This is a genomic window from Streptomyces sp. NPDC051041, from assembly GCF_044456065.1.
Taxonomy (GTDB): domain Bacteria; phylum Actinomycetota; class Actinomycetes; order Streptomycetales; family Streptomycetaceae; genus Streptomyces; species Streptomyces glaucus.
On the sequence record NZ_JBITFM010000003.1, the window covers coordinates 443577 to 499402 of the forward strand.

Sequence of the window (55826 nt, forward strand, 5' to 3'; positions counted from 1 at the left end):
GAGGTGCTGTGCGCGCTGTTCGCCCAGGTGCTGGGCCTGGAGCGGGTCGGCGTCGACGACAGTTTCTTCGACCTCGGCGGACACTCCCTCCTCGCCGTGCGACTGGTCAGCCGGGCCCAGTCCGCCGGACTGCGGCTCAGCGTCGCCGACGTGGTCCTGCACCGCACCGTCGCCGAACTGGCCACCCGCGCACAGAAGACGGGCCCCGCCCAGGAGACCCTGCTCGACCCGTTCGCCACCGTGCTGCCCATCCGGCCGGGCGGAGAGGCGCCCGCGGTCTTCCTCGTCCACAGCGGACTCGGCTTCAGCCTCCCGTACGTCGGACTCGCCCGGTACCTCGACCGACGGCACCCGCTCTACGGCCTGCAGTCACCGGCCGCCGGCGGGGCGGCGCCGATCCCCGACGACATCCGTGCCGTGGCCGCCGAGTACGTCGGGCACATCAAGCGGCTCCGGCCGCACGGCCCGTACCGGCTGCTCGGCTGGTCCTACGGCGGCGTGCTCGCCCACGAGATCGCCGTGCAGCTGCAACAGGCGGGCGACGAGGTCGACTTCCTCGCCAACCTGGACGGCTACCTCGGCCCGACGGGCCGCGACGAGGACGGCGACGACCACGAGCTCCTGCTGCGGGCGCTGGAGACGCTCGGCCACAGCCGCGGCGAGTTCACCGGGCGGCCGGTCACCCCGGCCGAACTCCTCGGCGTCCTGCGGCAGGAGAGCCACCCGCTGGCCGAACTCGGCGAGCGGGGGATCCCGCGGCTGCTGCGCCTGGCCCGGACCCACGGCGACCTGATGGAGCGCTTCGCCGCCGGCCGCTTCCGCGGCGACCTGCACCTGTTCGCCGCCACCCGGGAGTGGACGGCGGACCAACTGGCCGACCAGACCCGACGATGGGAACCGCACGTGGACGGAACCGTGAGGATCCACCGGATCGACTGCGGCCACGAGTACCTGATGCACCCGGGCCCCCAGGCCGTCGTCGGACGCGTCGTGGACGCCGCCCTCGACCGCCTGGACGCGGGGCGGGGCGGTGAGCGGGCATGGTGACCCTGGTTCAGGTACGGACGCCCGCGCCGCCGGTCGCGCTGGCCCTGGAGTCCCTCGCCGTGGCGGGCCGGAGGCTGCGGCGCCTGCGCCGGGCTCCCGGCCGCCTGGTCGGCATCGTCATGAACCCGCTCGTCTCGATGATCGTGCTGGGCTACCTCTTCCAGGGGTCCCTGGCGGTCACCGGCGGCGACTACCAGGAGTACCTGTTCGCGGGGGTGGCCGCGCAGGCCGGGCTCGCCGGCATCGGACCGACCGCCGTGGCCGTCGCGACGGACCTGCGCGGCGGGCTCGTCGACCGGTTCCGCAGCCTGCCGATCTCACGGCCGGCGGTTCTGTTCGGCCACACCCTCGGCGACCTGGCCGTCGGCCTGATCGGCCTGGCCGTGGTCACGGTGCTGGGCGTGCTCTTCGGCTGGCGGCCCGACAGCGGACCGCTCTCCGTCCTCGCCGGCTTCCTGCTGCTGGCCGTGTTCATGTACGCGATGCTCTGGGTCGGCGTGCTGCTGGGGCTGTTCTCCCGCAACCTGGAGACGATCAACGTCGTCGCCGGCCTGGTCACCGTCCTGTTCTCGTTCCTGTCCAACGCCTTCCAGTCCGTCGACCGACTGCCGGGCTGGCTGCGCCCGCTCGCCGAGTGGAACCCGGTCAGCGCCGTGGTCACCCGGACCCGGGAGCTGTGGGGCAACCCCACGGCCACCGGCGGGGGTTTCCCGGCCGAGCACACGTCCCTGGCCATCGCGGTGTCCCTCGGGGCGGTCTTCGTCCTCACCGTGATCCTCAGCCTGCGCCGCTACCGCCGGGCGGCCTCCTGACCCGGGGCGCGAGGGCCCCCGTTCCGGGCGCCGGCGCCTCGCCGGCGGCATCAGCCCGCTGTCAGCGGCACCTGCCACAGTCGGCCCGGAGGACGCGCTCGACGAGCCCCACGGCCCCGGCACATCCGGCACACCCCACCCATCCGACGAGTCCACGACGAAACGGAAGTGACGACGCCATGCCGAACCCCTTCGACGACCAGAACGGCACGTTCCTCGTCCTGGTGAACGACGAGGCCCAGCACTGCATCTGGCCCGCCTTCGCGCCGACGCCCCCCGGCTGGACCGTGGCGCTCGCGGAGAGCCCGCACGCCACCGCGCTCGCCTACGTGGAGGAGCACTGGACGGACATGCGCCCCCGCAGCCTGCGGGAGCGGGCCGCGGACCCGGTGCGCTGAGCGGAGTGGGGGCGGTGGAGGTGGAGACGGCCATCCGGGCGGAGGGCATCCGCAAGCGGTACCGGAACGTCGAGGCGCTCCGCGGGATCGACCTGCACGTGCGGGCCGGCACGGTGCTCGGCCTCCTCGGCCCCAACGGGGCCGGCAAGACGACCACCGTGCAGGTGCTCACGACGCTCGTGGCGCCGGACGGGGGCCATGCCGAGGTGGCCGGTTTCGACGTGGCCAGACAGCCGCGCGAGGTACGCCGGCGCATCGGCCTCGCCGGGCAGTACGCCGCGGTGGACGAGGTGCTCACCGGACGCGAGAACCTGGTCCTGCTCGGCACGCTGCTGCACCTCGGCCGGCGGGCCGCACGCCGGAGGGCCGACGAGCTCCTGGAGCGCTTCGGCCTCACGGCCGTGGCCCACCGGCCGGCCCGCACCTACTCCGGCGGCATGCGGCGCCGTCTCGACCTCGCCAGCTGCCTGATCACCTCGCCCCCGGTGCTGTTCCTCGACGAGCCGACCACGGGCCTCGACCCGGTCAGCCGGATGGCGCTGTGGGGCCTGGTGCGGGAGCTGGTGGACGGCGGGGTGACCCTGCTGCTGACGACGCAGTACCTGGAGGAGGCCGACTTCCTCGCCGACCAGATCGCGGTCGTCGACTCCGGCCGGGTGATCGCCGACGGCACGCCCGAAGCCCTCAAACGCAAAGTGGGCCCCGAGTGGCTGGAACTGACCGTCCCGGCCCCGTCCGACGTCACCGCCGTCCTCACCGCCCTCGGACCGGCCCTGACGACGCCCCCGACGGTGGACGCCGAGAAGGGCAGGGTCGCCGTCCAGCTGAACGACGGCCTCGGCGATGTCGCCGACGTGGCCGTCGCCCTGCGCGACGCGGGCATCCGGGTCACCGACTTCGCCCTGCGCCGCCCCACCCTCGACGACGTCTTCGCCCACCTGACGGGCCGTCCCTCCACCTGACCGAGGTGCGCAACGCGCTGGAGGGGACGGCCCCGCCGGGGCGTCGGCTTCTCCCGGGGACGACCGTGCTCCGGGAACCGTGCGACGACCGCCTGACGGCACTCGACCGGGAGCCGCCGCCGCCCGGGTCCCGCACCGACGTCGCCGGGCCGCGGGCACGCGCCCCGGTGCGCCCGCTCCTGCGGTCGGACGGCCGGGACCGGACCGGACACGGCGGAGGGCCCGCGCACAGGCACGGGCCCTGGCCCCTCCGCACGGCAACCGTGACGCGCGGAGGGGCCAGGGCTCGCCCCGGAACGGAGGTCCGGAGCGCCGTGCCCGCGGGTCAGCGGCCGCCGCCCGGTCCGCCGCTGCCGAACGAGCCGCTGCTGCCCCCGCTCCAGCGAGGCCGTTCCCCCTCGGGGGCGGGCCGGCTCGGCATGTTGCCGTGGGCGGGCATCTCGTGCGGCGTCAGCCGGGTCTCGCTTCTGGGCATCTCGTCGGGGGCGCGGTTCTGGTGTTCCTCGCGGACCGGGCCGTCGTCGGGCAGTCGGGGCTGCTCCGCGGGGTCCGGCGGACCCGGGTTGCGGCGCATGTTCCGGATGCCCAGGGCGAAGGCGCCGATCAGCAGGGCCACGACCACCACACCCGCCACAGCCAGCCCGATGCCGAGGGCGCCTCGGCCCGCTGCCATTTCCATCCATGCGGTGTTCATGGCCCGCGGGTACCCCGGCTGTCCGCCGCCAACCTGTTCAGCCGGACCGGGCCGCGCGCGTCCGCGAACGGTTCGCCTTGCGGATCGCGTCGAGCAGGTCCGCCTTCGACATCCGCGACCGGCCCTCGATGCCGAGCCGCTTCGCCATGTCGTACAGGTGTTCCTTCGAGGCGCGCTCGTCGACGCCCTCGCCGCTGCGGCCGCCCCGCTGCCGGGGCCGGGCCGACCGGGGGTCCGAGGGGCCCCGGCGACCGCCCTCCTTGCGTTCCCAGTGGTCGCCGACCTTCTCGTAGCTGTGCTTCAGCGCGCCGTACGCCACCCGGTGCGCCCGCTCGCCCTCGCCGTACTGCTCCACGGCCGAGTCGTGGGCCTCGATCCAGGTGCGCTGGGCGTCGCGGGGGGACCGCTCCAGGGTCGACGGCAGTTCCTGTCGTCCGGGCACGGTGGACACCTCCGTGCGTCGTCGCGGGCCGCACGGGTGCCCGCGCCGGGGCCCGGAAAACCGGCCGGAACCCGGGGAGCGCCGGGTTTGACGCCCGCGGCACGGGCTACCCGCGCGGTGTGACATCACCGACTTCCCAACAGGAGCTGTTCCGGTTCCTGGAGGATCGCTTCGCCTGCGCACAGGCGTGCACCGAGTGCGCGCGGGCCTGCGCGCTGCGCGCGAGCCTCGTGGATCCGGACGGGACAGAGAACCAGGAACTCGTACGACGCAAGGGCATCATGTGCGCGGAGGTGTGCGACGCGACCTGCCGGGTGCTGTCCGAGCAGAGCCAGGTGGACGAGGCCGCCATGCGGGCCCAGCTGGAGTGGTGCCGGACGGTGTGCCTGGAGACCGCGCACGTCTTCGACATGCAGCCGGGAGCGGAGGAGAGCGCGAAGGCGTGCCGCGCCTGCGCCCGGGCCTGCACGGACTTCCTCGCCACGCTGAACTGACGCGGCGCTCCCGGGCCACCGGGGGCGGTCGCCCCGCTTCTTCGGCGGCCGCGCGAGCCGGCGGGAGGGGGTTCGGGCACGCCACGCGTACGGCGCCGGCCCGCCGGCACGGCGGGCGAGCCGGACCTCCCCGCCGCCCCCGCGAACCGGCCGGAGCCGGGCCGCCCGCTCCGGCACGGCGCGCCCCGAACCCGCCGCGGGAGCCGAGGCACGCGAGGCGGGCGGCTTCCTGCCGCGCCCGCCGGCCCACCCCTGATCCGCCCGGCGTGAGCTGCCGGGGCGGTGTACGGCACACCCGCCGTAGGTCTCCCTACCGTCCTGCGCGCAGGGGCCCTACGGCAGGCCGGCCCCCTCTCCCGCCGCCGGCCTCCCGCGCCCGCCGGTCACGGGCCCGCTGCCGTGCGGCGTTCCCGCACGTCCGCGCCCGCCACCGGCTCCCGGGCACGTCCCCGCGCCATGGCCCGGCTCGGTCCGGACGGGTGTCCCGCACCGTACAAAACCGGGCGACAGCCCGCCATACTGGGCGGGCCGGGGGAGGGCGGACGCATCAGCGACGGGGGCGGGTGCAGAGATGGGGGACAGCGGACTGATCCACGGCCGGTACCGGCTGCTCGACCTGATCGGGCGCGGCGGCATGGGAGAGGTGTGGCGGGCGCGGGACGAGTCGCTGGGGCGGCACGTCGCCGTCAAGTGCCTCAAGCCGCTCGGCACGCCCCCCGACCGGTCCTCCGGCCGGGTGCTGCGGGAGCGGTTCCGGCGCGAGGCCCGCGTGGCCGCCGCGCTCCAGCACCGCGGCGTGACCGTGGTACACGACTTCGGCGAGTCCGACGGCGTCCTCTACCTGGTCATGGAGCTGCTGCGGGGCCGCGACCTCAGCCGGCTCCTGGAGGACAACAAGGGCCGTCCCCTGCCGGTCGCGGACGTCGTCGACATCGCCGAACAGGTCGCCGAGGCCCTCGCCTACACCCACGAGCAGGGCGTCGTGCACCGGGACCTGAAACCCGCGAACATCGTCCGGCTCGCCGACGGCACGGTGAAGATCTGCGACTTCGGGATCGCCCGCCTCGGTCGCGACACCGGCCCCACCTCCCGCCTGACCGGCACCGGCATCGCCATGGGCACCCCGCACTACATGTCGCCGGAGCAGATCGGCGGGGACGAGGTCGACCGCCGCAGCGACCTGTACTCGCTGGGCTGCGTGCTGTACGAGCTCGCCACCGGCACACCGCCCTTCGACCTCGACGACGCCTGGGCCGTCCTCGTCGGCCACCGCGACACCCCGCCCGAGCCGCCGCGCAGCCACCGCGCCGAGCTGCCCGGCTACCTGGAGAGGATCATCCTGGACCTGCTGGCCAAACAGCCCGGGCAGCGTCCGCGCGACGCCCGCGAGCTGGCCCGCCGGATCACCGCGGGCCGCACCGCGCCGGCGCACGCGCCGGCCGCGGTGACCTCCTGGCCGGCGCCGCGCACCCGCGGTCCGGTGGCGGTCGGGACCCGGCTGCCGTCCTGGACCCGCGGCATGACCACCGGGCCCAAGGCCGTCGGCACCGGCCCGCACGGCACGCCGGCGGACCCGGGGGCGGGCCTGTCCGGCGTCTGGGCCCCGCGCCCCGGGCCGGACCCGGCCGGGGATCCCCTGCCCGCGCCGGACCCGGCCGGGGAACCCGGGCCCGGGCAGCGGCCCGAACCGCCGCCGGAGGCCGTCGCCGCGCTGGCCGGCCGGCACCGGGCGGGCCTGAGCCTCGGGCGGCTCGGCCGCTGGGCGGAGGCGGGCGAGGTGCACCGGGCGGTGGCCGCCGAGCGCGAGCACCTCCTCGGCCCGGACCACCCCGACACCCTCGCCAGCCGCTACGAGGCCGCCTTCGCCCTCAGCCGCACCGGCCGCGCCGCCGACGCGCTGCGCGCGTACAAGCAGGTCGCCGAGGTGAGGATCCGGGTGCTCGGCGCCGACCACCCCGACACCCTCGCCGCCCGCCAGGAGATGGCGTACGCCCTCGGCCGGCTCGGCCGCCACTTCGACGCCCACCGGGTGTACGCCTCGGTGCTCGCCGCCCGGGAGCGCACCATGGGCGCCGACCACCCCGACACCCTGCGCTGCCGGCACAACCTCGCCGTCAGCCTCGGCCGGCTCGGGTGCCCGGAGGAGTCCTGGCGCACGGCCCGCGAGGTGGCCGCCGCCCGTGCCCGGGTGCTCGGGCCCCTGCACCCCGACACCCTGGTCACCCGCTACGAGGTCGCCCACGCGCTGGACCGGCTGGGCCGCTGGGAGGAAGCCCTGCACGCCTACGAGGAGGTCGCCCGGGACCGCGCCCGGGCGCTCGGCCCCGACCACCCCGACACGCTCGCCGCCCGCTACGAGATCGGCATCAGCCTCGGCCGCCTCGGCCGCAGCGCCCGGGCGCTGACCGTGTACCGCGAGCTGATCGAGGACCGCGCCCGGGTCCAGGGCCCCGACCACCCGGAGACCCTGCGCGCCCGCCACGGCCTGGGCGTCGGCCTCGGCCGGCTCGGGCGCTGGGAGGAGGCCCTCGCCGAGGCCCGGCAGGTGTGCGCGATCCGCGAGCGCGTGCTCGGCCCCGACCACCCGGACACCCTGGTCAGCCGCCGCGAGGTCGCCGTCGGCCTCGGCTGGCTGGGCCGCTGGGCGGACGCGCTGGCCGAGTACCGGCGGGTGGCCGCCGCCCGCGAACGCGTCCTCGGCGCGGACCACCCCGACACCCTCGCGAGCCGCGACGACGAGGCGCACTGCCTCGGACAGCTCGGCCGCGCCGCCGAGGCCGCGGAGCTGTACCGCAGGACGACGGCACTGCGGTCCCGGCCCGTCCCCTGACGGCGGCCCGCCGCCCCTGGCCGCCGCGGACCACCGCGTGCTACCAAGAACCATGACCGCACCCGAGGGACCGCGCGCCGGCCGGGCGTACGACGCCGTCGTCGTCGGCGGAGGCCACAACGGCCTGGTCGCCGCCGCCTACCTGGCCCGCGCCGGGCGTTCCGTGCTGGTGCTGGAGCGGCTGGACCACACCGGCGGCGCGGCCGTGTCGGCCCGTCCCTTCGCCGGAGTCGACGCCCGGCTGTCCCGGTACTCGTACCTGGTCGGCCTGCTGCCCCGGAAGATCGTGCGGGATCTCGGCCTGGACGTCCGCCTGCGCGCCCGCCCGGTCTCCTCGTACACCCCCACCGAGCGGGACGGGCGTCCCACCGGGCTCCTCGTCGGCGGCGGGGAGCGGCGGACCCGGGAGGCGTTCGCCCGGCTCACCGGCTCCGACCGCGAGTACGGGGCGTGGCGGCGTTTCCACGCCCTGACCGGCCACGTCGCCCGGCGGGTCTTCCCGACCCTCACCGAGCCGCTGCCCACCCGCGAGGAGCTGCGCCGCCGCGTCGACGACGAGGCCGCCTGGCGGGCCCTGTTCGAGGAGCCGATCGGCGTCGCGATCGAGGAGCACCTCACCGACGACCTGGTCCGGGGCGTGGTCCTCACCGACGCGCTGATCGGCACCTTCGCCGACGCCCACGACCCCTCGCTCAAGCAGAACCGCTGCTTCCTGTACCACGTGATCGGCGGCGGCACCGGAGCCTGGGACGTGCCCGTCGGCGGCATGGGCGCCCTCACCGACGCGCTGGCCGCCGCGGCCCGCCGGGCGGGCGCCGTCCTCGCCACCGGGCACGAGGCGGTGCGCATCGCCACGGACGGCCGCACGGCCGAGGTCGCCTACCGCACGGCCACCGGGGAGGGCGTCGCCGCCGCCCGGCACGTCCTTGTCAACGCCTCCCCGCAGGAGCTGGCGGCGCTGACCGGCGACCCGGCCCCGGCCCCGGCCGAGGGCGCCCAGCTGAAGGTGAACATGCTGCTGGAGCGGCTGCCCCGGCTGCGGGACAGCGCGACCGACCCCCGCGAGGCCTTCGCCGGCACCTTCCACGTCGCCGAGGGCTACCGGCAGCTGGCCGCCGCGTACGCCCGGGCCGCGGCCGGCGAGCCGCCCACCGCCCCGCCCTCGGAGACCTACTGCCACTCGCTCACCGACCCGAGCGTCCTCGGCCCGGACCTCGCCGGGCGGGGGTACCACACGCTCACCCTGTTCGGCCTGCACACACCCGCCCGGCTGTTCGCGCGGGACGACGGGCAGGACGACGCCGTCCGCGAGGACCTGCTGACGGCGACGCTGGCCCAGCTCGACGCCCATCTGGCCGAACCGCTCGCCGGCTGTCTGGCCACCGACGCGGACGGGCGCCCGTGCATCGAGGCGAAGACCCCGCTGGACCTGGAGCGCGACCTGAGGCTGCCCGGCGGCCACATCTTCCACCGGGACCTCACCTGGCCGTACGCCCAGGACGGAGCCGGCCGCTGGGGCGTGGCGACCCGGCACGCGAACGTGCTGCTGTGCGGGGCGGGAGCGGTGCGCGGGGGCGGTGTGAGCGGGGTGCCGGGGCACAACGCGGCGATGGCGGTGCTGCGGGCGCGGGGCGGTTGAATGGCCGGCGCCGGGCGGGGCACTCCGACAGGTCGAAGGTATCCGCAGGATCCGGCCGCCCCGCGGGGACGGCCGGACCGTCCCACGGGAGGCTCCCATGGCCGACCTCAGCCCGATCGACCTGCAGAAGGCCCTCAGCGGCATGGACTACCCGACGGACAAGAAGCACCTGGTGGACCAGGCCCGCAGGAACAAGGCCGACGAGAAGGTCGTCAGCCGCCTGGACAGCCTGAAGCAGGACCACTTCGACGGACCGAACGAGGTGCAGAAGGCCGTCTTCAACCAGTGAGGCCGTCCCCGGCGGGCAGCGCGCCGGCGCCCGTGCGGAGCGGGCCCGGCCGGCACGGCTAGTCGGCCGACGGCGTCCAGCCCGCGGCCCGGATCCGGGCCGCGTCCGCCGGCCGCGACTCGTCGAAGAGGACGCCGTCGGCCGCCTCGACGCGCAGCCCGTCGACGTACGCCCCGCGGCCCGCGTACAGCCGGTCGGTGGTGTACCGCCAGCGCAGCGCGAGCCCGCGGGCGGCCGGCAGGTCCGCGGCGAGCCGGTGCCAGACGCGGCCCGAGAACCCGGTGACCGCGCCGGCCGGACGGTGCTCCGGCTCCCCGCCCCGGCGGGTGGTCGTGAACGGGACGGGCCGCCAGGTCGCGCCGTCGTCGGCCGACGCCTCCAGGACGAGCGCGTCGGCCCGGGGCTCGGTGTCCCACCACAGGGCGCACCGCAGCCGCGCGCCGCCGGCGGAGGTGTCCAGCGCGGGCAGCGCGAGCGTGGCGGCCGTGGCGCTCGCCATCCCGGAGAACCAGGCGGTACGGCCGTGCGCCGGACGCACCGGCACGGCCCGCGCCAGGTGGTCGGCCGCGGCGACCCGGGGCGCGGAACCGGAGCGCCAGCCGCGCACCGGGTGCACGGAGTTGCCGAGGATCACCAGGAAGGAGTCGGTGGTCGGGTCGAGGACCAGCGAGGTGCCGGTGAAGCCGGTGTGCCCGGCGGTGCGCGGGGTGGCCATCGCTCCCATGTACCAGTGCTGGTACAGCTCGAAGCCGAGGCCGTGCTCGTCGCCGGGGAAGGCGGTGTTGAAGTCGCTGAACATCAGCTCCACGGACTCCGGCTCCAGGATGCGCGCCCGGCCGTGGGAACCGCCGTCGAGGAGGGTCCGGGCGAGCACCGCGAGGTCCCACGCGCAGGAGAAGACGCCCGCGTGGCCCGCGACGCCGCCGAGGGCGAACGCGTTCTCGTCGTGCACCTCGCCCCACACCAGCCCGCGGTCCAGACCCGACCAGGGCCTGCGGGCGTCCTCGGTGGCCGCGATGCCCGGCCGCCAGGAGGCGGGCGGGTTGTAGCGGGTGCGGCGCATGCCCAGCGGGCCGGTGATCTCCTCGTGGAGGAGGACGTCCAGGGAGCGGCCCGTGATCCGCTCCAGCACGAGCTGGAGGGAGATCAGGTTCAGGTCCGAGTAGAGGTAGGCGGTCCCGGGCGGGACGGCCGGCGCCTCGGCGAAGACGAGGCCGAGCTTCTCCTCGTGCGTGGGCGCGTCGTACAGGGGGATCCAGGCGCGGAGACCCGAGGTGTGCGTCAGCAGCTGACGGATCGTCACCTCATGCTTGCCCGCGCGCCCGAACTCCGGCAGGTACGAGGCGACCGCCGCCTCCAGTTCCAGTGCGCCCCGCTCCAGCTGCTGCACGGCGAGGAGCGAGGTGAACAGCTTGGACACCGACGCCAGGTCGAACACGGTGTCCCGGGTCGTCGGGATCTGCTGCTCGGCCGGGAACTCGATCCCGGTGTCGGTCTTCTCGTCGTACGCCCGGTAGCGCACCGCCATGCCGATCGGCTCGTGCAGCGCCACGGTGCCGCCGCGCCCGGCGAGCAGCACGGCGCCCGCGTACCAGGGGTGCTCGGGGGAGGGGCCGAGGAACGCCTTCGCGTCGGCGACGAGTCGCCGCAGCGGGGCGCGCAGCAGACCGGCGCGTTCGGGGGAGCCGGGCCGCAGGGCGGAACGTGGCGACGCGGCGCCGGCCGCGGCGGCCGGCAGCGGCGCCAGGGCCAGCGCGCCGCCCAGGGCGAGCGCGCCGGCGCCCAGCCGACGGCGGGTGAGACCACGTCTGTCGTCGGCTGCCATGAGGACCCCCGCATCCGGGCTGGACGTGTCGTTCCGGACTCGTCTTGCGCAGGGGAACTTTCGTGTCGGGCGCGCGGTCTGTCAACGGGGCGTGCGAGGACCGGCAGCCGACGGGGCGCCGGGGGAGACCCGCCGCCCACCGCGCGGACCGGGGCGAGCGCTCGGTGGCACCGGTCCCGCCCGCCTGGTCGCCGCCCTCGCCGACGCGGTGACCGCCGTGCCGGGCGAGCACGTCCGCGAGCGGACCCCCGGCACGCTCGTCGGCGTCCCGGACGGACGCGGCGAAGCGGCCGGCGTGCCGGCCCGACCCCGGTGCGCGGTCCGGTGCCGGGCCGTCCCGGGCCGCGCGGCGTCTTGACCGCGGCCCCGGCCGAACCGAGGATCGTCTGCCATGACGCCCGGACACGGCAGCACGGTCGACGGGGTGCTGCGGCGCAGCGCCCGCCGCACCCCGGCGCGGGTCGCGCTGGAGTACGCCGACCGCTCCTGGACGTACGACGCACTCGACACCGCCGTCTCCCGCGCGGCGAGCGTCCTGCTGGCGCAGGGGCTCACGCCCGGCGACCGGGTCGCCGCCTACGGCCACAACTCCGACGCCTACCTGATCGCCTTCCTCGCCTGCGCCCGCGCGGGCCTGGTGCACGTGCCGGTCAACCAGAACCTGACCGGCGACGACCTCGCCTACCTCGTCCGCCAGTCCGGCAGCACGCTGGTCCTCGCCGATCCCGGCCTCGCCGGCCGGCTGCCCGGCGGGGTACGGACGCTGCCGCTGCGCGACGCCGACGGCTCGCTGCTCGCCCGGCTGGCGGCCGCACCGGCGTACGACGGCCCGGAGCCGTGCGGCGAGGACCTGGCGCAGCTGCTGTACACCTCGGGCACGACCGCCCTGCCCAAGGGCGCGATGATGACCCACCGGGCCCTCGTGCACGAGTACCTCAGCGCGATCACCGCCCTCGACCTCGGCGCGGGCGACCGGCCCGTGCACGCGCTGCCGCTGTACCACTCGGCGCAGATGCACGTGTTCCTGCTGCCGTACCTCGCGGTCGGCGCCACCAACATCGTCCTCGGCGCGCCCGACGGCGACCGGATCCTCGACCTGATCGAGGCGGGCCGCGTGGACAGCCTGTTCGCCCCGCCCACCGTGTGGATCGACCTGGTGAACCGCCCCGACTTCACGCGGCGGGACCTCGGCGGACTGCGCAAGGCCTACTACGGTGCGTCGGTCATGCCGGTGCCCGTCCTGCAGCGGCTGCGGGAGCGGCTGCCGCGGCTGGCCTTCTACAACTGCTTCGGACAGAGCGAGATCGGCCCGCTGGCCACGGTCCTCGGCCCCGACGAGCACGAGGGACGCATGGACTCCTGCGGCCGGCCGGTGCTGTTCGTGGAGGCACGGGTGGTCGACGAGGACGGCAAGGACGTGCCCGACGGCACGCCCGGCGAGATCGTGTACCGCTCCCCGCAGCTGTGCGAGGGCTACTGGGACAAGCCCGAGGAGACGGCCGAGGCGTTCCGCGACGGCTGGTTCCGCTCCGGTGACCTCGCGGTGCGGGACGCCGACGGCTACCTCACGATCGTCGACCGGGTGAAGGACGTCATCGACTCCGGGGGCGTCCTGGTCGCCTCCCGCCAGGTCGAGGACGTGCTGTACACGCACGAGGCCGTCGCCGAGGCCGCCGTGATCGGCCTGCCCGACGCGCGGTGGATCGAGGCCGTCACGGCGGTCGTCGTCCCGCGCGGCGAGGTCACCGAGGCCGAACTGATCGCCCACGCCCGCGCGCGCCTCCCCTCCTTCAAGGCGCCGAAGCGGGTGCTGTTCGTGGACGAGCTGCCGCGCAACGCCAGCGGGAAGATCCTCAAACGACGGCTGCGGGACCGCTTCGCCGACACCTGAGCACCGCCACCGGGCACCACGCCCGCATCGGCGGGGACGCGAGGACGGTGGCCGTCCGGCGGCACCCGGCGGCCCCGTCGTGCCGCGCGCCCCGGCGGCGTGGCGCCGGCCACCGCCCGCTGGCCGGGATCACCTCGGCGGCCGGATCCGGCCCGCGTCCGCGAGACGGCGCCAGAACCACCGGGTGAGGCCGGCGTCCACCGCACGGGCCGGGGGCAGCTGCGGCGCGGGCTCGATGCCGGGCTCCTCGGCGAGCGGATGCGCCAGCCCGGGGACCGACAGCAGCTCGGCCCGTCCCCCCAGCGCGTCGACGAGGTCCAGGGCGTCGGCGCGCAGCCCCGGATGATCCAGCTCGCCGCTGACCACCAGCAGCGGCGCGCGATCGGCGACGAGGCCCGCCCGGGCGACGAAGTCCAGGCTGTCGGCGGCCTTCCCGGACTCCTCGTCGTAGGGGTAGTCGCCCGGGAACAGGGCTACCACGGACCGCATCCGCACGGCGGCGTTCACCACGGCGCCGGCGAAGACCGGAATCCCGGTACCGGCGAGGACCCGCAGCGCGACGGCCCCGCCCAGCGAGGCGCCGAGCACGCCGATCGGACCGTCGTCGACCGGCAGCTGCGCACGGATCGAGGCCAGCGCGGCCGGGAACTCCTCGGACGCCTGCCGGACGAACGGGTACAGGTAGGACATCAGGACGTCCTGGCGGGCCAGCTCCACGATGGCGGTCGTGCCGCCGTCGACCATGCGGGCCCCGCACATCGGCATGCCGAGGTGCACCCGCCAGGCGGGCAGGCCGTGCATCGGCAACGCGGCGGCGAACGCGGCGTCCGACCTCGGCGCGTCCAGCATGTGCCAGGTGACGACCAGCGGCGCGGTGCCGTTGCCGTCCGGCGGCAGCGCGGTGAACGGCACACCGGCGGCCGTGCCCGTGATCGGTGGGTGCATACGGCGACGGTAGGTCCGCGGCCGCGCATCGGGGACGGATATCGCCACCGGCGAAACCGGCCCGGCCGGCCGCCGGGCCCGTGGGCCGGGGCAACGGCACTGCCCCCGGCCCCCTCCCCTCGGCCCGCCCCGCGATCGCCGCGGCCCGGTCCCGTGACCGCCGGCCCCGCCCGGCGGCCCGCGCTCGCCCCGGAACCGCCGGCCCGGTCCCGCGGCCGCCGGACCCGCCCCGCGCCCTCCGTCAGCGCGGCCGCAGGTCCACGACCCGCCGGATCTTGCCCACCGACCGTTCCAGCGACTCCGGGTCGACGATCTCCACGCCGACCGACACCCCGATGCCGTCCTTCACGGCCGCCGCGATGGCCCGCGCCGCCGTCCGGCGGACCTCCGGGCCGGCGCCGGGGCGGGCCTCGGCCCGCACGGTGAGGGCGTCCAGGCGGCCCTCGCGGGTGAGCCGCAGCTGGAAGTGGGGCGCGACGCCCGGCGTGCGCAGCACGATCTCCTCGATCTGGGTCGGGAAGAGGTTGACCCCGCGCAGGATCACCATGTCGTCGCTGCGGCCGGTCACCTTCTCCATGCGGCGGAACACCCGTGCCGTGCCCGGCAGCAGCCGGGTCAGGTCCCGCGTCCGGTACCGGACGACGGGCATCGCCTCCTTCGTCAGCGAGGTGAGGACCAGCTCCCCCTCCTCGCCCTCCGGCAGCACCGCGCCGGTGACCGGGTCGACGACCTCCGGGAAGAAGTGGTCCTCCCAGATGTGCAGGCCGTCCTTGGTCTCCACGCACTCCTGCGCGACGCCCGGGCCGATCACCTCCGACAGCCCGTATATGTCGACCGCGTCGATCGCGAACCGCTCCTCGATCTCCCGCCGCATCCGCTCGGTCCAGGGCTCGGCGCCGAAGACGCCCACGCGCAGGGAGGTGCCGCGCGGGTCGACGCCCTGCCGCTCGAACTCGTCCAGGAGCGTGAGCATGTAGGACGGGGTGACCATGATGACCGTGGGCTCCAGGTCCCGGATCAGCTGCACCTGGCGGGCCGTCATGCCGCCGGACGCGGGGATGACGGTGCAGCCCAGCCGCTCCGCGCCGTAGTGCGCGCCGAGCCCGCCGGTGAACAGCCCGTAGCCGTACGCCACGTGCACCCGGTCCCCGGGCCGCCCGCCCGCCGCCCGGATCGAGCGGGCCACCAGGTCCGCCCACCGGGACAGGTCGCCGTCGGTGTAGCCGACGACCGTGGGACGGCCGGTGGTGCCGCTGGAGGCGTGGATGCGGCGGACGCGGTCGTGCGGGACGGCGAACATGCCGTACGGGTAGTTCTCGCGCAGGTCGGCCTTGGTGGTGAAGGGGAACCGGGCCAGGTCGGCGAGCGTGCGGCAGTCCTCCGGACGCACTCCCGCCCGGTCGAAGGACTCCCGGTAGAAGGGCACGTGCGCGTACGCGTGCCGCAGCGACGCCCGCAGCCGCTCCAGTTGCAGCGCCCGCAGGCCTTCCGCGTCGAGCCGCTCTCCCGCGTCCAGCAGGTCCGCCGTGTCCGACATGGGGCTCCCCTCCGCCAACCGCTCGATCCGGGCGACCGATCATTCGGTCGAGTACCGGGGATCAGTAACCCAGGCCGCACCGCCCGAAGCAAGCGTCGGGTGCGGGTTTTCCCGGTGCGGGCGGCCGCGGTGCGGGAGATCCCGGCGGGACCGGCCTCGGCCGGCGGGGGCACCGGCCAGGGGTGTCGCCGGATTCGCGGAAAGCCGCCCGTCCGGCGTCAGGGCCGCCCCCCGGCGCCGTCGGGAGCGGCGAGGACGGGGACCGGCGACCGGCGCGCCTGCCCCGCCGGGCCGCTCGCCGTATCCCGGGCGGACCGGACTTCGCGGCCCCGGGGCGACGGGGAAGGGCGGCGGAGCGCCGCTGGAGCCGGCCAGGCCCGCGTCGGGCGCGCCGGACGCCCTGCCGGGGAACGCGCCGGGGAAGTCGGGACCGCCCGGCGGGCACGCCGAAGCCCTTGCCCCCGGCCGGCCCCGTCCCGGCTGGAGGAGCGGTTCCTCACGCGCCCTGAGGGAGGCGGGCGGCCTCCCGGGCCGCCTCGATCATCCGGAAGATCTCGTCCACCGCGGCCTCCGGATCGGCCGCCTCGCGGGCCGGCGAGCAGGCGTCGGCCGCGAACCCCGCGATCGTCCGGCGGGCCGTGGTGGTCTGCGGCAGGTCGGGAGCGCCGGCGATGGCCGTCGCCGGCGACTCCGCGTGGCGCGGCCTCATCGACTCCTCGTACTGCCGCGGGGCGGGTGAGGCGTCGATCATGCGCCGGATCCGGGCGGTGCTGCCCGCCGGCGTCGGACAGGACGCCTTCGGGGTGGTGGACGGGGCCGGCGGGGGCGCCGAAGGAGTCGAGGCCGGCGGTCGCGTGTTCGGCGAAGGGGCGAGCACCCATGCCGAGTCCGCCGTGCCGTCGGCCTGGACCCGTACGCCCGAGGGCCTGACGTTCGCGGAGGCGGCCGGGCACCCTCCGTGACGGAGCCCGCGCTGCGCGTCATCGGCCGGGCCGGTCACACGCGCGGGCGCCGGGTCATCGTCGTCTGAGCCTCGCCCTGCGCGGCCGTACGGCCCGGCCGACCCGGTGAGCGTGTCTCCCGTCACCGGGTCCGCCGGGCGGACAGACCGCGGTCCCCGGGCCGGAGCCCGCGGCGCCGACCGTCCCGATCGCCGTCCCCGGGACCCGGGGGTCCAGAGCCCCGCCCGTCTGCGTGTGGCGCACCGCGGGCGGGCGCGGTGCGCGGGCGGCCGGGCACGCCCGCGGCGGCGGTGCGCGGCCCCTTCCGGCGCCGCCCGTGCGGGACCGGCTCCCGGACTCCTGAAATGTCCTGTTCACATGGCCTTTTGGCGGTGGGACCCGATCGCTAGGCTGGCCGCGGACGACGACTCGGGAGGAGCACCGACGTGGCCGAGACCACCACCCACCAGCGCCCGCTCACTGGCTGGGACAAGCCGGAACTGGACCTCAGCAACGCGCAGTGGCAGTCCAGCAGCCGCGGCCTGGGAGATGTCCAGATCGCCTTCGTCGAGGGGTTCATCGCCATGCGGAACAGCGCCCGCCCGGAAAGCCCTTCCCTGATCTTCACCCCGGCCGAGTGGGGCGCCTTCGTGTCGGGAGCGCGGGAGGGAGAGTTCGACCTGACCTGAACCTCCGCGGCGGCACCGGGCCGACCGGCCGATCCGGGGGTGTTCCACCCGTTTTTCCGGACACGCGACCTTGAGCGCCTTCCCGGGGCCCCGCCTGAGCCAGGCTGGCCCCCGGGAAGGGAAGGTCTGCTTCCGGAGGTGAGGAACCCATGAGCACCCTGCCGGTCATCGCGGCGGTCGACGGTTCGGACGACAGTCTGCGCGCCCTGGAGTGGGCCCTCGACGCCGCCCGCAGGCGCGCGGCGCCGCTGCGGGTGGTGCACGTGCGGCAGTACGCCACCTGGGCGCCGGCCGAGCTGCTGGCCGCCGCGCCCCCGGACGCGGACGACGACCCGGTGCTCGCCCAGGCCCGCGCCCGTCTGGAGGGACACGCCGACCTGCCGGTGACGGAGTACGTCGGCATGGAGGGGGCGTCCTCCGTCCTGCTGCCCGAACTGGGCTCCACCGCCCAGCTGTTGGTGCTCGGCTCCCGGGGCCGGGGCGGCTTCGCCAGCCTGTTGCTCGGCTCCAACGGCATGGCCGCCGCCCGGGACGCCGAATGCCCCGTCGTCGTGGTGCCCCGGCCCGGACGCGAGGTCCACGGCGAGGGGCCGGCCGAGCCCGGACCGCGGGTGGTCGTCGGCCTGCACGTGGACAGCCCCGACGAGGCCACGCTCGCCTTCGCCTTCGCCGAGGCCGCGCTGCGCGGCGCCCGCCTCCAGGTGGTCGCCGCCTACCCCTGGCCGGTCCAGAGCTGGGCCGCCCCCGGCCGGCTGGTGCCGCCGGTGATCGACCAGGTCGCCGTCGAGAGCGAGACGCGGAGCCTCGCCGAGGGATTCCTCGCCCCGCACCGCACCCGGTACCCCGACGTCCGGGCCGAGCCGTCCGTGCTGCCCGGCGACGCCGCCGGGCACCTGGTCGCCGCCTCCAAGGACGCCGAGCTGACCGTCGTGGGCCGCCACCGGCGCCGTCTGCTGGCCCCCGCCCGCATGATGGGCTCCGTCACCCAGGCGGTACTGCTGCACGCCGCCGGCCCGGTCGCCGTGGTGCCGCCCGCGCCGCCGGAGGAGTGAGGGCGCCCTGGGGAGCCGGGCGTTCCCGGAGCGCAGGGGGCTTCCGCCGGCTGTTCCGGGGCGGGGAAGCGGGCCGTCCCGGCGGCCGTCGCGGGTCACGGAGGAGGCCCCCGCCCGCACGGCACCCGGCGGCCCCGGGCACGTACCATGGCGGCATGTCGTTCCTCCGCCGCCGCAGTGCCACTCCCGCCGGGCCCGACTTCGACGTACTGGCCATGGATCCGGGTGACTGGCCCGGCAACCTCGGTGCCGGACTGCTGCCCGCCCCCGACGGCACCTGCCAGGGCGTGTTCCTGCGCTACGACCTGTTCGGCGGACGCGGCCCCGCCATGATCATCGGCAATCTGCCGGAGGGCTCCCCGGCCCGCGACGTCCCCGAGGGACAGGTCCCGTTCGAAGTGGGCCAGCTGCTGCTGGCCCTGGAGAACGACGAGGAGGTGACCGTCGTCGGCACCGAGGACGTGCCGGTGATGCAGGGCGACAACCTGCTGATCGTGCGGCGCGTCAAGCTCTCCGAGAGCCGGATCTCCTGCGTGCAGTTCGACCGCAGCGACAACGTCCTGGTGACCATCGCCGCCTGGGACCGCCCCATCACCGACGACCTGTACGCCCTGCTGAAGCCGCTGCCCGCGGAACTCTTCCAGCAGGGCTGACCGGCTGCCCGGCCATCGGCGCGCATGCCGGGGACGGCCCCCGGCACGCCGCCGTGGCCGAGGACGTGCCGCATACGCCACCAGCCGCGCCGGCGACCGGTGCCTCGCCTCCGCGTACCAGGCATCCGGACTCCGCCCGGGCCCCGACCGGGCCCCGCTGGGCGGCGGCGAGCAGGGCGGTACCGTCCGCGACGTCGGCGGCCGGACCGGTACGCGGTCGCTTCGGGCTCAGCCCGGTCGGGTCGGCCGCCGTCGGCAGCGTCATGAGGCGGACCGCGGACGGGGCCGCGCCGAGCAGCGGGAGCAGCAGGGCCGTCGCGGCCAGGGCGCCGGCCGTCGCACGGGAACGCCCGTGACCGAGGACGGTGGCGGTTCCTCGTACAGCGGCCTCCTGCGAACCGACGGCCCGTCGAACGGACGGTCCGTCAATCACTTCCACCGGAAGGGGACGTGCCGCGTCGTCGGCGCGCCCGGCGGAGTTCCGCGCCGCCGCACACGACGGTCCGCGGCGTGCCCCTGAGCGGGCGCACCGTGGACCGTCGTCCCCGTCAGCGGGTGCCGACCGCCGCCCGCACGGCCCGTCGGGCCATCTGGCAGTCGTCGTGCAGTCGCCTGAGCAGCAGCCGCTGTTCCTCGCCGGACGGCGCGGCACCCGGGTGGGCCGCTCCCGGCGCCGCGCCGTGCAGCGAACGCTGCACGGCCGTCTCGTACCTGCGGATCTCACGGGTGAGCACCAGCATCAGGTTCACCAGGAAGGCGTCCCGCGCGGCCGGGCCCGCCGACTGCGCGATCTGGCTGATCCGCCGCCGGGCCGCCGGCGCGTCCCCGAGCACCGTCCACAGCGTCGCCAGGTCGTAGCCCGGCAGGTACCAGCCGGCGTGTTCCCAGTCCACCAGCACGGGGCCGGTCGGTGAGAGCAGGACGTTCGACAGCAGTGCGTCGCCGTGGCAGAACTGGCCCATGCCCTGCCGCCCGGCCACATGCGCGATGCCGTGCAGCAGCTTCTGCAGGTCGCCCAGGTCCCGGTCGGTGAGCAGGCCGAGCTCGTGGTACCGGGTGATCCGCGCCGCGTAGTCCAGCGGCCGGTCGAAGGCGCCCGCCGGCGGCCGCCAGGCGTTCAGCCGGCAGATCGCGTCGAGCACCGCGCGGATGTCCGCCCGCGGCGGCGCCTCCGTCGGGTGCCGCCGGAGCGCCACCACCCTGCCCGGCATCCGCTCGACGACGAGCGTGCAGGTGTCCGGGTCCGCCGCGATCAGCCTCGGCACCCGAACGGGCGGGCGGTGCCGGACGAACGAGCGGTATGCGCCTATCTCGTGCCGGATCCGCTCGGCCCACGCCGGGGAGTGGTCCAGTAAGCACTTGGCGACGGCGGTGCCGCGTCCGGTCGTACCGACCAGGAGCACGGACCGCCCGCTGCGGCGCAGCACCTGCACCGGGGCGAACTCGGGACAGATCCGGTGCACCGAGGCGATCGCCGTGCGCAGCTGGGCGCCCTGAGGGCCGGACAAGTCGAGTCTCCCGCTGAGCGGCGGGGTGCCGGGCCCCGCGGCACGCCGCGTCCGGCCGGTGCCGAGCGCGGGGGCCGACGGGCGCGCGGGGGCGGGGTGGGGACCGCCGCCCGCCGGGCGGGGAAGCGGCGACCGGGGCGGGGCGGACACGGAGGACGAAGCTGCGTACATGGGTGAGACGGATCCCTTCGTATGCCTGCAGTGCCTGCCTGGAACGTCGGCGCGCACCCGCCCGGCCGTGCCGGCGCACCCTGGGGAATGCCCCTGCGGCGACCGGGTCGGGGTGGCGCGTTCCTACCTGACACCCGATGCCCCGTGGCACACCATCTGGCGCACCCTGGCGAACCCTGGCGAATAGTCGCCCGGCCCCTTCGGCCCGGCTACTGTCAACTCAGCCGAGAACCTGGGGGCTTGATGTGAGCGGACGACCCAACACCCGGCTCGCGGACCTGTTCGGCCTGACCGGCTGGTCCAAGGGTGAGCTCGCGAGGCTGGTCAACCGGCAGGCGGCGGCGATGGGCCACCCCCAGCTGGCGACCGACACCTCACGGGTGCGGCGGTGGATCGACATGGGGGAGATCCCGCGCGATCCCGTGCCGCGGGTGCTGGCGGCCCTGTTCACCGAGCGTCTCGGCCGTGTCGTGACCATCGAGGACCTCGGCCTGGTCCGGCGCGGACGTGCGGGGAGACGGCAGGGCGGCGGGCATGCGGAGCATCCCGACGGAGTGCCGTGGGCGCCCGAACGGACCGCCGCGGTCCTCACCGAATTCACGGGAATGGACCTCATGCTCAACCGACGCGGTTTGGTGGGCGCGGGTGCCGCGCTCGCCGCGGGATCCGCACTCAGCAGCGCCATGCACGACTGGCTGCACACCGATCCGGCCCTGGCGGCCGACGCTCCCGATCTCGACCACCCCCTGCACGCCGAACCCGCCGGGTTCGACCGCTACGAGGCCGCCCCCATCGGGTCGCAGGAGGTCGAGGAACTGGAGCGCTCGGTCGAGGTCTTCCGCGCCTGGGACGCCGCCCGGGGCGGCGGCCTCCAGCGCAAGGCCGTGGTGGGCCAGCTCAACGAGGTGGGCGGCATGCTCGCCTACCGTCACCCTCCCCACCTCCAGCGGCGCCTGTGGGGCGTCGCCGCCAACCTCGCCGTGCTGGCGGGCTGGATGTCGCACGACGTCGGCCTGGAGCCCACGGCCCAGAAGTACTTCGTCATCGCCGCCCACGCGGCGAGGGAGGGCGGTGACCGGCCCCGCGCCGGCGAGGCGCTCTCCCGGGCGGCGCGCCAGATGGTGCACCTGGGCCGGCCCGACGACGCGCTCGACCTGATGAAGCTCGCCCAGTCCGGGGCCGGGGAGGAGGTGCTGCCGCGCACCAGGGCGATGCTCTGCACCGTCGAGGCCTGGGCGCAGGCCGCCATGGGCAGGGGCCAGGCGATGCGCCGCACCCTGGGCGAGGCGGAGGACCTCTTCGTCTCCGACAAGGGCGACGTACCGCCGCCGGACTGGATGCAGCTGTTCACGGAGGAGGACCTGTACGGCATGCAGGCCCTGGCCTACCGCACGCTCGCGGAGTTCGAGCCGGCCGCGGCCGTGCACGCGCAGCACTACGCGGAGAAGGCCCTCGCCCTGCGGACCGACGCCCGGCAGCGGTCGAAGATCTTCGACTACCTGTCGATGGCCTCCGCCTGCTTCATCGCCGACGACCCCGAACAGGCGGACCGCTACGCCCGGTTGGCCCTGGTGTCGATGGGGTCCAACTCCTCCCAGCGCACCTGGGACCGGCTGCGTCAGATGTACCGGCTCACCGCCGAGTACGCCGGCTACCCGAGGATCAAGGAGCTGCGGGAGGAGATTGAGCTGGCCCTGCCGAAGGCCCAGACGAGGAAGCGGGGCGACGGCACCGGCGCATCGGTCTAGGGGAGGGAGCGCACGGGGGACCGTGCCGCCGCTGTTCCCGCTCCGGTGCTCCCACGGCGCCTCCGCTCACGCGATACGCCTGTTCCCGCCACCCACGCTTCCGTCCCGACCCCGCAGTCCCTGCGAGCACGACTGCGCGGTTCCGCGCCACCGCATCCGCGGTCTCCGCGCACTCCCTACGACATCACCCTGGCGACGAGCACGCACGCGTCGTCCACGCGTTCGGTTCCACTGAACTCCTCCACCACCGTCCGCACGCACTCCTGTGCGGTCCGCGCCTCGGCGAAGCGCGGAGCCAGACCGAGGAGCTGGCTCACGGCCGCCGTCCCCGCCCCGCTTCCGGCTTCGCTCGAACGGGGAGGCTCCCACCGCCGCGGCACCAATCCGTCGGTGTACAGGAGCAGCAGGTCACCCACCTCGAGGACCTCCTCGGCCTGCCCGTAGCGGGCGTCCGGGGGGCCGCCGAGCGGGACGCCGTCCGGCGCCCGCAGTCCGCGCCCCGTCCCGTTGCGGAACAGCAGCGGGGCGGGGTGTCCGGCCTGCGCCCACACCAGGGTGCGGGTCGCGGGGCGGTAGCGGCAGCAGACGGCGCTGCCCAGGGCCGGCCGGACGGTGGTGTCCAGCAACCGGTTGAGCCCGGCCATCAGCCGCCCCGGACGGGTGCCCGCCATCGCCATGCCGCGCAGGGCGCCCAGCAGCATCGTCATGCCCGAGGCCACGGCGATCCCGTGACCGGCCAGGTCGCCGGCGCTCAACAGCACCTCGCCGTCCGGCAGTTCGAGGGCGTCGAACCAGTCGCCGCCGACCGGTGCGCCCCGTGACGCCGGCAGGCGGTGGCCGTACAGGTCCAGGCGGCGGTCCCGGCGCGGGAGCCGCAGGGGGCCGTGCCACGGCGGCAGCACGGCCTCCTGCAGCTCGGCCGCGACCCGGTGCTCGGTCCGCGCGCGGTGCCGGCGGCGGCTGAGCGAGTCACGGGTCTCGCTCACCGCCCGCTGGCTGCGCCGCAGTTCACTGACGTCTCGCAGCACCGCCCACATCGAGGCGGTGCTGCCGTCCGCGTCGAGCACGGGCTCGCCCATCATGTGCACGGTCCGTACGTCGCCGTCCGGCCGGACGACGCGGAACTCCCCGTCGACGGGCCGGGCGTCGACGAGGCAGTCCGTGACCATGGCCGTCAGCTTCGGCCGGTCCGCGTCGAGGACCAGGGACGGCAGCTCGTCGAGGGTGAGCGGGGGAGCCGCGGGGTCGCGGCCGAGGATCCGGTAGAGCTCCCCGGACCAGTCGGCCCGGTCCGTCAGCAGGTTCCACTCCGCGCTGCCGACCCGGCCGAGCAGGGAGCCGGACGGGGGAGCGGCGGTCGCCACCGGGGCGGTGACGACCGGCTCGGACGGCCCGGGGGCGGGCAGCGGGCCGTCCCGCAGCTGCGCCAAGTGCTGGTCGAGATCGTCGAGTTGGTGCAGCGCCAGATCGCACAGGGCGCGCTGCCAGCGTCCCCGCGGGTCCGATCCGTCGTCCTGGGCGTCGCGCCGGACGGCGTCCAGGCCGCCCTTGAGCCGCCGCGTCTGCGATATCAGCGCGTCGACCGAACCGCTTCCTGGCGGCTGGGCGGCTGGGCGGTCCGCGGAGAGGGGGGACGGCATGACGCACTCCGATGCGGGGACGGTACGGCCAGGGGCCGGGAGAAGAACCGTTACGACTGTCGCACAGCCCGCGACGGCCCGTAAGGGATTCGGCAAGACGCGACGCGGCGATGCGCCTGGCATATGCCGCCGTCTTCGCGGAGCGCTCGCGGCGCCTTGGCGACGTACGGCTTCGAGCAGCCAACTCCTAGATGCGACACGCCACTTGGCGGATGACCGGAAAGTTCCCCGAGGTGCTGCCGGATGTTCGACGATCCTATGTTCCACTGCCTTCAGTACCGCAGCACCCCGGCGATCCCGTTCGCGTCCCCCAGTGTGCCGTCCGGGACGAAGCGGACCTCGGCGCCGGTCTCCAGGCATCGTTCGACGATCTCGTCCACGATGTCCTCGCGGGCGTCGGGATCGCCGCTCTCGGCCGGCGCCAGGTGGTCGCCGGCGTCGCGCACCGTCACCTGGCAGTTCTCCTCGACGGCCAGCAACCGGACGCGGCCCGCCAGGGCGCTCTGCCACAGCTCGTCCGCGCCGGCCGCGAAGTTCCTGCGGCCCCGGGCCGATGCCAGCTCCCGCAGCACCTCCTCGGCGGACCTGCGCGTCTCGGCGTCGACGACGGGCCGCACCGCCCGCCACACGGCCTCGGGCGTGCCGTGCGCGAGTCCGCCGTGCGGGATGTGCACCGCGTTCTTGGCGACCCCGCCGAGTTCCCACAGCAGGGACAGCGCGGCCCGCTTGCCGGTGACGTACAGCGGCCGGGGGTGTTCGCGCAGGACCGCGTGCATCGCGGTGTCGGCCTCGCGCAGGAAACGGCGGGTGCGTTCGTCGCGGAAGGTGCCCGGCGGGTCGCCGATCCGCTCCTGGCGCTCGGGGTCGAAGTTCTCCGGGTTCCTGATCAGCGGGAACCCGCAGGTGTGGTCCTCGGCGACGCGGTCCGCGCCGCCGCTCCACAGCGTGACGCGGTCCGCGGAGACCGACAGCACCCAGAACGGCCGCTCGGCGGCCCGGGCGGCGACGAGGTTGCGGGTCAGGAAGGTGTCCGAGAGCACCACGCGCTCGGGCACGCTCCGGGTCAGGGTCCACACCTGGTGCTCCCCGGGCGCGGCGAAGATCGCCAGGCCGTCCTCGGTGTGCGTCAGGTCGACCTCGGTCAGGGCCCGGTCGAGTTGCCGGGCGACCTCGGCGCGCCGCTCCCGGGGGACCGCGGGGTCGGTCTCCAGACGTTTCTTCGCCTCGGTCACCGCATTGCGCAGCCGGACCGGATCCTGGGCGTTGTAAGGGTCGCGGCGGTGCGTCGGCGTCAGCACGGAGACCGCGGGGTAGGGGCGGGGGCGCCGCAGCTCGGCGAGGGCGGTGAGGCTGAGATCGTGCTCCATGTCAGCACGATAGAACCGATTCGCCTATCGGGCATTCGGGGTAATCCGCCCACCGTCCCGTCGGTGCGGTGACGCTGCGGGAAGGGGTGCGCGGAAAGCGGGGGAAGTCTTTGCTCCCGGCTGATTTCGCGCGCCGGTCACCTGGTGCGGGGCGGCCCAGGGGGTGTCGCATGTGCAAAGCCCGACCGAAGGGGGTCCGGGGCGTCGCGCGCGTCAAGGCCGCGTTGACCGGTCCCGGCCACCCGGTGTCCGGCCCCGTCGGCCCGGGACGGGTCCGGTAGGCCCCGCCCACCGCGGCACCCCGCTGACCACCCGGACGGCGCGGCCCGGAGCGCGCCCCGGACCGGCGCTGTGGCTGGACCTCCGCACCCGGGGACCTCCCTGCGCCGAGCGACGGGGTGCGGGCCCGCCTCACCCCCTGCCGTCGTCCTCGGCGCCGCAGGAGCTGCGGTCCGGCGGCAGGGAGCCGTACAGCAGGAAGGCGTCGACCGTGCGGCGCACGCACTTCGAGGACGCGTACCCGGTGTGCCCCTCGCCCTTGTTGTCGAGCACCACCGCCGACGGGCCGAGCCGCTCGGCGGTCTGCTCCGTCCACCGGTACGGCGTCGCCGGGTCGCCGCGGGTGCCGACGAGCAGCATCTTCGGCGTGTCGACGTCCTTGACCTCGTGGCGGATGAAGTCGGTGCCCTTGGGGCGGCCGTAGCACATCAGCACCTGGGTGAGCCGGTACCGGCCGAACACCGGCGACGCCTCCTCGTACGCGGCGCGCAGCCGGCCCAGGTCCCTGGTGATCCGCTCGGCGCTGGGGCGGTCCGGGTCGTCCGCGCAGTTGATCGCCATCAGCGCGGCCGGCAGGTTGTCGAGGGGCACGTCCTCCTCGTCGACGAGGCCCCCGGGGCCGTCCTCGCGCACCGGAAGCCCGAAGCCGCCCGACGCGAAGCCCTCCACACCGCGTGTGTCGCCGTCCTCCACCAGCAGCGCCAGAGCCCGCTCCAGCGAGGGCCACAGCTCCCTGCTGTAGAGCGCCTGCCCGATGGCGCCCACCAGGTCCTGGCCGGTGAACACGTCGCCGAAGGCCGTCGGCAGCGGATCCTCGTCGAGGGCGGCGACGAGCCGCACGACCTGCCGGCGGGCCTCGCGCGCGTCCTGCCCGAACGGGCAGGCGATGTCCTCCACGCACCAGTCGATGAAGTTCTCCAGCGCGGTCTGCTGCCCCTGCGCCCCGGCCAGGCCCTGCTCAGACAGCGGCTCCGTCAGCGTGTCCACACCGTCCAGCACCACCCGGCCCACCTTGTCGGGGAACTGGGCCGCGTACACCGCGCCCAGCCGGGTCCCGTAGGAGAATCCCAGATAGTTGAGCTTCTCGTCGCCGAGCGCCTGGCGCATCACGTCCATGTCGCGGGAGACGTCGACGGTGCCGATGTGGGGCAGGACGGGGCCCGCGTGCTCGGCGCACTCGGCGGCGGCCTCCCGCAGCAGCCGCAGCACGGCCTGCGGATCACGGCGCACGTCCTCGTCCCCGTCCGTCGCGTCCAGCAGGCCGGCGGCCCCCTCGCCGCAGCTGACCGGGGAGGACCTGCCCACACCGCGGGGATCGAAGGCCACCACGTCGTAGCCGTTGGTGAGGTGCATGAAGTTCTTGCCGGCGGCGGCGAGTTCGCTGACGCCCGAGCCGCCCGGACCGCCGAAGTTCAGCAGCACCGAGCCGCGGGACTCGCCGGTCGCCCGGTAGCGGGCGAGGGCGAGATCGAGCGTGCCCGCCTCGGGCCGGGCGTAGTCCAGGGGTACGGTGACCTTTCCGCACTGCAGGTCCTCCGGTGCGCCCGCGCCCTCGCAGGCGGACCAGGCGACCTCCTGGCGGTAGAACCGGGACAGGCCGGGCCCGGAATCGTCCGCGGCCGCGGCGGGCAGCCCCGCGCCCAGCAGCGCCAGGCCGGCCGCGGCGGCGACCGCGCAGCGGCCGGCCGAGGACCGATTCGACAGCTTGGCCAGCATCGATGCCTCCAGGGGCGCCCCGTCGCGGACCGGAGAACGGCGCCCTCGATCATCACCATAGGCGGCATTCCCGGGCGCCGCCTCCGGAGCGGCGGAGCCGCACGAGAGGGCTCGTCCCGGGCGCTTCGCCGCGCCGCCGGGGCGCAGCCGCCCTGTCGGGCCGCGCCTTCGCCGTCGGTCCTCTCCCACTGCCCGACCGGTCGCCTTTGCCATTGTTCGACAAGCGTGCCACTCGATGGGGTGAAAGGCCGATAAGCCATAACTCGCATGGTTCTCCGGCGTTTTATCCGATGCGGGCGAACGCTCGCGACCATGTCTGGAAGGCAGGGACCCATGAAACGGGTTACCCGAAACCGTGTGATCGCCGTCGCCGCCGCGTCGGGCGCGATGGTCATGACGATCCCGGCATCCGCCGCTTTCGCGACGGACGGCGGCTCGGTGGCGAACGGCTCCGCGGCCGGCTCGCCCGGGCTGGTCTCCGGCAACGTCGTCCAGCTCCCGGTGCACGTCCCGGTGAACGTGTGCGGGAACACCGTGAACGTGCTGGGCGCCCTCAACCCCGCCGCGGGCAACCGCTGTGCCAACGAGGGGGCGGCGCGGCAGGGACACGAGGGGGACGGCGGAGCCGGCGGCGCGGTCGCCGAAGGCGGCGGAAGGGATGCGCCGGGGCTGGTCTCCGGCAACGTCGTCCAGCTCCCGGTGCACGCCCCGGTGAACGTCAGCGGCAACAGCGTGAACGTGGTGGGCGTCGGCAACCCGGCCACCGGCAACGAGTCGGTCAACACGCCCGGCGACCACCCCGACCGCCCGGACCGCCCCGCGAAGCCGGTCCCGGAGCCGGCCCCGGTCCCGGAGCCGGCCGCCCCGCCCGAGCGCCGCGCGCAGCCGAGGCCCGCCCCGCCCGCCGCGTCCCCGGCCCCGGTCGCCCTGGCCCGCACGGGAGCGGACCAGACCCTCCCCGCCCTCGCGGGGAGCGCCGTCCTCGTCCTGGGCGGAGCGATCCTGTACCGGCGCTCCCGGCCGAGGCCGCAGAGCTGACGGACGGCGCGGCCGGGCCCCACCGAGCGCCGCCCGACGGGGCCCGGCCGGTCGCCGCTCGCAATTCCGGCAGGCCGTACATGTCCGCCCCGATCGAGGGCACGCGGATTGTACGAGAGATGTCGGTTCGAGTCGATGGTCGATCCGGAGGTGTCAGGTGTCTGCCGCGATGGACGCGAAGGTGTTGGAGCGGTTCCCCGCGGGATCCCCGCGCGGATCGTGGCCGGCGGAGGAGTACGCGGCGGCGCGCCGCGCGGAGGGCGAGCCCGCGACGGTCGTGATGGACCTGAAGTCGGACGCCTTCCTCGTGGTGGTCCCGGACCACGGCGAGAAGTAGTCGCGGAGCGGGCCGCCGGGCGGGGTCACGCCGACCGGGGCGGGGCGTCGTCCAGCCGCCGCGCCCTGCGCACGAACACCTCGTGCAGATCGCGCGCCGCCCGCGGCACGGACTCCGCCCGGCGGCGCCGCAGCATCAGCAGGATCCGGGGGGTGTCAGCGGCGAGCGGCCGGTACGTGATCGCCCCGCACCGCTCCAAGGGGTCGCCGGCGACGCTGAAGTCGGGCAGCACCGCCGCCCCCAGTCCCTCGGCGACCATCAGCTTTCCCATCTCGGCGCCGTCCGTCGAACAGGCGAAGGACGGCAGGCGTCCGTCCAGCAGGCGGTGCACACAGCGGTGCATCACATAGCCGGACCGCATGGCGACCAGCGGCTCGGCCGGCAACTCGTCCACCGACACCGCGGCCCGGGCCGCGAGCGGGCTGTCCGGCCGCACGCACACCACCGGCCGGCCGCGCAGCAGTTCGGTGGACTCGAACTCCGCGGGCATGTCGTCGCCCTCCAGGTGGTTGACCAGCCCGAGGTCGAAACCGCCCTCCAGCAGTGTCCGGTGGATGTCCGTCTGCTGCGCGGCGACCACCTCGACCTGGGTGAGCGGGTGCGCGACGCGGAACTCCCGCACGGACGGGATGAGCAGCGGCACGGTCGCCGCGTTCACGGTGCCGACGCGCACCATGCGGCTGATGCGGTGCTGCTCGCCCGCCGCCGCCCCCAGCCGGTCCACCGCGTCCAGGACGTCGACGATGTGCGGCAGCAGCTCCCGGCCCGCCGCGCTCATCGTCGCCCCGGAACGCTTGCGCTCCAGCAGGTCGACTCCCAGCTCCCGCTCCAGGTTCCGCACCGTCTCGCTCAACGCGGGCTGCGACAGGCGCAGTTCCTCGGCCGCGCGGCGCAGGGAACCCAGCCGGGTCACCGCGGCGATATATTCCAGTTGCTCGGTCCGCACGCCAGCAGAATGCGGGCGAATTCCCGGCGCGTGCAAGGGTTTCCCTGTCACGCGTTCGTGAAATCCAATGGTCCGGGATGCGAGACCGGTCGGGTTCTCCTTGACTGTCCTCGCCGACGGCTGTCACGATCGGCGGCATGAAGATGCGACTGGACCTCACGCGGCGACGCCATGTCGACCTCGCGCGCGTCTCCAGCGCCTCCTGTTGCCACGCGGCCTGATCCCCGCCGATCCGCCGCTTCCCCGCACCGCCGCACCCGCCTTCCCCGGGCAGCCGTGCGCCGCTTTTCCGCCGCACCGCCTGAATTCAGCGCGCCGTCGCGCCCGGTGAATTCGGCGTACCGGCTCTTTCCCTGCCTTCTTTCTGTCTTTTTCCGGCAGATACGCGACAGGAGTTTTGCATGTCCGCGCAGCCCGTGAAATTCGCCTACTGGGTCCCCAACGTCAGCGGCGGCCTGGTCACCAGCAGGATCGAGCAACGCACCGACTGGGGGTACGAGTACAACCGCGAGCTCGCCGTCCTCGCCGAGAACAACGGCTTCGAGTACGCGCTCAGCCAGGTCCGCTACATGGCCGGCTACGGCGCCGAGTACCAGCACGAGTCGACCGGCTTCAGCCTCGCGCTGCTGCTCGCCACCCAGCGGCTGAAGGTCATCGCCGCCGTCCACCCGGGCCTGTGGCACCCGGGCGTCCTCGCCAAGTTCGGCGCCACCGCCGACCACCTGTCGAACGGCCGCTTCGCCGTCAACGTCGTCAGCGGCTGGTTCAAGAGCGAGTTCACCGCCCTCGGCGAGCCCTGGCTGGAGCACGACGAACGCTACCGCCGGTCCGAGGAGTTCATCCGCGCCCTGCGCACGATCTGGACCGAGGACCACGCCGAACTCGCCGGAGACTTCTACCGGCTGCGGGACTTCTCCCTCAAGCCCAAGCCCCTCGGCGCCCCCGGGCGGCCGCACCCGGAGATCTTCCAGGGCGGCAACTCCACCGCCGCCCGCGCCATGGCCGGCCGCGTCTCCGACTGGTACTTCTCCAACGGCAGGGACTTCGACGGCGTCGTCGAGCAACTCGCCGACATCCGCGCCTCCGCCGCCCGGGCCGGCCGCACACCCCCGAGATTCGGCCTCAACGCCTTCCTCATCGCCCGCGACACCGAGGCCGAGGCCCGCGAGACGCTCCGGGAGATCGTCGCCCGGGCCGACACCGAGGCCGTGGAGGGCTTCGGCGCGGCCGTCCGGCAGGCCGGCCGGTCCACCGCCGACGGCAAGGGCATGTGGCAGGACTCCGCCTTCGAGGACCTGGTGCAGTACAACGACGGCTTCCGCACCGGCCTGATCGGCACCCCGGAGCAGATCGCCGAGCGGATCGTCGCCTACAAGAGGCTCGGCGTCGACCTTTTCCTCCTGGGCTTCCTCCACTATCACGAAGAGGTCGAGTACTTCGGCCGCCGCGTCCTGCCGCTCGTCCGCGAGCTGGAGGCCGGCCTGCCCGCCGATTCCGCCCCCGCCCACGCCTGACCGCACCGCACCACGAGAGAGGCCGACACCCATGAGCACCGCCACGCCCGCCGACTGGCGGACCCGCCCCACCCCGAAGACCGCCGAGGAGTGGATCGCCCGCGCCGCCGAGGTCGCCGCCGTCCTCGCCACCGACGCCGCCGAGCGCGACCGGGCCGGCGCCACCCCGTACACCGAGGTCCGGCTGCTGAAGGACTCCGGGCTCGTCACTCTGCTCGGCCCCGTCGAGCACGGCGGCGCGGGCCAGGACTGGCCCACCGCCTACCGCGTCGTGCGCGAGGTCGCCAAGGCGGACGGCTCCATCGGGCAGCTCCTCGGCTACCACTACCTGTGGAACTGGGCCGCCCGCCTGGTCGGCACCCGCGAGCAGTGGGAGCACGTCGAGGCCGAGGCCGCCCGCAACCGCTGGTTCTTCGGCGGCGCGGTCAACCCGCGCGACAAGGACGTGGTCGTCACCGAGGACGGCGACGACCTGGTCTTCACCGGCCGCAAGTCCTTCTCCACCGGCAGCAAGGTCTCCGACGTCACTGTCCTGGAGGGCGTTTTCGAGGGCACCGACCGGCACGTCTTCGCCATCGTGCTCTCCGACAGCGAGGGCCTGACCTTCCACGACGACTGGGACAACATCGGCCAGCGGCTCACCGAGAGCGGCAGCGTCACCATCGACGGCGTCCGCACCCCGTGGTCCTCGGCGGCCGGCTACGTCGGCAAGGAGTTCCAGCCGCGCGTCTACAACACCCTCAACGTCCCCACCATCCAGCTGGTCTTCGTCAACCTCTACCTCGGCATCGCCGCCGGCGCGCTGGAGACGGCCGCCGCCTACACCCGCACCAAGACGCGGCCCTGGCTGCACGGCGGGTACGAGCGCGCGGTCGACGAGCCGTACGTCGTCGACACCTACGGCGACCTCACCGCCAAGCTGTGGGCCGTCGAGGCGCTCGCCGACGCGGTCGCCGCCGAGGGGCAGAAGCTGCACGACGACCCGGACGCGGTGACCGAGCAGGCGCGCGGCGAGTTCGAGGTGCGGGTGGCCGCGGTCAAGGCCCGGGCCACCGACGTCGCCCTGGAGATCACCAACCGCATCTTCGAGGTCACCGGCGCCCGCTCCACGACCACCGCCGAGGGCCTCGACCGGTTCTGGCGCAACGTCCGCACCCACACCCTGCACGACCCGGTCGCCTACAAGCGCCGCGAGGTCGGCCGCTGGGTCCTCGAGGGCGAACTGCCCGAGCCCACCTGGTACTCCTGACCGATCCCGCCCGGGGCGCCCGCCGCACGTGGGCGCCCCGGGCCCGGCGCCCGCCGTGAACGCCTTCCGAGAAGAGGACCCCATGGCCACCGTCCTGTCCGTCTCCGGCAGCCCCTCCGCCTCCTCCCGCACCGACCGACTGCTGCGCCACCTGGACAACCGGCTGGTCGCGCACGGCCACGAGGTGATCCCGCTCGACGTCCGCACCCTGCCCGCCGAGGCGCTGCTCGGCGCCGACTTCCGCCACCCGGCGATCGTCGGGGCCACCGAGCTGGTCGCCCGCGCCGACGGGGTCGTCGTCGGCACCCCCGTCTACAAGGCGTCCTACTCCGGCGTCCTCAAGGCGCTGCTCGACCTGCTCCCGCAGTACGCCCTCACCGGCAAGACGGTGCTGCCGCTGGCCACCGGCGGCACCACCGCCCACGTCCTGGCCATCGACTACGCGCTCCGCCCGGTGCTGAACTCCATGGGCGCGGCCCACATCGTGCAGGGCTGGTTCACCCTCGACAAGGACATCACCGTGCACGAGGACGGCTCCCTCACCGTCGCCCAGGCCGCGTTCGAGGCCCTGGCGCAGGTGGTCGACCAGTTCTCGGCGGCGCTGGGCCCCGTCCCGGCGCTGGCGGCGGGCCGGGCGGCATGACCGCGCACCTGATCGCCGACGACGCCGAGGCGCTCACCGTCGCCGCCGCCCTCGCCGAGGAGTTCCGCGCGGGCGCCGCCGCGCGCGACGCCGGACGCGGACTGCCGTACGAGGAGGTGGCCAGGCTCTCCGCCTCCGGCCTGCTCGCCGTCACCGTGCCCGCCGAGCACGGCGGGGCGGACGTCCGCCACGAGACCCTCGCGGAGATCTTCCGGCTGCTGGCCACCGCCGACGCCAGCATCGCCCAGATCCCGCAGAGCCACTTCGTGTACGTGAACGTGATCCGCCGCCAGGGCACCGAGGAGCAGCGGAAGTTCTTCTACGCGGAACTGCTCGCCGGCCGCCGCCTCGGCAACGCCCAGTCGGAGGCGGGCACGAAGCACGTGCAGGACATCCGCACCCGGCTGGAGCGCCGGCCGGACGGCTCGTACGTCCTCGACGGCGTCAAGCACTACGCCACGGGCGCCCTGTTCGCCGACTGGATCCCCGTCCTCGCCCGCGCCGGGGACGATCTGCTGCACGTCGCCCTCGTGCCGCGCGACGCCCCCGGTCTCACCGTGATCGACGACTGGGACGGCATGGGCCAGCGCACCACCGCCAGCGGCACCGTCCGCCTGGAGGCCGTACCGGTCCCCGCCGACCGGGTGTTCCCGCACCACCTCACCTTCGAGGGCCCGCAGCTGCACGGCGCGGTCGCCCAGCTGCTGCACGCCGCCATCGACACCGGGATCGCCCGGGGGGCGCTGGCCGAGGCCGCCGAGTTCGTCCGGACCAGGAGCCGGCCCTGGTTCGAGAGCGGGTTCGAGACGGCCGGGGAGGACCCGCTGCTGATCCAGCGGTTCGGCGAACTGGACCTGAGCGTGCGCGCGTCCGAGGCGCTGCTGCGCGAGGCCGCCCGCACGGTGGACGCCGCCGCGGCCCGCCTCACCGACGACTCGGCCGCCGAGGCCTCCCTCGCGGTCGCCGCCGCGAAGGCGCACGCCGCGGCGGCCGCCGTCGAGGTCGCCGGAGCCCTCTTCGAGGTCGCCGGCACCCGCTCGGCCCTCGCCTCGCTCAACCTGCACCGCCACTGGCGCGACGCCCGCACCCACACCCTGCACGACCCGGCTCGCTGGAAGATCCAGCACCTCGGCCGCCACGTGCTGCACGGCACCCGGCCGCCCCGGCACGGCCTGCTGTAACGGACGCCCCCGATCGGAGATCCCCGTGTCCCTCACCTTCCACTGGTTCCTGCCCACCAACGGCGACAGCCGCCATGTCGTCGGCGGCGGCCACGGCACCCCGGCCACCGCCTCCGGACGGGACCGGCCGCCCACGGTCGCCTACCTGAGCCAGATCGCCCGCGCCGCCGAGGACCTGGGCTTCGTCGGCGCGCTCACGCCGACCGGAGCCTGGTGCGAGGACGCTTGGCTGACCACCGCGATGGTGAGCCGGCACACCGAACGCCTGAAATTCCTGGTCGCCTTCCGCCCCGGCTTCGTCTCGCCCACGCTCGCCGCGCAGATGGCCGCCACCTTCCAGCGGCAGACCGGCGGACGGCTGCTGCTCAACGTCGTCACGGGCGGCGAGAGCCACGAGCAGCGCGCCTACGGCGACTTCCTCGACAAGGACGCCCGCTACCGCCGCACCGGGGAGTTCCTGGAGATCGTGCGGGGCCTGTGGGAGGGCAAGACCGTCGACCTGGCCGGGGAGCACCTGCGGGTCGAGGACGCCGCGCTGGCCCGGGTGCCCGACCCGGTCCCCGAGGTGTACTTCGGCGGCTCCTCGCCCCTCGCGGGCGAGGTCGCCGCCCGCCACGTCGACGTGTACCTCACCTGGGGCGAACCGCCCGCGCAGGTCGCCGAGAAGATCGCCTGGATCCGGTCGCTGGCGGCGGAGCAGGGCCGCACGCTCCGCTTCGGCGTCCGGCTGCACGTCATCACCCGCGACACCGCCGGGCAGGCCTGGGCCGAGGCGAACCGCCTCCTGGACGGCTTCGACCCGCAGACCGTGCGGTCCGTGCAGGCCGGGCTCGCCCGCAGCGAGTCCGAGGGGCAGCGGCGCATGCTCGCCCTGCACGGCGGCAGCCGCGAGCGCCTGGAGATCCACCCCAACCTGTGGGCCGGCATCGGCCTGGTGCGCGGCGGCGCGGGCACCGCGCTGGTCGGCAGCCACGACGAGGTCGCCGAGCGGATCAAGGAGTACCACGCCCTGGGCGTCGAGGAGTTCGTCCTGTCCGGCTATCCGCACCTGGAGGAGGCGTACTGGTTCGGCGAGGGCGTGCTGCCGCGGCTGGCCGCGCAGGGGCTGTGGCGGCACCCGTTCGCCACGGAGCCCGCCCCCTCGGCCCAGGTGCCGTTCGCGGGTTAGCCGTTCGCGAGCGGGACGCCGGCGGCGGGCCGATCCGCCGCCGGTGTGCCGAGGTGCGCCCGGCGTACCTCGGCCGGCCGTCCCGCGCCGGCGGGAACGCCCCCCTCGCGGGCCGGCCGCACCGCTTCGCCCGCCTCCGGCGGGCCCCCGGATCCCTGCTGTGATATATGTCACATTCAACCCGTGTCACGTCCGGGCCGCCTGCTCCCATCTGGTGGGCGTCAGCAGGCGAGCCGAGGAGGACGGAACGATGAGCGCACGGCAGGAGACCGGCACGGCGACCGCGCACCGCGTGGTGATCCTGGGGGCTGGGTACGCGGGCGTGGCCGCGGCCGTCCAGCTCGCGGCCCGGGTGAGGCGGCGCGCAGGGGTGCGGGTGACGGTGGTGAACGCGCAGGAGCGGTTCACCGAGCGCATGCGGCTGCACATGGCGGCGACCGGGCAGCGGCTCGCCGAGCTGAGCGTCCCGCAGCTGCTGGAGGGCACGGGCGCGCAGTTCGTGCGCGGCTGGGTGACGGCGGTGGATCCGGATGCGAAGACCGTGCGGATCGACGACGGCCGGGTGCTGGCCTACGACACGCTGGTGTACGGGCTGGGCGGCGTCGCCGGCACCTCGGCGGTACCGGGGGCCGAGGACCACGCGTACACCCTGAGCAGCACCCGGGACGCCGAGCTGCTGGCCGACCGGCTGGCGCGGCTCGGCAGCGGCACGGTGGTGGTCGCGGGCAGCGGGCTGACCGGCATCGAGTCGGCCGCGGAGATCGCCGAGCGGCATCCGCGGTTGAGCGTGGTGCTGCTGGGCAGGCAGGAGCCCGGTGCGGCCATGACCCCGAAGGCCGGGGCGTATCTGCATGCCGCGCTCGACCGGCTGGGCGTCCGGGTGCGCGCCGGCGTCGAGGTGGTGAAGGTGCTGCCCGACGCGGTGGAACTGGCGGGCGGGGAGAGCATCGCGGCCGACGCGGTCCTGTGGACGGGCGGCACGCGGACCTCGCCGCTGGCGGCCGCCGCCGGGCTGGCCGTCGACGAGCGCGGACGCATCGTCACCGACGCCGCGCTGCGGTCGGTGTCCCACCCCGAGGTGTACGCGATCGGGGACGCGGCCGCGATCCGCCAGGGATACGGCGTCATGCACGGCACATGCCAGAGCGGCATGCCGGCCGGTGTGCACGCTGCGCTGTCGATCGACCGGGTGCTCAGGGGCAGGCAGCCCAAGCCGTTTCGCTTCGGCTACTACCACACGCCGGTGAGCCTGGGGCGCGGTGACGCCGTGGTGCAGTTCACACGGCCCGATGACAGCCCGCGCCGGATCTGCCTGACCGGCCGCACGGCGGTTTGGTACAAGGAGGCGGTGACCGCCTCGCCCTGGCCGGCCTACGGCCGTATGAAGAAGATGCCCGCCTCGGGCGCGATCTGGCCCCGCGGAGGCCGCTCCACCCGGGTCCGGGAGGCCCGGTGACCGACCCGTCCCCCCATCCCGACCAGCAGGTCTTCCACGAGCACCGGCGGCTGCTGTTCTCCGTGGCCTACCGCCTCCTGGGCAGCGTCGCCGACGCCGAGGACGCGGTCCAGGACGCCTGGATCAAGTGGTCCGCCACGGGCCGCTCGCAGGTGGCCGACCCCAAGGCGTACCTGACGCGGATCGTATCGAACCTGGCGCTGGAACGGCTGCGCTCCACCCGGCACAAGCGGGAGACCTATGCGGGGCCGTGGCTGCCGGAGCCCGTCCTCACCGGAGGGGATGCCTCCGAGATCGTCACGGACGCCGAGTCGGTGTCGATGGCCATGCTGGTGGTGCTGGAGACGCTCAGCCCGCTGGAGCGTGCGGTGTTCGTGCTGAAGGAGGTCTTCGACTTCAGTTACGCCGAGATCGCCAAGGCCGTGGAGCGTTCCGAAGCCGCGGTGCGGCAGGCCGCGCACCGGGCCCGCGAGCACGTGCGGGCCCGGCGGCCGCGCTTCGCCGCCGACCGGTCGCGGCAGCGCGAGGCCACCGAGAGGTTCTTCGCCGCCGCGACCGGCGGGGACGTCAACGCCCTGATGGAACTGCTCTCCCCGGACGTCACCCTGTGGACCGACGGCGGCGGCAAGGTCCGGCAGGCCCTGCGTCCGGTCGCGGGCGCGGCCACGGTGGCCGCCTGGTTCGCGGCCATCGGCACCGTCACCTACCAGGGTGTCGAGTCTGCCGACAGGAGAGCCGAACTCGTCGAGATCAACGGTGGGCCGGGCATCGTGTTCAGCGGGCCGGAAAGCGTGATCGCCACCGTCACCTTCGACTTCGACCGCGACGGCCGAATCACCGCCATCCACAACGTGGCCAACCCGGACAAGCTGCAGGCCGTCGCCGACGGCACCGCTTACGACCTCGGAACGCGGTGAGCGTCGTCACCGCATGCTGCCGCCGGGCGCGAGCAGGCTGGTGAGTCCGGCGACCGCCCCGGGGACGGCTCGAAGCAGCGGTGGAAGCTCCCCGGCTTCCTGCGCCGGGACTCCGCCGTGAGCATCGGCAGCCAGGCGCCCCGCTCACCAAGGTGGATCAGGGCGGAGCGGCGATACTCGTGCGAATCCCAGCCGGTACCGGGCCGCGTGCCACGGCGTGCCCGGCCGGCAGGGCGCGGGCCCGACCGTAGGACAGGCGGGCGAGCCCGGTGCCCGGGCGGCGTGGGTGACGAGCACCGGCCGTGGATCCGGCCCTGAAACGGCCTCCCGGCACACGACCTGACACGCATGTTCCTCGGCCCCACCGCGTGTCCGCTCCCCGGCACGGTCTCAGCGCACCCTCACCCTTTTCTGACCTCCTGTGAGAAAAGCGGTTGCACCGGTGGTCCCCTCGCGGACAGGGTGCGGTGGTGATCGGAACAGGGATCGAACTCCCCGTCGTGGACGGGGTTCCGTCCGGTGTGGACTTCGGCGGTCACGGTGCGGGCGTGCTGCTCGTCCACGGCAGCGGACACAACGCTGCGGTCTGGACGGACGTGGCGTCCCGTCTGGTGAGCGAGCGCCGTCCGGTCGCCCTCGACCTGTGTGGCCATGGGCAGAGCCGGCTCGACTCCACCGGTCCCGAGCAGTACTGGCGAGACATCGGTGACGTCGTCACCGCGCCGGCCCGGGACCGCCCCGTGCTGGTGGGCCACTCCACCGGTGGGTACGCGGTGACGGCCGCCGCTGCCGGCGGACTTGTGGAACCGGCCGCCCTCTGCACCGTGGACGGCGTGGTGCTCGATGACCGTGACGCGTCACTCGCCGAGCATGCCGACCTGCGGACCACCGAGGCGGCGGACCGCTTGCGGACGATGTTCCGCTACGGCTGGAAAGCCGACGACGACCAGATGCGCGCCCATGTCGAGCAGTGCGTGCGGGAGGCCGGAGGGGACTGGCTCAACGCCGGAGCACGACCCGGGCTCGTCGAGGAGGTCACGCGGCGCTCCTTCATGCGCCGCGGTCACCGGTGGGTACGGCGGCCGGCCGTCGGGGAAGCCGCGACCGTCACCGCCGTGGAGCCCGATGCGGAAGTCCTCCCGGCCGTCGATGTGTACGACCGCCTCACCTGTCCGATGACGATCGTGCTGGCCGAGGAGGGCTTCTGCGCCTCACGGCGCGACGAGGTGCGCGCCGTCGTCGACGCCGTCCCCGGCCGCCGGCTGACCGACATCGGCTCGAATCACAACGTCCCCATGACCCGGCCTGCCGACCTCGCTGCGATCGTTCTCGACCTGGTGCGGGACCGAGCCGCGACATCGGCCGGGAACGTCGATCGATCTTCGCCCCACCGCTCCACGAGGAGTCGCCGTGCACCGTTCCAACGCCCCGACCATCAGAGAGATCTCCGTGGCGGGCAAGGACGCCGGGCCTTACGGCATCGCGGCCGGAGCTGACGGTGCGCTGTGGCTCACCCTCGTGCACAGTGGTCGCATCGCGCGTCTCACCCTCGACGGCGAACTCGACGAATACCCCCTGGACTCGTCCGAGTGTCGTCCTGCGGTCATTGCTCCCGGGCCCGACGGAGCACTGTGGTTCACCCGGTTCCAGGACCACCGGGTCGGCCGCGTCACCGCCGACGGTGAGACGGAATCCTTCCCCGTACCGACGCCCGGCAGCGGACCCTTCGGCATCACCGCCGGTCCGGACGGCGCGGTGTGGTTCACGGAGATGAACACCGACCGTATCGGCCGCATCACCTGCAAAGGGGAGATCACCGAGTTCGTCCTTCCCGGTACGGGCGCCTGCCCCTTGGCCATCACCGCAGGCCCTGACGGGGCCTTGTGGTTCACCCTCAACCAGGCGAACGCGATCGGCCGCATCACTGTCCGCGGGGACGTCGTCACACACCCGCTCCCCACCCCCGGCGCCGCGCCCGTGGGCATCACCAGTGACGGCGCCGCCCTGTGGTTCGTCGAAATCGCAGCGGGCCAGATCGGCAGGATCTCGATGGATGGCAGGATCGAGGAGTTTCCGCTCCCCGACCGCACGGCCAAACCCCACGCCATCGTCGCCGCCTCCACCGGGGACTGCTGGTTCACCGAATGGGGAGCCAACCGCATCGGCCGCATCACCGACAGCGGCGAGATCACCGAGTACAGCCTGCCGTCGCCGTCGTCCGAGCCGCACGGCATCACCGTGGGTTCCGACGGCGCCCTGTGGGCGGCACTTGAGACGGGAGGAGTCGCGCGGTTGGAACCGTAGCTCGGGACGGAGAACCGCCCAGGTCGGCCGTGTGCCGGTGTCGTGTCGCGCCAGAGGCCGCCGCGGCCCGATCGACGTGCCGTACCTGCTCGATGCCTTCTCCACGGTGAGCGTACGGCCCCGCCGTCCGCGGCCCGAGGGCCGGGAACGGCCGTCGCGGCGAGGCCGGGGCGGGTGTCCATGCCGAGGTTCACCTCACCGCATGGCCGGACGTGCGACCAGGACAGCGGGGTCGGGCCGCGCCGGTCGGCGGATGCGAGGGGTTTTCCCGCTTCGGTTCGTCGGGGACGTCCTGGAGCATCAGGGTGTTCACGTGCACGGGGTCGATTGACGTACTCCGGCAGGCTCCCGGGGGTTTCGCCTCACGGCGGGCCGGGGCGCGGCCGGATCTGACGGATCGTCGGGCGCGGTCCGGGGGAGGGGCGGGCAGGATGGCCAAGATTGGTCTACACCCTTGACTGGTACATACCAATACGGTTGAGTGTGCTGCCACACCCCCCACCACGGCCGCGCCCCGCAGCAGGCCTTGCCTCACCCTGCCCCGCCGGGGGCGGTCGTGTCGCACGAAGGAGTTGATCCCTGTGTCGAGACGCCGCCTGTCCGCCCTCGTGACCGCGCTCGCCCTCTCGGCCGCCGCGCCGGTGCTGCTGCCGGCCGCGGAGGCCTCCGCCGCCGCGTGTTCCAGCTATCCGAGCTGGGTGGCCGGCAAGCCGTACGTCACCGGCGACATCGTCCGCTACACCGACGGCAAGGCGTACATCGCCGAGCACGACAACCCGGGTTACGACCCGACCATCAGCACCTGGTACTGGGAGCCGTACGCCTGCGACAGCGGCGGCTCCGGCACGCCCGTCGGCTCGTTCGTCGTCAGCGAGGCCCAGTTCAACCAGATGTTCCCGAACCGGAACCCCTTCTACACCTACAGCGGCCTCACCGCCGCGCTCGGCGCCTACCCCGGCTTCGCCAACACCGGCAGCGACACCACCAGGAAGCAGGAGGCCGCGGCCTTCCTCGCCAACGTCAGCCACGAGACCGGCGGACTGGTGCACGTGGTCGAGCAGAACACCGCCAACTACCCGCACTACTGCGACTGGAGCCAGCCCTACGGCTGCCCGGCCGGCCAGGCGGCCTACTACGGGCGCGGCCCGATCCAGCTCAGCTGGAACTTCAACTACAAGGCCGCGGGCGACGCGCTCGGCATCGACCTGCTGAACAACCCGTGGCTGGTGCAGAACGACGCCGCCGTGGCCTGGAAGACGGCCCTGTGGTACTGGAACACCCAGAGCGGTCCCGGCACCATGACCCCGCACAACGCCATGGTGAACGGCGCCGGCTTCGGCCAGACGATCCGCTCCATCAACGGCTCCCTGGAGTGCGACGGGAAGAACCCGGCCCAGGTGCAGAGCCGGGTGACGAAGTACCAGCAGTTCGCCCAGATCCTCGGCGTCCCGCCGGGCGGCAACCTCTACTGCTGACCCGGACCGGACCGCGTACCCGCCCGCCGGGCCGCGCCGGGCGCGGCCGGCGGGCGGCGCCGTCCTCCGGCCCGCCCGCCCCCGCGCGGCCCGGACCCCGTCCCGCACGAGGTGCCGTCCGGGCGGTTCGTGCTCCCCGCGCCACGCCCGGGTACGCCCGCGGGCGTACCCGGAAGGAGACGTACGCGGCACGGCCGCCGGCTCCCCGCCGACTCGAAGCCGCGGGCCGAAGGGCTGGTCCGGCCGGCTCCCGGAGCGCCCGCGCCGGCCGGGGGCGGCGATCCGCGGAGCGGGCCGTCCGCCGAACCCGTCTTCCGGCCCCGGTCACGGGCCGGGAGGCGACCGCGCGACGAGGGGACGGAGCGCATGCTCATGCGGGGGCTGCCCGTCCGGCGAACGCCCGGGTGAGCGGCCTGTCCCGAGCGGCACTTCCCCTCACCGAATAGTCTGCGTGGCCATGATGCGCGCTTGGATCCTGCCGACGCTGCTCGTGCTCTGCGGTTCGGCCGTCGCGACCGGACTGGTCCTCGGCGGCAGCCCCGGCGGGGCCGCGGCGATCCTGCCGGTGTTCGTGCTGCTCGCGGGGGTGAACTCGCCCTTGGTCTTCCCGAGGCCGATCGGCGCGCTGGAGGCGGAACGCCGCAGCGCGGCCGACGGCCGGCCGGTCGTCTACTGGCGGCCGGGCTGCAAGTACTGCCTGCGCCTGCGCATCCGGCTGGGCCGCAGCGCCCGCCGGCTGCACTGGGTCGACATCTGGCGTGACCCGGTTGGAGCGGCGACGGTGAGGGCGGCCAACGGCGGCGATGAGACCGTGCCGACTGTCGTCGTGAAGGGCCGGCCGCACACCAACCCCGATCCCGAATGGGTGCGCGGACACCTCCCCTCCTCCGTGTGATCGGGAGCGGTGCACCACCGGAGCGGCGCCCGGGGGCCGAGAGGCCGTCGCCCGGGGCCGCTCGCGGCCGGCTGCCCGAAGACCGTTCCGGACCGACTGGCGTCCTGCGGGTTTTACGTATAACCTCTCCCGTCAACCACCCGTCCCGAAAGGCGCCGATGTCACGCATCGCCCTGGTCGCCCTCGTCGTCGACGACTACGACGAGGCGATCCGCTTCTACACCGGGGCCCTCGGCTTCCGGCTCGCCGAGGACACGCCCCGCCCCGACGGCTCCCGCTGGGTCGTCGTGGAGCCGGACGGTCCGGCACCGGGGGCCGCGCTGCTGCTTGCCCGCGCCAAGAACGAGACCGAGCGCTCCCGGATCGGCGACCAGACCGGCGGACGCGTCGGCTTCTTCCTGCACACCGACGACTTCGCCCGCGACCACGCCCGGATGCGCGCCGCCGGCGTGCGGTTCCTGGAGGAGCCGCGGCACGAGCCGTACGGCTCGGTCGCCGTCTTCCAGGACCTGTACGGCAACCGCTGGGACCTGCTCCAGCCCGCCGCCGGCTGACCCCGGCCCGCGCCCCGCCGGCGACTTCGGCCGACGCCTTTCCGGGCGTCGGCCCCGACCGACGCCTTCCCGACCGACGAAAGACGCCCCACGCATGACCGCGCCCCGCATCGACACCGACACCCTCCACCGGCTGCCCAAGGCCGTGCTGCACGACCACCTCGACGGCGGCCTGCGCCCCGCCACCGTGGTGGAGCTCGCGGACGCGGTCGGCCACCCCCTGCCCGCCACCGACCCCGACGAGCTCGCCGCCTGGTACTTCGCGGCCGCCAACTCCGGCGACCTGGTCCGCTACATCGCCACCTTCGAGCACACCCTCGCCGTCCTGCAAACCCGCGAGGGCCTGCTGCGCGCCGCCGAGGAGTACGTCCTCGACCTCGCCGCGGACGGCGTCGTCTACGGCGAGGTGCGCTACGCCCCCGAGCTGATGCTGAAGGGCGGGCTGACCCTGTCCGAGGTCGTGGAGACCGTGCAGGAGGGCCTGGCGGCGGGCATGGCGAAGGCGGCGGCCGCGGGCACCCCGGTCCGGGTCGGCACTCTGCTGTGCGGGATGCGGATGTTCGACCGCAGCCGGGAGATCGCCGACCTCGTCGTCGCCTTCCGGGACGCCGGTGTCGTCGGCTTCGACATCGCCGGCGCCGAGGACGGCTTCCCGCCCGCCGACCACCTCGCCGCCTTCGAGCACCTGCGCCGCGAGAACGTGCCGTTCACCATCCACGCCGGCGAGGCGCACGGCCTGCCCAGCATCCACCAGGCGATCCAGGTGTGCGGCGCCCAGCGCATCGGACACGGGGTGCGCATCACCGACGACATCCCCGACCTCGCGGCCGGCAAGCTCGGCCGCCTCGCCGGCTGGGTGCGCGACCGCCGGATCGCCCTGGAGATGTGCCCGACCTCCAACCTGCAGACCGGCGCCGCCGCCTCGATCGCCGAGCACCCGATCACGGCCCTGAAGGACCTCGGTTTCCGCGTCACCCTCAACACCGACAACCGCCTGGTCTCAGGCACGACGATGACCCGCGAGATGTCGCTGCTGGTGGAGCAGGCGGGCTGGACGCTCCAGGACCTGCGCACGGTCACCGTGAACGCCCTCAAGAGCGCCTTCCTCCCCTTCGACGAGCGCAGGGCCCTCGTCGAGGACGTCGTCCTGCCGGGCTACGCGGCCGTGCTCTGAAGGAGCCCCCGCACATAGGCGGCCTGTCCGACGTGCTGCAGATCGTCGGACAGGACGCTGACCAGCCGCACGCCCAGGGTGACCGGCGGGTCCCAGTTCTCGTCCACGACGCGTTCCAGGTCCTTCGCGGTCAGCTCCCGCAGCGCCCCGAGGGTCTGCTCGTGCACGGCCTCGTAGTAGCCGGTCAGCAGGTCGGCGGAGTCGACCCGCACCTTGCCGACCTTCGCGGAGCTGTGGCCGTACCCGGTGTCGTGGCGCGGCAGTCCGAGACCGAAGCGTTCCTCCCAGCCCTGCGCCAGCCACACCTGCTCCAGCCCGAAGGCGTCCGCCACGTGGTCGTCCTGGACGCGGGTCAGGTGCCAGACCAGCCAGGCGATCGAGTTGGCGTCCGCGGCCGGGCGGGCGTTCAGGCCGTCGGGGCCGAGGCCCCCGACGGCGGCATGGACCTCTTCCCGGATGCGGCCGTAGCCGTCGATGAGGATGTCCTTCGCGTGCATACGACCACCATGGCGCACTCCCCGCTCACCCGCCGCCCGTTTCCAGCAGCTCCATGAGCGCCCGCGCCGCCGGGCTGGTGGCCTGCGGGGGCGGCAGCAGGGCGACGGTCTCGTACACCGTCTCGCCGGTGCCCTTCACGGGCAGGGCGGTCAGCGAGGCCCGCTTGAGCCGGAAGTGGCGGGGCACGACGGCGATGCCGAGGCCCTCGTCCACCAGGTCGAGCAGGCTGTGCACGTCGTTCACCTCCAGCGCGACGCCGCGCCGCACGCCCGCGGCGGCGAACACGGCGTCGGTGGTGCGGCGCGGCCCCCAGTCCGGATGGAAGTCGACGAACACCTCGCCGCCCAGGTCCTCCGGCGTGACGGCGGCGCCGGCGGCGGCGAGCCGGTGGCTGGGATGGCACAGCACCGTCATCGGCTCCCCGGCCAGCGGCACCGACCGCAGCTGGTCGCTGTCCTCCCGGGTGCGGACCGCGAACGCCAGGTCCAGGCGCCCGGCGGCGACCTCCTCCGCGAGCGCGCCCGAGCCCGCCTGCCTGAGGGAGATCTCCACGTCCGGGTGGCGCCGCCGGAACGCGGCCAGCAGTCCCGCCACGTTCACCCCCGCGATGCACTGCTCGCTGCCGAGGGCGAGCATGCCGCGCAGCACGCCCTGCACCGCGGCCACCGCCTCGTGCGCGGCCCGCACCTGCGCGAGGATCCGCTCCGCCTCGCCCAGCAGCGCCCGCCCGGCCGGGGTGAGCGTCACCCGGCGGGTGGTCCGCACGAACAGCGGGGTCTGCAGCTCCCGTTCCAGCGCCCGGATCGAGGCCGACAGGCCCGACTGGGACACCATCAGCCGTTCCGCCGCCCGGGTGAAGTGCCGGTCCTCGGCGACCGCGACGAAGTGCTGGAGGTGGCGCAGTTCCATGACTGAGAAGCGTATCCGCTGAATCTCATCGGATTCTTCTGTTGGACCCATGCCCGCAGGTCGCGCCAGAGTGGACCCCGGTTCCTCCGGCACCGGTCCCGTACACCGGTGCCGCCCGTGCCGACCTCCTGGAGTCGCGTTGTACACCGCACACCCCGACCGCTACGCGGAGATGCCCTACCGGCGCACCGGACGCAGCGGCCTGAAACTTCCCGCGCTCTCGCTCGGCCTGTGGCACAACTTCGGCCCGGACCGCCCCGTCGAGACCCAGCGGGCCATCCTGCGCCGCGCCTTCGACCTCGGCGTCACCCACTTCGACCTGGCCAACAACTACGGCCCGCCGCCCGGCGCCGCCGAGTCGGCGTTCGGCGAGGCGCTGCGGGCGGACTTCGCGCGGTACCGCGACGAGCTGGTCATCTCCACCAAGGCCGGCTACCTGATGTGGCCCGGCCCATACGGCGAGTGGGGTTCGCGCAAGTACCTGCTGTCCTCGCTCGACCAGAGCCTGAAGCGGATGGGCCTGGACCACGTCGACATCTTCTACTCGCACCGCCCGGACCCGGACACTCCGCTGGAGGAGACGATGGGCGCCCTGCACTCGGCGGTCCAGCAGGGCAAGGCGCTGTACGTCGGCGTCTCCAACTACACCGCGGAGCAGACCCGCGAGGCCGCCCGCATCCTGCGCGAGCTGGGCACCCCGCTCCTCATCCACCAGCCGCGCTACTCGATGCTGGACCGCCGCCCGGAGACGGAGGGCCTGCTGGACACCCTCGACGAGCTCCAGGTCGGCTCCATCGCCTATTCGCCGCTGGAGCAGGGCGTGCTGACCGCCCGCTACCTCGACGGCATCCCCGAGGACTCGCGGGCCGCGAGCGACAGCCCCTTCCTGAACTCCGACGCGCTCACCGAGGATCTGGTGGCCCGGCTGCGCCGGCTGAACGACATCGCCGGCTCCCGCGGCCAGTCCCTGGCCCAGATGGCCCTGTCCTGGGTGCTGCGCGGCGGGCGCGTGACCTCGGCCCTGGTGGGCGCGAGCAGCCCGCGGCAGCTGGAGGACAGCGTCGCGGCCATCCGCAACCTCGATTTCGACGCCGAGGAACTGGCCCGGATCGACGCGGTCGTCCAGCCGTAGCGCGCCCGCGGCGACGGAGCCGGCCGCCCGCCTCCGGCACCGCCCCGGCCCGCTCCGCCGGGGCGGTGCGGTGCCGGTGCGCGGGCCCCTCGCCCGGCGGGCCCCGGGGCCGGGAACCCGTCACCGGAGCCGTCGCGTTTCGGCCAGAAACCAGGACGAATATGCCAGGAGACTGGCCGGAAAAATGTGGTGACAGTGTTTCAGTAGTCAACATACTCGACAGCGAGAGCGCTTCACGTCACGCGATGGCGCCCTCACGCACAGCACACGAGCCGCGCGGGAAGCCGGGCCGGGCCGGCGGGCGGGCCATGCAGCGGGGGAGGTCGAGGTGCACGACGAGTTCCTGTGCCATGTCACCGCGTACGGGGCCTGCGACGGCCGGCGCATCGGCGTCCCCCTGGGAACCTACCGGGCGCCCACGCTCGCCCTCGCCCTGTGGTGGCTGCGGGACCGCGCCTCCTGGATCGCCCAGCGCCTCGACCCGCAGCCCGACACCGGGCACGTGCCCCCGGGAGCGCTCGTCCCGGTCGCCGACACCGTGCCCGACGTGCCCACCGTGCTGCGGGCCTGGTGCGGCGACGTCACCCGGCAGGAACAGGCCGCCGACGAACTGGCCGCCGGACGGCTGGTGCGCATCGCCGTCAGCGACGACACCACCGAGTACGAACTGCTCGCCGAGTCGGTGGACGCCCTGCGCATGCAGCGCACCCTCCCCGCGCTGATCGTGTCCGTCGCCTGAGGACCCGGCCCCACACCAGGCGCACATCTGGGCGAATCGCTAGAATCCTGGCATGGCGGAACGGCCGGCCGCGCCCCCCGCGCCCGAACTCCTCCTGGAGACCGACACCGGCTCCACGGTGATGAGTCCGAACCGCGACTACCACGTCGGGCGCGACCCGTTGAGCGACATCGTCCTCGACGATGCCCGGGTCTCGTGGCACCACGCGGTGCTCCGGCCCGAGGACGGCCACTGGACGATCGAGGACGCCGACAGCACCAACGGCACCTACGCCGACGGCCACCGCGTCCACGCCTGGGACGTGGGCCCCGGCACCGTGATCCGCTTCGGCAACCCCTCCGACGGCCCCCGCGCCGTACTGGCCGCCCCTCCCGCCCCGGCCCCGCAGCGCCCGCCGGCCGCCACCGCGGTCCCGGAACCGGGCCGGACGGGCACCCGCCGGCAGCCCACGACCGTACGGCCGCTGCCCAGCCGCACCGTCCGCATCGGCCGCGCCGCCGACAACGACCTCGTCCTCGACGACCTGGTCGTCTCCCGCCACCACGCCGAACTGCGCGTCCTGCCCGACGGCACCTACGAGATCGCCGACCTCGGCAGCCACAACGGCACCTACCTCAACGGCCGGCCGGTCACCCGCGCCCCGGTCGGCCGGGAGGACGTCGTCGGCATCGGCCACTCGGCGTTCCGCCTCGTCGGCGACCAGCTCCAGGAGTACGTCGACACCGGCGAGATCTCCCTGGAGGTGCAGGACCTCACGGTCACCGTCGACCGCGGACGCAGGACGCTGCTGGACCACGTGTCGTTCCCGGTGGGGGAGAAGTGCCTGCTCGCGGTCGTCGGCCCGAGCGGCGCCGGAAAGTCGACCCTGCTGGGCGCCCTCACCGGGCAGCGGCCCGCCGGCCACGGCGCGGTGCTCTACGACGGCCGCGACCTGTACCGCGACTACGCCGAACTGCGGCAGCGCATCGGCCTCGTCCCGCAGGACGACGTCCTGCACGCCCAGCTGACCGTCCGCGCCGCCCTGTCCTACGCGGCCGAGCTGCGCTTCCCGCAGGACACCGCGCAGGCCGAACGGCGGGCCAGGGTCGAGGAGGTGCTCCGGGAACTGGGCCTTCAGGAGCGGGCCGCCCAGCCCGTGCACAGCCTGTCGGGCGGACAGCGCAAACGGGTCAGCGTGGCCCTGGAACTGCTGACCAAACCGTCGCTGCTCTTCCTCGACGAGCCGACCTCCGGCCTCGACCCGGGCATGGAGCGCTCGGTGATGCACATGCTGCGCGGCCTCGCCGACGACGGCCGCACGGTCGTCGTGGTCACCCACAGCGTGCTCAGCCTGGACGTGTGCGACCGGCTCCTCGTCCTCGCGCCCGGCGGGAGGACCGCCTACTACGGGCCGCCCGAGGACGCCCTGCCCTTCCTCGGCTTCACCCAGTGGCCGGAGGCCTTCGAGGCCTTCGAACGCGACCAGGACCGGGACTGGGCGGGGGAGTACCGCGCCTCGCCCCTCCACCGGCGCCACGTCGCCGACGCCACCGCCAACCCCCGCCGGCCCCGCTCCGGTCCGGTCGTCATCACCCCGCCGCCCCGCCCGCGCAGCCGGACCGCCCAGCTCGGCACGCTGGCGCGCCGGTACACCGCCGCGCTGAGCGCCGACCGCACCTTCCTCGTCATCACGATCGCGCTGCCGTTCGTGATGGGGGTGATGGCGCGGGCCCTGGCCGCCGGCCGGCTGACGTCCGAGACGGCGCTGAACACGCTGCTCGTCCTGTGCGTCGGCGCCGTGCTCACCGGCGCCGCCAACGCCGTGCGGGAACTCGTCAAGGAGCGGGCGATCTACCAGCGGGAGCGGGCGGTGGGCCTGTCCAGAGCGGCGTACCTGATGTCCAAGGTCGTCGTGCTGGGCACGGTCACCGTGCTGCAGGCGGTGGTGCTCACCCTGATCGCCCTGGCGGGCGTGGACCTCGGCGCCCCGGGCGGCGAAGGCGTGCTGATGCCGCCCCTGGCCGAGATCACGGTCGCCGTGGCGCTGCTGGCGTTCACGGCGATGATGCTCGGCCTGCTGGTCTCCGCGCTGGTGCGCAAGGAGGAGGCGACGATGCCGCTGCTGGTGCTGCTCGCCCTCGTCCAGGTGGTCTTCTGCGGCGCCCTGCTCCAGCTCCACGGCGTGCCCGGCCTGGAGCAGCTGTCCTGGCTGGTGCCCGCCCGCTGGGCGCTCGCCGCCATGGCCGGCACCGTCGGGCTGGCCCGGACCGTGCCCGGGAAGCTCACCGACGACCCCTTGTTCGAGCACACGCCGGGCGTCTGGCTGCTCGACACCGGCCTGCTGGTGGCGCTGTCGGTGCTCCTCGGCCTCCTGGTCTCCCGGCTGCTGCGCCGGCACGAACCCGCCGTGATGCGGAAGTAGGCGACCGCGATGACCACCTCCGGCTTCCGCCCCACCCACGTCGTCCCGCGGCACGGACTGCCCGCCTGGGAGGCCCCCGACCCCGCCCGGCCCACCGTGCCCCTCGACCCGCTGCTGCCGGTCCGGCTCGTCGAGCGGCGCGGCGACTGGGGACACGTGCTGTGCTCCAACGGCTGGTCGGCCTGGGTCGACGGCCGGCTCCTGGTCGCCGTGCCCCAGGACCCGCCCGCCGCCGACGGCCCCGAGGGCCGCGCCGCCGACCCGCGCCCCCTGCTCGCCCGCGCCGAGCAGGCCCTGGCGCGCTACCGGGACGCGGTCGAGGAACTGATGGGCGGCGGCCTGGACGGCGAGTCCTTCCGCGCCCGCACCCGCGGACTGCGCGTCGGCGTCGTCGTCGACGGGGAGTCCGTGTGGCTCTACGACCCCGGGCAGGGGCGATGGGCGTACGGGGACGGGACACGGCTGAGCACGTACGCCGTCGACGACGCGCCCGCCGGGAAGCCCGGCCGCGCCCCCGCGCGCACGGCGACGCCCACCGCCGCGGACCCGGGCTGCGCCCCCACCCGGGTCGTCACCCCCGACGGTGACCGCTGATGCCGCGCGAGAGCCGCCCGTTCTCCGGCACCGCCGGCGACCTGACCGGCCGTACGGTGGCGGGCTACCGCATCGAGGCCGAGCTCGGCCGGGGCGGCATGGCCGTCGTCTACCGCGCCCGCGACCTGCGCCTGGAACGCACCGTGGCGCTGAAGCTGCTCGCCCCCGAACTCGCCCGCAACGACACCTTCCGCCGCCGCTTCACCCACGAGTCCCGGGTGGCCGCCGCCATCGACCACCCGCACATCGTGCCGGTCTTCGAGGCGGGCGAGACGGACGGCGTCCTGTACATCGCCATGCGGTACGTCGCCGGCAGCGACCTGCGCCGCCTCCTGGACCGCGCGGGCCCGCTGCCGCCCGCCCCGGCGCTGCGCATCGCCGCCCAGGTGGCCTCCGCGCTCGACGCGGCCCACGAGCACGGCCTGGTCCACCGGGACGTGAAACCCGGCAACATCCTGGTGGACCGCGGCACCGACAGCGACCACCCGGAGCACGTCTACCTCACCGACTTCGGCCTGACGAAGAAGTCGCTGTCGCTGACCGGCTTCACCACGGTCGGCCAGTTCGTCGGCACCCTCGACTACGTGGCCCCCGAGCAGATCTCCGGCCGCCCGGTCGACGCGCGCTGCGACGTCTACGGCTTCGCCTGCGTCGTCCACGAGATCCTCACCGGCCGCCCGCCCTTCCTCCGGGACGACGACATGGCCCTGCTGTGGGCCCACCAGTACGACGAACCGCCGTCCCTGACCGAGTCCCGCCCCGACCTCCCCCCGCGGGCCGACGCCGTGCTCGCCCGGGCCCTGGCCAAGAGCCCCGACGACCGGTACGACACCTGCCTCGCCTTCGTCGCCGCCCTCCGCGCGGCCGTGCGCGGCGCGCCGGCGAAGGCGCACCCGCCGACACGGGTGGACCCGGGGGCCGCACCCCCGGCGGGGGAGCGGCCCCCGTCGCCGCCGCGCTGGGCCGCGCCGGTCCTCACCCCGCCGGCCCGGTGATCCGGGGGAAACCCCGGCGGAGCGCCGGCCACGGTCCGCCCGCCGGGTCCGGCGGCGCCCGCGCGCGTCGCCGGCCTCAGCCCCTCCCGGCCGCCGCCCGCGCGGCGGGGCCCGACGGGAACCAGCCGGCGGTGCCCGGCCCGGATCGCCGGGCGCCGCCGTCACTCCCGGACCAGGCCGCCCAGCGGCGCGCGGCGCGCGCGGACCCTGCGGTGGCAGATGCGCCAGCCCTCCGCGCCGCGCACCACGGTGTCCTCGTACGTCACGGACCCGCACGAGCCGTCCGCCAGCACGCCCAGCCCCTTGGAGCGGGCCAGGACCCGGCCGTCGGCCACCTCCTCGATCACCACGTTGGTCACGTGGTGCGCCACCGGATTCGCCGCGCCCAGCGCCACCGCCGCCTCCTTGAGCGCGGCGAGCCCGGTGAGCCGGCCCTGCCCGAAGTCGGACAGGTCGTAGACCACGTCCGGGGTGAACACCTCCGGGCAGCGGTCCAGTCGCCCCTCGTCGACCAGGTGCCCGTGCAGGGCGATCAGCTCGACGACGGCCAGCCGGTCCGCCACGGACAACGCCCCGTCGAACCCCTGCCGCGACCCGGTGCGCACATCCCTGTCCGACGTCATCGCTTCCCTTCCTCTCCGGCCGCGCCCCGGCGGCCCGCCGGCCGTGCCAGCAGCGCGCCGAGGAAGCCGGCGACCAGCCCCCACAGCAGCGCCAGGCCGAGCGCGGTCCACACCTGCGGTCTCAGGAACAGCTCCCCGGACAGCGCCCCGCCCAGGTCGCCGATGCCGGGCACCGACAGGCCGTAGTACGCGGAGACCCGGCCGACCAGGCAGATCATCAGCACCGTCAGCGCGAGCGCGACCGCCATGCGCACGGCGTGCCGCCAGGCCCGTGTCCGGGCCGGTGACCGCGCCGCCATCACGAAGGCCGCGCCCAGCAGCAGCACCGCGTCCACGGCGACGAGCCACCACACCCGGCCGTCGTGCTCCGCCAGGGTGCGCAGATTCACGGCGGAGACGTCCGGGGCGCGCAGCACCTGCTCCAGCGGGCGCGGCATCGGCAGCCCGAACGACTCCTCCACCCGGCCGTGCCAGGTGGCGCCCAGGCCGATGGTGAGCGCCGGCCACGCCAGGTTCGGCAGGCCGAGCAGGACCACCGCGGACGTCCTCGCCGCGTGGCCCCGGGTCGCGGCGACGACGAGGGCGACGACGAGCCCCACGACGATGTACGCGAGCAGCAGGACGACCATGGCGTGCGCCGCCGGCCGCACCGCCGCCCGGAAGCGCAGCAGCCGCCCCGGCAGCGGGGCGCCGCGCGCCACCAGCAGGGCCAGCGCCAGGACGCCCGCCAGCCACAGCAGGCCGAAGAGCAGGGTCGGCCACACCGCGGTGGTGAAGCCGATCCGCGGCGAGACGCCGAACAGGTCTGCGAGGCCCTCCAGGACGGCGTCGCCGAGGGGGACGCTGAAGGTCTGACGGGCGGCGAGGGCGAGGCCGAGGAGGGCGAGCAGCCACAGGACGGCGATCCGGCCCGCCCAGCCGGCCAGCTCCCCGGCGCCGGCGACCGCCCGGTACCGCAGCGGCCGCAGGAAGCCCCAGGCGGTCACCAGGGCCCCGGCGAGCGTCACCGACAACGGGATCACGGTCAGCTCCGCCCGGGCGGTGACGAGCCCGCCGGTGTCGTCGGCCGGCTCGACCACGCCGCCGACCGCGGTGACGACGGTCGCCGCGACGATCCGCGGGAAGGCGTCGCCGGGCAGGTCGGCGGCGCCGGCCGCCCACAGGCCGAGCGCCGCGACCACGCCCATGGCGGCCAGTCCCGCCAGCACCGCGACGAGGGCCTGCACCCAGCCGTGGCGGGCGGCGGCCCGGCCGGAGGGGGTACGCGCGCTCACGCTGCCACGCTAAGCAGCCCCCCGGCGGTGCGCCCGCCGAAGGGCCGCCCGCGTCCGCCGGGAGGGTCGTCCGGGCCGGGTTGCGCACGCCGCGGGGCCGGGGCGCACAATGAGCTGAGGGGGGACAGAACGGCGCACAGCGTGCGGAAAGCCGTGCCAATTCCCGCGGGAAGAAGAGTCCGTGAGCGTCGAACCGCCGTCCTCCGGCCACCCCACAGGACCGCCCTCGGGCCCGCTGTCGGGCCCGCCCCGGCCGCCCTCGGGCCCGCCGTCGCAGCCGCCGGCACCGGGCGGGGACGCGGGCGCCCCGCGGCCGCGCCGGCCGTGGTGGAAGTCCGTGCCCCGGGTCGCGGTGCTCGCCGCCGTCGTGGCCGTCGCCGTGGCCCTCGGGCTGGTCCTCTCCCGCTCCGGCGGCGGTTCGGGCGAGGACGGCCGGGTCGCGGAGAGCGGCGAGGTGTTCCTGCAGGCGGCGGACAAGGCGGGCCCCGACCCGTTCACCGAGTCCACCGCGAAGGACAGCTCCCTCCCGCCAGTGTCCCCCTCCCCGTCCACCGGGGCCCCGGAGAACGCGGTGCGCGGCGTAAACGGCGGATCGCCGGGCCTGTACGGCGGCACCCGCAACGCCGCCAGCTGCGACGTGGAGCAGCAGATCCGGTACCTGCGGGCGGAACCGGAGAAGAACCGCGCGTTCGCCTCGGTGGCCCGCGTCGACGCCGCCGACGTCCCCGGTTACCTGCGCGCGCTCACCCCCGTGCAACTGCGCATGGACACCCGCGTCACCAACCACGGCTACCGCGACCGCCGCGCCCACGCCTACCAGGCCGTCCTGCAGGCGGGCACGGCGGTGCTCGTCGACGACCGCGGCGTCCCCCGCGTGCGCTGCGCCTGCGGCAATCCGCTGACCCCGCCGGTCGCCCAGCAGGCCGGGCTGAGGAGGACCGGCGACTCCTGGCCGTCCTACCACCCCGCGAACGTCGTCGTGGTCGTCCCGGCGCCACGGACCGTCCACCACTTCGTCCTCTACGACCCCGACCGACGCGAGTGGATCTCCCGCCCCCGGGGCGACACGGGCGCCGGGGACCGCGAGACCCGGCCCCCGGCCGACCGGCCCTCCCCGTCGCTGAGCGTCTCCCCTCCGACGGAGCCGGACTCGCCGGCTCCGGACACCGGCTCGCCGTCCCCCGATCCCCCGACGAGCCGGCCCCCGTCGCCGGAGTCACCCGCCGGGTCCCCGTCGCCCGAGCCGCCGTCCGGATCCGCGCCGGGCGGCTCGGACACGCCGCCCCGGTCGGAGCCCGCGCCCGGGTCGCCCGGCTCGCCCGGCTCGCCGGGCTCGCCCGAGCCGCCCGGGTCCCCCGCACCCTCGCCGGAGGGGTGAGTCAGCCCGCCCGGACCACCAGGGCGTGGTCGCCGAGCCCCAGCAGCCGCTCGGCCGGCAGGTCGCCCAGCGTCGTGCGGACCGCGGCGATCCGTCCGCTGGCCGGATCGAAGACGACGTCCAGGACCGTTCCGCGCTCGTCGCCCGCCTCGGTGAGGACCCTGTGGCCCAGCACGTCGTGGCGGGGCGGCGGCGCGGCCGGGGCGGCGGCCGGGCCGACCACGACGGCGTCCGGACCGACCGCGCGCACGGCCTCCCAGGCCAGCACGGTCCGCCGGCGGAGACGCCGGCCACGGACCCGGATGTGCGTGACCGTGCCGGACGTGACGTCGACGGCCAGGGACGACAGCACGCCGATCCGGGCGGCCCCGGCCGAGGTGACCACCGGCAGGCCCGTCAGTCGGGAGAACAGCATCACGGCAGCCGGCCCCTCCGGGGGGTGTGGAAGGCGCCGGCCCGGACCGCGAAGGCCGGGACGTCGTCGGTGACGTACCGCAGGGCGTCCGCGGGGACGACCAGATCCCGGCCGGAGACGTCGAGGTCCGCCCCGCGCGGCAGGTACACCCTGCGCCGGTGGTGCCTCGAGCCGGGCGCGATCCCCCTGCTCGCGGCGATCCGGAAGCCGACGACCCGGCCGCTGGTGCCGCCCTCCACCACGACGTCCAGCACCGTGCCGACCTCGGCGCCCGCCTCCGTCACGACCCGTGCCCCCAGCACCCGGCCCCGCCGGGCATCCTGATGCGCGGCCACCACGGCCGTGCCGGCCAGGGCCCGCCGGTCGCGTACCATGACCGCGTCGTGCCCCAGCGCATGCACCCCCGGCCAGGGCAGGCTCCGGTCCAGCGGACCCGACAGCAGGCCCG

General features: G+C 74.9%; 51 protein-coding genes and 2 pseudogenes (1 of these 53 only partly in view). 36 read left to right on the forward strand and 17 right to left on the reverse strand.

All coding sequences use genetic code 11. The features are described 5' to 3' along the window. The 4 genes from ACIBAI_RS08120 to ACIBAI_RS08135 all read left to right on the forward strand — a co-directional run. Positions 1 to 1047: thioesterase domain-containing protein (locus ACIBAI_RS08120; protein WP_399032014.1), on the forward strand; the 1047-nt coding region annotated here is incomplete at its 5' end. Next, positions 1041 to 1859, forward strand: coding sequence for an ABC transporter permease (locus tag ACIBAI_RS08125; protein WP_399032016.1), 819 nt, complete (start codon positions 1041 to 1043; stop codon positions 1857 to 1859). The genes ACIBAI_RS08120 and ACIBAI_RS08125, both read left to right, overlap by 7 nt. Before the next feature lie 179 nt (positions 1860 to 2038). Next, a complete protein-coding gene (locus ACIBAI_RS08130; protein WP_399032017.1) occupies positions 2039 to 2257 on the forward strand; it encodes an MbtH family protein in 219 nt (72 codons plus the stop codon). A 20-nt stretch (positions 2258 to 2277) separates the two neighbouring features. Further along, positions 2278 to 3219, forward strand: a complete 942-nt coding sequence (locus ACIBAI_RS08135) for an ATP-binding cassette domain-containing protein (RefSeq protein WP_399032224.1) — start codon at positions 2278 to 2280, stop codon at positions 3217 to 3219. Between the two features lie 325 nt (positions 3220 to 3544). Here the strand turns inward: ACIBAI_RS08135 and ACIBAI_RS08140 are convergent, their stop codons facing one another. Together ACIBAI_RS08140 and ACIBAI_RS08145 are read right to left on the reverse strand one after the other, a co-directional pair. After that, positions 3545 to 3913, reverse strand: coding sequence for a DUF6479 family protein (locus ACIBAI_RS08140; RefSeq protein WP_399032019.1), 369 nt, complete (start codon positions 3911 to 3913; stop codon positions 3545 to 3547). Between the two features lie 37 nt (positions 3914 to 3950). Continuing rightward, the gene (locus ACIBAI_RS08145; protein ID WP_399032021.1) at positions 3951 to 4355 is read right to left on the reverse strand and encodes a ChaB family protein; all 405 of its coding nucleotides are present in this window, start codon (positions 4353 to 4355) and stop codon (positions 3951 to 3953) included. A 119-nt stretch (positions 4356 to 4474) separates the two neighbouring features. On the opposite strand from ACIBAI_RS08145, the gene ACIBAI_RS08150 reads away from it, so the two are divergent. From ACIBAI_RS08150 to ACIBAI_RS08165, 4 genes are all read left to right on the forward strand, one after another. Next, a complete protein-coding gene (locus tag ACIBAI_RS08150) occupies positions 4475 to 4849 on the forward strand; it encodes a four-helix bundle copper-binding protein (RefSeq protein ID WP_344609615.1) in 375 nt (124 codons plus the stop codon). A 571-nt stretch (positions 4850 to 5420) separates the two neighbouring features. Further along, positions 5421 to 7679 carry a tetratricopeptide repeat protein gene (locus tag ACIBAI_RS08155; RefSeq protein ID WP_399032022.1) on the forward strand — a complete coding sequence of 753 codons (2259 nt, stop codon included), beginning with the start codon at positions 5421 to 5423 and terminating at the stop codon, positions 7677 to 7679. Positions 7680 to 7731: 52 nt separating this feature from the next. Next, positions 7732 to 9318: a phytoene desaturase family protein gene (locus tag ACIBAI_RS08160; protein ID WP_399032024.1), complete on the forward strand. Its 1587-nt coding sequence runs from the start codon at positions 7732 to 7734 to the stop codon at positions 9316 to 9318. A gap of 97 nt (positions 9319 to 9415) precedes the next feature. Next, positions 9416 to 9607: a DUF2795 domain-containing protein gene (locus ACIBAI_RS08165; protein WP_344609609.1), complete on the forward strand. Its 192-nt coding sequence runs from the start codon at positions 9416 to 9418 to the stop codon at positions 9605 to 9607. A gap of 58 nt (positions 9608 to 9665) precedes the next feature. Here ACIBAI_RS08165 and ACIBAI_RS08170 read toward each other — a convergent pair whose 3' ends face one another. Further along, a complete protein-coding gene (locus tag ACIBAI_RS08170; protein ID WP_399032026.1) occupies positions 9666 to 11432 on the reverse strand; it encodes a serine hydrolase in 1767 nt (588 codons plus the stop codon). 391 nt (positions 11433 to 11823) lie between these two features. Between ACIBAI_RS08170 and ACIBAI_RS08175 the strand changes: the two genes are divergently transcribed. Next, positions 11824 to 13323: an acyl-CoA synthetase gene (locus ACIBAI_RS08175; protein ID WP_399032027.1), complete on the forward strand. Its 1500-nt coding sequence runs from the start codon at positions 11824 to 11826 to the stop codon at positions 13321 to 13323. Between the two features lie 129 nt (positions 13324 to 13452). On the opposite strand, the gene ACIBAI_RS08180 is transcribed toward ACIBAI_RS08175, so the two are convergent. The 3 genes and pseudogenes from ACIBAI_RS08180 to ACIBAI_RS08190 all read right to left on the reverse strand — a co-directional run. Beyond that, entirely contained in the window at positions 13453 to 14268 is an 816-nt protein-coding gene (locus ACIBAI_RS08180) for an alpha/beta hydrolase family protein (protein ID WP_399032029.1), read from the reverse strand. 241 nt (positions 14269 to 14509) lie between these two features. Beyond that, positions 14510 to 15805: a phenylacetate--CoA ligase PaaK gene (gene paaK, locus ACIBAI_RS08185; protein ID WP_399032031.1), complete on the reverse strand. Its 1296-nt coding sequence runs from the start codon at positions 15803 to 15805 to the stop codon at positions 14510 to 14512. 496 nt (positions 15806 to 16301) lie between these two features. Next, positions 16302 to 16571, reverse strand: a pseudogene (locus ACIBAI_RS08190) (TetR/AcrR family transcriptional regulator); the annotation flags it as partial. Positions 16572 to 16575: 4 nt separating this feature from the next. Here ACIBAI_RS08190 and ACIBAI_RS08195 point away from each other — a divergent pair. The 4 genes and pseudogenes from ACIBAI_RS08195 to ACIBAI_RS08210 all read left to right on the forward strand — a co-directional run. Further along, positions 16576 to 16829: pseudogene (locus tag ACIBAI_RS08195) on the forward strand (NADP-dependent oxidoreductase); the annotation flags it as partial. A gap of 363 nt (positions 16830 to 17192) precedes the next feature. After that, positions 17193 to 17435, forward strand: a complete 243-nt coding sequence (locus ACIBAI_RS08200; protein WP_344606619.1) for a DUF397 domain-containing protein — start codon at positions 17193 to 17195, stop codon at positions 17433 to 17435. A 149-nt stretch (positions 17436 to 17584) separates the two neighbouring features. After that, on the forward strand, positions 17585 to 18487 hold the full coding sequence (locus tag ACIBAI_RS08205; RefSeq protein WP_399032033.1) for a universal stress protein: 903 nt from the start codon (positions 17585 to 17587) through the stop codon (positions 18485 to 18487). 155 nt (positions 18488 to 18642) lie between these two features. Continuing rightward, positions 18643 to 19140, forward strand: coding sequence for a hypothetical protein (locus ACIBAI_RS08210; RefSeq protein ID WP_344606623.1), 498 nt, complete (start codon positions 18643 to 18645; stop codon positions 19138 to 19140). Between the two features lie 548 nt (positions 19141 to 19688). Here ACIBAI_RS08210 and ACIBAI_RS08215 read toward each other — a convergent pair. Next, positions 19689 to 20819 carry an aminoglycoside phosphotransferase family protein gene (locus tag ACIBAI_RS08215; RefSeq protein ID WP_399032035.1) on the reverse strand — a complete coding sequence of 377 codons (1131 nt, stop codon included), beginning with the start codon at positions 20817 to 20819 and terminating at the stop codon, positions 19689 to 19691. Between the two features lie 245 nt (positions 20820 to 21064). On the opposite strand from ACIBAI_RS08215, the gene ACIBAI_RS08220 reads away from it, so the two are divergent. Beyond that, on the forward strand, positions 21065 to 22567 hold the full coding sequence (locus ACIBAI_RS08220; protein WP_399032036.1) for a hypothetical protein: 1503 nt from the start codon (positions 21065 to 21067) through the stop codon (positions 22565 to 22567). A 176-nt stretch (positions 22568 to 22743) separates the two neighbouring features. Here the strand turns inward: ACIBAI_RS08220 and ACIBAI_RS08225 are convergent, their stop codons facing one another. The 3 genes from ACIBAI_RS08225 to ACIBAI_RS08235 form a co-directional block, all read right to left on the reverse strand. Next, complete coding sequence (locus ACIBAI_RS08225) at positions 22744 to 24207, reverse strand: PP2C family protein-serine/threonine phosphatase (RefSeq protein WP_399032038.1); 1464 nt, start codon at positions 24205 to 24207, stop codon at positions 22744 to 22746. A gap of 272 nt (positions 24208 to 24479) precedes the next feature. Further along, on the reverse strand, positions 24480 to 25574 hold the full coding sequence (locus ACIBAI_RS08230) for a chemotaxis protein (RefSeq protein ID WP_399032040.1): 1095 nt from the start codon (positions 25572 to 25574) through the stop codon (positions 24480 to 24482). Between the two features lie 411 nt (positions 25575 to 25985). Next, positions 25986 to 27569: an alpha/beta hydrolase gene (locus tag ACIBAI_RS08235; protein ID WP_399032042.1), complete on the reverse strand. Its 1584-nt coding sequence runs from the start codon at positions 27567 to 27569 to the stop codon at positions 25986 to 25988. A 333-nt stretch (positions 27570 to 27902) separates the two neighbouring features. Between ACIBAI_RS08235 and ACIBAI_RS08240 the strand changes: the two genes are divergently transcribed. Together ACIBAI_RS08240 and ACIBAI_RS08245 are read left to right on the forward strand one after the other, a co-directional pair. Next, positions 27903 to 28607, forward strand: a complete 705-nt coding sequence (locus ACIBAI_RS08240) for a chaplin (protein ID WP_399032044.1) — start codon at positions 27903 to 27905, stop codon at positions 28605 to 28607. A gap of 169 nt (positions 28608 to 28776) precedes the next feature. Continuing rightward, complete coding sequence (locus tag ACIBAI_RS08245) at positions 28777 to 28944, forward strand: hypothetical protein (RefSeq protein WP_399032046.1); 168 nt, start codon at positions 28777 to 28779, stop codon at positions 28942 to 28944. A gap of 25 nt (positions 28945 to 28969) precedes the next feature. Here the strand turns inward: ACIBAI_RS08245 and ACIBAI_RS08250 are convergent, their stop codons facing one another. Beyond that, a complete protein-coding gene (locus ACIBAI_RS08250) occupies positions 28970 to 29890 on the reverse strand; it encodes a LysR family transcriptional regulator (protein ID WP_399032047.1) in 921 nt (306 codons plus the stop codon). A 143-nt stretch (positions 29891 to 30033) separates the two neighbouring features. Between ACIBAI_RS08250 and ACIBAI_RS08255 the strand changes: the two genes are divergently transcribed. From ACIBAI_RS08255 to ACIBAI_RS08320, 14 genes are all read left to right on the forward strand, one after another. Beyond that, entirely contained in the window at positions 30034 to 30111 is a 78-nt protein-coding gene (locus tag ACIBAI_RS08255) for a putative leader peptide (protein WP_384264940.1), read from the forward strand. A 180-nt stretch (positions 30112 to 30291) separates the two neighbouring features. After that, the gene (gene sfnG / locus ACIBAI_RS08260; RefSeq protein ID WP_399032049.1) at positions 30292 to 31404 is read left to right on the forward strand and encodes a dimethylsulfone monooxygenase SfnG; all 1113 of its coding nucleotides are present in this window, start codon (positions 30292 to 30294) and stop codon (positions 31402 to 31404) included. Positions 31405 to 31435: 31 nt separating this feature from the next. Continuing rightward, positions 31436 to 32653, forward strand: a complete 1218-nt coding sequence (locus tag ACIBAI_RS08265; protein WP_399032051.1) for an acyl-CoA dehydrogenase family protein — start codon at positions 31436 to 31438, stop codon at positions 32651 to 32653. Positions 32654 to 32735: 82 nt separating this feature from the next. Next, positions 32736 to 33296, forward strand: coding sequence for an NADPH-dependent FMN reductase (gene ssuE / locus ACIBAI_RS08270; protein ID WP_399032053.1), 561 nt, complete (start codon positions 32736 to 32738; stop codon positions 33294 to 33296). Beyond that, the gene (locus tag ACIBAI_RS08275; protein ID WP_399032055.1) at positions 33293 to 34477 is read left to right on the forward strand and encodes an SfnB family sulfur acquisition oxidoreductase; all 1185 of its coding nucleotides are present in this window, start codon (positions 33293 to 33295) and stop codon (positions 34475 to 34477) included. The genes ssuE and ACIBAI_RS08275 overlap by 4 nt, the downstream gene beginning before the upstream one ends. 25 nt (positions 34478 to 34502) lie before the next feature. Beyond that, on the forward strand, positions 34503 to 35645 hold the full coding sequence (locus tag ACIBAI_RS08280) for an LLM class flavin-dependent oxidoreductase (protein ID WP_399032057.1): 1143 nt from the start codon (positions 34503 to 34505) through the stop codon (positions 35643 to 35645). A gap of 250 nt (positions 35646 to 35895) precedes the next feature. Next, complete coding sequence (locus ACIBAI_RS08285) at positions 35896 to 37101, forward strand: NAD(P)/FAD-dependent oxidoreductase (protein ID WP_399032059.1); 1206 nt, start codon at positions 35896 to 35898, stop codon at positions 37099 to 37101. Then, positions 37098 to 38018, forward strand: a complete 921-nt coding sequence (locus tag ACIBAI_RS08290) for an RNA polymerase sigma-70 factor (RefSeq protein ID WP_399032061.1) — start codon at positions 37098 to 37100, stop codon at positions 38016 to 38018. Before ACIBAI_RS08285 ends, ACIBAI_RS08290 begins: the two co-directional genes overlap by 4 nt. A gap of 470 nt (positions 38019 to 38488) precedes the next feature. Beyond that, positions 38489 to 39514 carry an alpha/beta fold hydrolase gene (locus ACIBAI_RS08295; RefSeq protein WP_399032062.1) on the forward strand — a complete coding sequence of 342 codons (1026 nt, stop codon included), beginning with the start codon at positions 38489 to 38491 and terminating at the stop codon, positions 39512 to 39514. Continuing rightward, positions 39429 to 40322: a virginiamycin B lyase gene (locus ACIBAI_RS08300; RefSeq protein ID WP_399032064.1), complete on the forward strand. Its 894-nt coding sequence runs from the start codon at positions 39429 to 39431 to the stop codon at positions 40320 to 40322. The genes ACIBAI_RS08295 and ACIBAI_RS08300 overlap by 86 nt, the downstream gene beginning before the upstream one ends. Before the next feature lie 581 nt (positions 40323 to 40903). Continuing rightward, positions 40904 to 41797, forward strand: a complete 894-nt coding sequence (locus ACIBAI_RS08305; protein ID WP_399032066.1) for a glycoside hydrolase family 19 protein — start codon at positions 40904 to 40906, stop codon at positions 41795 to 41797. A 457-nt stretch (positions 41798 to 42254) separates the two neighbouring features. Then, the gene (locus ACIBAI_RS08310) at positions 42255 to 42692 is read left to right on the forward strand and encodes a glutaredoxin domain-containing protein (protein ID WP_399032068.1); all 438 of its coding nucleotides are present in this window, start codon (positions 42255 to 42257) and stop codon (positions 42690 to 42692) included. Positions 42693 to 42850: 158 nt separating this feature from the next. Continuing rightward, on the forward strand, positions 42851 to 43246 hold the full coding sequence (locus ACIBAI_RS08315) for a VOC family protein (protein WP_399032070.1): 396 nt from the start codon (positions 42851 to 42853) through the stop codon (positions 43244 to 43246). A gap of 94 nt (positions 43247 to 43340) precedes the next feature. Continuing rightward, the gene (locus ACIBAI_RS08320) at positions 43341 to 44420 is read left to right on the forward strand and encodes an adenosine deaminase (RefSeq protein WP_399032072.1); all 1080 of its coding nucleotides are present in this window, start codon (positions 43341 to 43343) and stop codon (positions 44418 to 44420) included. Here ACIBAI_RS08320 and ACIBAI_RS08325 read toward each other — a convergent pair. Next, positions 44402 to 44917 carry a DUF664 domain-containing protein gene (locus ACIBAI_RS08325; protein WP_344606662.1) on the reverse strand — a complete coding sequence of 172 codons (516 nt, stop codon included), beginning with the start codon at positions 44915 to 44917 and terminating at the stop codon, positions 44402 to 44404. The two genes, ACIBAI_RS08320 and ACIBAI_RS08325, sit on opposite strands and share 19 nt — an antisense overlap. Positions 44918 to 44942: 25 nt before the next feature. Beyond that, complete coding sequence (locus tag ACIBAI_RS08330) at positions 44943 to 45827, reverse strand: LysR substrate-binding domain-containing protein (protein WP_399032074.1); 885 nt, start codon at positions 45825 to 45827, stop codon at positions 44943 to 44945. A 139-nt stretch (positions 45828 to 45966) separates the two neighbouring features. On the opposite strand from ACIBAI_RS08330, the gene mgrA reads away from it, so the two are divergent. From mgrA to ACIBAI_RS08355, 5 genes are all read left to right on the forward strand, one after another. Further along, complete coding sequence (gene mgrA / locus ACIBAI_RS08335) at positions 45967 to 46959, forward strand: L-glyceraldehyde 3-phosphate reductase (RefSeq protein WP_399032076.1); 993 nt, start codon at positions 45967 to 45969, stop codon at positions 46957 to 46959. Positions 46960 to 47287: 328 nt separating this feature from the next. Continuing rightward, positions 47288 to 47698, forward strand: a complete 411-nt coding sequence (locus tag ACIBAI_RS08340) for a hypothetical protein (RefSeq protein WP_399032078.1) — start codon at positions 47288 to 47290, stop codon at positions 47696 to 47698. Positions 47699 to 47750: 52 nt separating this feature from the next. Beyond that, a complete protein-coding gene (locus ACIBAI_RS08345) occupies positions 47751 to 50099 on the forward strand; it encodes an FHA domain-containing protein (protein WP_399032080.1) in 2349 nt (782 codons plus the stop codon). A gap of 9 nt (positions 50100 to 50108) precedes the next feature. Then, the gene (locus ACIBAI_RS08350) at positions 50109 to 50693 is read left to right on the forward strand and encodes a hypothetical protein (protein WP_399032082.1); all 585 of its coding nucleotides are present in this window, start codon (positions 50109 to 50111) and stop codon (positions 50691 to 50693) included. After that, positions 50693 to 51688: a serine/threonine-protein kinase gene (locus tag ACIBAI_RS08355; protein ID WP_399032084.1), complete on the forward strand. Its 996-nt coding sequence runs from the start codon at positions 50693 to 50695 to the stop codon at positions 51686 to 51688. The genes ACIBAI_RS08350 and ACIBAI_RS08355 overlap by 1 nt, the downstream gene beginning before the upstream one ends. Before the next feature lie 161 nt (positions 51689 to 51849). On the opposite strand, the gene ACIBAI_RS08360 is transcribed toward ACIBAI_RS08355, so the two are convergent. Together ACIBAI_RS08360 and ACIBAI_RS08365 are read right to left on the reverse strand one after the other, a co-directional pair. Next, positions 51850 to 52311: a nuclear transport factor 2 family protein gene (locus tag ACIBAI_RS08360; RefSeq protein WP_399032086.1), complete on the reverse strand. Its 462-nt coding sequence runs from the start codon at positions 52309 to 52311 to the stop codon at positions 51850 to 51852. Beyond that, positions 52308 to 53585: a streptophobe family protein gene (locus tag ACIBAI_RS08365; RefSeq protein WP_399032088.1), complete on the reverse strand. Its 1278-nt coding sequence runs from the start codon at positions 53583 to 53585 to the stop codon at positions 52308 to 52310. The genes ACIBAI_RS08360 and ACIBAI_RS08365 overlap by 4 nt, the downstream gene beginning before the upstream one ends. Before the next feature lie 181 nt (positions 53586 to 53766). Here ACIBAI_RS08365 and ACIBAI_RS08370 point away from each other — a divergent pair, with 181 nt between their 5' ends. Next, the gene (locus tag ACIBAI_RS08370) at positions 53767 to 54963 is read left to right on the forward strand and encodes a DUF6777 domain-containing protein (RefSeq protein ID WP_399032090.1); all 1197 of its coding nucleotides are present in this window, start codon (positions 53767 to 53769) and stop codon (positions 54961 to 54963) included. 1 nt (position 54964) lies between these two features. Here ACIBAI_RS08370 and ACIBAI_RS08375 read toward each other — a convergent pair whose 3' ends face one another. Continuing rightward, positions 54965 to 55378, reverse strand: coding sequence for a PRC-barrel domain-containing protein (locus tag ACIBAI_RS08375; RefSeq protein ID WP_399032092.1), 414 nt, complete (start codon positions 55376 to 55378; stop codon positions 54965 to 54967). Beyond that, positions 55378 to 55826, reverse strand: the 3' portion of a protein-coding gene (locus ACIBAI_RS08380) for a PRC-barrel domain-containing protein (protein ID WP_399032094.1). Its footprint extends 136 nt past the window's final position; only the last 449 of its 585 coding nucleotides appear in the window; the start codon falls outside the window, past its right edge — the gene reads right to left on this strand; the stop codon is at positions 55378 to 55380. The genes ACIBAI_RS08375 and ACIBAI_RS08380 overlap by 1 nt, the downstream gene beginning before the upstream one ends.

Excerpts from the sequence above, each read along its gene's own strand:
- ssuE (WP_399032053.1), top strand. The coding sequence starts at position 32,736 with ATGGCCACCGTCCTGTCCGTCTCCGGCAGCCCCTCCGCCTCCTCCCGC.
- ACIBAI_RS08180 (WP_399032029.1), bottom strand. The coding sequence starts at position 14,268 with ATGCACCCACCGATCACGGGCACGGCCGCCGGTGTGCCGTTCACCGCG.
- ACIBAI_RS08360 (WP_399032086.1), bottom strand. The coding sequence starts at position 52,311 with ATGACGTCGGACAGGGATGTGCGCACCGGGTCGCGGCAGGGGTTCGAC.
- ACIBAI_RS08350 (WP_399032082.1), top strand. The coding sequence starts at position 50,109 with ATGACCACCTCCGGCTTCCGCCCCACCCACGTCGTCCCGCGGCACGGA.
- ACIBAI_RS08235 (WP_399032042.1), bottom strand. The coding sequence starts at position 27,569 with ATGCTGGCCAAGCTGTCGAATCGGTCCTCGGCCGGCCGCTGCGCGGTC.
- ACIBAI_RS08130 (WP_399032017.1), top strand. The coding sequence starts at position 2,039 with ATGCCGAACCCCTTCGACGACCAGAACGGCACGTTCCTCGTCCTGGTG.
- ACIBAI_RS08125 (WP_399032016.1), top strand. The coding sequence starts at position 1,041 with ATGGTGACCCTGGTTCAGGTACGGACGCCCGCGCCGCCGGTCGCGCTG.
- ACIBAI_RS08255 (WP_384264940.1), top strand. The coding sequence starts at position 30,034 with ATGCGACTGGACCTCACGCGGCGACGCCATGTCGACCTCGCGCGCGTC.
- ACIBAI_RS08175 (WP_399032027.1), top strand. The coding sequence starts at position 11,824 with ATGACGCCCGGACACGGCAGCACGGTCGACGGGGTGCTGCGGCGCAGC.
- ACIBAI_RS08265 (WP_399032051.1), top strand. The coding sequence starts at position 31,436 with ATGAGCACCGCCACGCCCGCCGACTGGCGGACCCGCCCCACCCCGAAG.
- ACIBAI_RS08170 (WP_399032026.1), bottom strand. The coding sequence starts at position 11,432 with ATGGCAGCCGACGACAGACGTGGTCTCACCCGCCGTCGGCTGGGCGCC.
- sfnG (WP_399032049.1), top strand. The coding sequence starts at position 30,292 with ATGTCCGCGCAGCCCGTGAAATTCGCCTACTGGGTCCCCAACGTCAGC.
- ACIBAI_RS08230 (WP_399032040.1), bottom strand. The coding sequence starts at position 25,574 with ATGGAGCACGATCTCAGCCTCACCGCCCTCGCCGAGCTGCGGCGCCCC.
- ACIBAI_RS08285 (WP_399032059.1), top strand. The coding sequence starts at position 35,896 with ATGAGCGCACGGCAGGAGACCGGCACGGCGACCGCGCACCGCGTGGTG.
- ACIBAI_RS08165 (WP_344609609.1), top strand. The coding sequence starts at position 9,416 with ATGGCCGACCTCAGCCCGATCGACCTGCAGAAGGCCCTCAGCGGCATG.
- ACIBAI_RS08355 (WP_399032084.1), top strand. The coding sequence starts at position 50,693 with ATGCCGCGCGAGAGCCGCCCGTTCTCCGGCACCGCCGGCGACCTGACC.
- ACIBAI_RS08275 (WP_399032055.1), top strand. The coding sequence starts at position 33,293 with ATGACCGCGCACCTGATCGCCGACGACGCCGAGGCGCTCACCGTCGCC.
- ACIBAI_RS08245 (WP_399032046.1), top strand. The coding sequence starts at position 28,777 with ATGGACGCGAAGGTGTTGGAGCGGTTCCCCGCGGGATCCCCGCGCGGA.
- ACIBAI_RS08325 (WP_344606662.1), bottom strand. The coding sequence starts at position 44,917 with ATGCACGCGAAGGACATCCTCATCGACGGCTACGGCCGCATCCGGGAA.
- ACIBAI_RS08225 (WP_399032038.1), bottom strand. The coding sequence starts at position 24,207 with ATGCCGTCCCCCCTCTCCGCGGACCGCCCAGCCGCCCAGCCGCCAGGA.
- ACIBAI_RS08155 (WP_399032022.1), top strand. The coding sequence starts at position 5,421 with ATGGGGGACAGCGGACTGATCCACGGCCGGTACCGGCTGCTCGACCTG.
- ACIBAI_RS08205 (WP_399032033.1), top strand. The coding sequence starts at position 17,585 with ATGAGCACCCTGCCGGTCATCGCGGCGGTCGACGGTTCGGACGACAGT.
- ACIBAI_RS08320 (WP_399032072.1), top strand. The coding sequence starts at position 43,341 with ATGACCGCGCCCCGCATCGACACCGACACCCTCCACCGGCTGCCCAAG.
- ACIBAI_RS08330 (WP_399032074.1), bottom strand. The coding sequence starts at position 45,827 with ATGGAACTGCGCCACCTCCAGCACTTCGTCGCGGTCGCCGAGGACCGG.
- ACIBAI_RS08210 (WP_344606623.1), top strand. The coding sequence starts at position 18,643 with ATGTCGTTCCTCCGCCGCCGCAGTGCCACTCCCGCCGGGCCCGACTTC.
- ACIBAI_RS08345 (WP_399032080.1), top strand. The coding sequence starts at position 47,751 with ATGGCGGAACGGCCGGCCGCGCCCCCCGCGCCCGAACTCCTCCTGGAG.
- ACIBAI_RS08375 (WP_399032092.1), bottom strand. The coding sequence starts at position 55,378 with ATGCTGTTCTCCCGACTGACGGGCCTGCCGGTGGTCACCTCGGCCGGG.
- ACIBAI_RS08215 (WP_399032035.1), bottom strand. The coding sequence starts at position 20,819 with ATGTACGCAGCTTCGTCCTCCGTGTCCGCCCCGCCCCGGTCGCCGCTT.
- paaK (WP_399032031.1), bottom strand. The coding sequence starts at position 15,805 with ATGTCGGACACGGCGGACCTGCTGGACGCGGGAGAGCGGCTCGACGCG.
- ACIBAI_RS08160 (WP_399032024.1), top strand. The coding sequence starts at position 7,732 with ATGACCGCACCCGAGGGACCGCGCGCCGGCCGGGCGTACGACGCCGTC.
- ACIBAI_RS08140 (WP_399032019.1), bottom strand. The coding sequence starts at position 3,913 with ATGAACACCGCATGGATGGAAATGGCAGCGGGCCGAGGCGCCCTCGGC.
- ACIBAI_RS08315 (WP_399032070.1), top strand. The coding sequence starts at position 42,851 with ATGTCACGCATCGCCCTGGTCGCCCTCGTCGTCGACGACTACGACGAG.
- ACIBAI_RS08240 (WP_399032044.1), top strand. The coding sequence starts at position 27,903 with ATGAAACGGGTTACCCGAAACCGTGTGATCGCCGTCGCCGCCGCGTCG.
- ACIBAI_RS08310 (WP_399032068.1), top strand. The coding sequence starts at position 42,255 with ATGATGCGCGCTTGGATCCTGCCGACGCTGCTCGTGCTCTGCGGTTCG.